The organism is Pontixanthobacter sp. (assembly GCF_049682855.1).
Taxonomy (GTDB): domain Bacteria; phylum Pseudomonadota; class Alphaproteobacteria; order Sphingomonadales; family Sphingomonadaceae; genus Pontixanthobacter.
In genome coordinates this window covers 1-57,671 of the sequence record NZ_JBAUIK010000002.1, presented here as the reverse complement: position 1 = coordinate 57,671, position 57,671 = coordinate 1, and the positions used below count along the sequence as shown (strand labels likewise).

The 57,671-nt window shown below is 58.0% G+C and carries 47 protein-coding genes, 1 tRNA gene and 1 riboswitch (1 of these 49 running past the window's edge); of the genes, 28 read left to right on the top strand and 20 right to left on the bottom strand.

Going from position 1 to position 57,671, the window contains the following annotated elements:
* Positions 1 to 12, top strand: partial view of an ABC transporter permease gene (locus WA922_RS00575; RefSeq protein WP_424769730.1) — the final stretch only. It extends 879 nt beyond the left edge of the window; only the last 12 of its 891 coding nucleotides appear in the window; its start codon lies off the left edge, out of view; it ends in the stop codon at positions 10 to 12.
* Positions 13 to 63: 51 nt separating this feature from the next.
* Here the strand turns inward: WA922_RS00575 and hspQ are convergent, their stop codons facing one another.
* Entirely contained in the window at positions 64 to 444 is a 381-nt protein-coding gene (gene hspQ / locus WA922_RS00570; RefSeq protein WP_424769729.1) for a heat shock protein HspQ, read from the bottom strand.
* A 195-nt stretch (positions 445 to 639) separates the two neighbouring features.
* On the opposite strand from hspQ, the gene WA922_RS00565 reads away from it, so the two are divergent.
* From WA922_RS00565 to WA922_RS00550, 4 genes are all read left to right on the top strand, one after another.
* Positions 640 to 729: transfer RNA gene (locus WA922_RS00565), tRNA-Ser, on the top strand.
* 197 nt (positions 730 to 926) lie between these two features.
* Positions 927 to 1,952: an extracellular solute-binding protein gene (locus tag WA922_RS00560; protein ID WP_424769728.1), complete on the top strand. Its 1,026-nt coding sequence runs from the start codon at positions 927 to 929 to the stop codon at positions 1,950 to 1,952.
* Positions 1,943 to 3,565 carry an ABC transporter permease gene (locus WA922_RS00555; RefSeq protein ID WP_424769727.1) on the top strand — a complete coding sequence of 541 codons (1,623 nt, stop codon included), beginning with the start codon at positions 1,943 to 1,945 and terminating at the stop codon, positions 3,563 to 3,565. The genes WA922_RS00560 and WA922_RS00555 overlap by 10 nt, the downstream gene beginning before the upstream one ends.
* Positions 3,562 to 4,593 carry an ABC transporter ATP-binding protein gene (locus WA922_RS00550; protein ID WP_424769726.1) on the top strand — a complete coding sequence of 344 codons (1,032 nt, stop codon included), beginning with the start codon at positions 3,562 to 3,564 and terminating at the stop codon, positions 4,591 to 4,593. The genes WA922_RS00555 and WA922_RS00550 overlap by 4 nt, the downstream gene beginning before the upstream one ends.
* A gap of 43 nt (positions 4,594 to 4,636) precedes the next feature.
* Here WA922_RS00550 and WA922_RS00545 read toward each other — a convergent pair whose 3' ends face one another.
* The 3 genes from WA922_RS00545 to WA922_RS00535 form a co-directional block, all read right to left on the bottom strand.
* Positions 4,637 to 6,607: a tetratricopeptide repeat-containing sulfotransferase family protein gene (locus WA922_RS00545; RefSeq protein WP_424769725.1), complete on the bottom strand. Its 1,971-nt coding sequence runs from the start codon at positions 6,605 to 6,607 to the stop codon at positions 4,637 to 4,639.
* Between the two features lie 89 nt (positions 6,608 to 6,696).
* The gene (locus WA922_RS00540; protein WP_424769724.1) at positions 6,697 to 9,324 is read right to left on the bottom strand and encodes a TonB-dependent receptor; all 2,628 of its coding nucleotides are present in this window, start codon (positions 9,322 to 9,324) and stop codon (positions 6,697 to 6,699) included.
* A gap of 418 nt (positions 9,325 to 9,742) precedes the next feature.
* Entirely contained in the window at positions 9,743 to 11,452 is a 1,710-nt protein-coding gene (locus tag WA922_RS00535; RefSeq protein ID WP_424769723.1) for a BCCT family transporter, read from the bottom strand.
* A gap of 216 nt (positions 11,453 to 11,668) precedes the next feature.
* Between WA922_RS00535 and WA922_RS00530 the strand changes: the two genes are divergently transcribed.
* From WA922_RS00530 to WA922_RS00485, 10 genes are all read left to right on the top strand, one after another.
* Entirely contained in the window at positions 11,669 to 12,694 is a 1,026-nt protein-coding gene (locus WA922_RS00530) for a LacI family DNA-binding transcriptional regulator (protein ID WP_424769722.1), read from the top strand.
* 193 nt (positions 12,695 to 12,887) lie between these two features.
* Entirely contained in the window at positions 12,888 to 13,904 is a 1,017-nt protein-coding gene (locus WA922_RS00525) for an ArsR/SmtB family transcription factor (protein ID WP_424769721.1), read from the top strand.
* Positions 13,901 to 14,854, top strand: coding sequence for a methylenetetrahydrofolate reductase [NAD(P)H] (gene metF / locus WA922_RS00520; protein WP_424769720.1), 954 nt, complete (start codon positions 13,901 to 13,903; stop codon positions 14,852 to 14,854). Before WA922_RS00525 ends, metF begins: the two co-directional genes overlap by 4 nt.
* Positions 14,851 to 15,912: a homocysteine S-methyltransferase family protein gene (locus WA922_RS00515; RefSeq protein WP_424769719.1), complete on the top strand. Its 1,062-nt coding sequence runs from the start codon at positions 14,851 to 14,853 to the stop codon at positions 15,910 to 15,912. Before metF ends, WA922_RS00515 begins: the two co-directional genes overlap by 4 nt.
* Positions 15,912 to 18,524 (top strand): methionine synthase, encoded by a 2,613-nt coding sequence (gene metH, locus WA922_RS00510; protein ID WP_424769718.1) that lies wholly within the window; start codon positions 15,912 to 15,914, stop codon positions 18,522 to 18,524. Before WA922_RS00515 ends, metH begins: the two co-directional genes overlap by 1 nt.
* 54 nt (positions 18,525 to 18,578) lie before the next feature.
* A riboswitch (glycine riboswitch) is annotated at positions 18,579 to 18,691 on the top strand.
* A gap of 161 nt (positions 18,692 to 18,852) precedes the next feature.
* Positions 18,853 to 20,019, top strand: coding sequence for a glycine cleavage system aminomethyltransferase GcvT (gene gcvT, locus WA922_RS00505; RefSeq protein ID WP_424769717.1), 1,167 nt, complete (start codon positions 18,853 to 18,855; stop codon positions 20,017 to 20,019).
* A gap of 4 nt (positions 20,020 to 20,023) precedes the next feature.
* Complete coding sequence (gcvH, locus tag WA922_RS00500; RefSeq protein WP_424769716.1) at positions 20,024 to 20,395, top strand: glycine cleavage system protein GcvH; 372 nt, start codon at positions 20,024 to 20,026, stop codon at positions 20,393 to 20,395.
* A 46-nt stretch (positions 20,396 to 20,441) separates the two neighbouring features.
* Complete coding sequence (gene gcvPA / locus WA922_RS00495; protein ID WP_424769868.1) at positions 20,442 to 21,818, top strand: aminomethyl-transferring glycine dehydrogenase subunit GcvPA; 1,377 nt, start codon at positions 20,442 to 20,444, stop codon at positions 21,816 to 21,818.
* Positions 21,815 to 23,383: an aminomethyl-transferring glycine dehydrogenase subunit GcvPB gene (gene gcvPB, locus WA922_RS00490; RefSeq protein WP_424769715.1), complete on the top strand. Its 1,569-nt coding sequence runs from the start codon at positions 21,815 to 21,817 to the stop codon at positions 23,381 to 23,383. Before gcvPA ends, gcvPB begins: the two co-directional genes overlap by 4 nt.
* Positions 23,384 to 23,548: 165 nt before the next feature.
* Positions 23,549 to 24,433, top strand: a complete 885-nt coding sequence (locus tag WA922_RS00485; RefSeq protein ID WP_424769714.1) for a hypothetical protein — start codon at positions 23,549 to 23,551, stop codon at positions 24,431 to 24,433.
* Here WA922_RS00485 and mmsB read toward each other — a convergent pair.
* From mmsB to WA922_RS00450, 7 genes are all read right to left on the bottom strand, one after another.
* Positions 24,420 to 25,289, bottom strand: a complete 870-nt coding sequence (gene mmsB / locus WA922_RS00480; RefSeq protein ID WP_424769713.1) for a 3-hydroxyisobutyrate dehydrogenase — start codon at positions 25,287 to 25,289, stop codon at positions 24,420 to 24,422. The genes WA922_RS00485 and mmsB overlap by 14 nt on opposite strands.
* A gap of 1 nt (position 25,290) precedes the next feature.
* Complete coding sequence (locus tag WA922_RS00475; protein WP_424769712.1) at positions 25,291 to 26,073, bottom strand: enoyl-CoA hydratase-related protein; 783 nt, start codon at positions 26,071 to 26,073, stop codon at positions 25,291 to 25,293.
* Positions 26,070 to 27,131 carry an enoyl-CoA hydratase/isomerase family protein gene (locus WA922_RS00470; protein WP_424769711.1) on the bottom strand — a complete coding sequence of 354 codons (1,062 nt, stop codon included), beginning with the start codon at positions 27,129 to 27,131 and terminating at the stop codon, positions 26,070 to 26,072. Before WA922_RS00470 ends, WA922_RS00475 begins: the two co-directional genes overlap by 4 nt.
* A gap of 7 nt (positions 27,132 to 27,138) precedes the next feature.
* Positions 27,139 to 28,284 carry an acyl-CoA dehydrogenase family protein gene (locus WA922_RS00465; RefSeq protein WP_424769710.1) on the bottom strand — a complete coding sequence of 382 codons (1,146 nt, stop codon included), beginning with the start codon at positions 28,282 to 28,284 and terminating at the stop codon, positions 27,139 to 27,141.
* Between the two features lie 216 nt (positions 28,285 to 28,500).
* The gene (locus WA922_RS00460; RefSeq protein ID WP_424769709.1) at positions 28,501 to 28,842 is read right to left on the bottom strand and encodes an I78 family peptidase inhibitor; all 342 of its coding nucleotides are present in this window, start codon (positions 28,840 to 28,842) and stop codon (positions 28,501 to 28,503) included.
* An 18-nt stretch (positions 28,843 to 28,860) separates the two neighbouring features.
* Positions 28,861 to 30,357: a CoA-acylating methylmalonate-semialdehyde dehydrogenase gene (locus WA922_RS00455; protein WP_424769708.1), complete on the bottom strand. Its 1,497-nt coding sequence runs from the start codon at positions 30,355 to 30,357 to the stop codon at positions 28,861 to 28,863.
* 331 nt (positions 30,358 to 30,688) lie between these two features.
* Positions 30,689 to 31,483, bottom strand: coding sequence for an SDR family oxidoreductase (locus tag WA922_RS00450; RefSeq protein WP_424769707.1), 795 nt, complete (start codon positions 31,481 to 31,483; stop codon positions 30,689 to 30,691).
* Between the two features lie 89 nt (positions 31,484 to 31,572).
* On the opposite strand from WA922_RS00450, the gene WA922_RS00445 reads away from it, so the two are divergent.
* The 5 genes from WA922_RS00445 (at position 31,573) to WA922_RS00425 (ending at position 35,301) form a co-directional block, all read left to right on the top strand.
* The gene (locus tag WA922_RS00445; RefSeq protein WP_424769706.1) at positions 31,573 to 32,967 is read left to right on the top strand and encodes an alkaline phosphatase PhoX; all 1,395 of its coding nucleotides are present in this window, start codon (positions 31,573 to 31,575) and stop codon (positions 32,965 to 32,967) included.
* A 26-nt stretch (positions 32,968 to 32,993) separates the two neighbouring features.
* The gene (locus WA922_RS00440) at positions 32,994 to 33,557 is read left to right on the top strand and encodes a hypothetical protein (protein ID WP_424769705.1); all 564 of its coding nucleotides are present in this window, start codon (positions 32,994 to 32,996) and stop codon (positions 33,555 to 33,557) included.
* Between the two features lie 106 nt (positions 33,558 to 33,663).
* Positions 33,664 to 34,125, top strand: coding sequence for a Dps family protein (locus WA922_RS00435; protein ID WP_424769704.1), 462 nt, complete (start codon positions 33,664 to 33,666; stop codon positions 34,123 to 34,125).
* A 73-nt stretch (positions 34,126 to 34,198) separates the two neighbouring features.
* Complete coding sequence (locus WA922_RS00430) at positions 34,199 to 34,825, top strand: 6-phosphogluconolactonase (RefSeq protein WP_424769703.1); 627 nt, start codon at positions 34,199 to 34,201, stop codon at positions 34,823 to 34,825.
* A complete protein-coding gene (locus WA922_RS00425) occupies positions 34,813 to 35,301 on the top strand; it encodes an NUDIX hydrolase (RefSeq protein WP_424769702.1) in 489 nt (162 codons plus the stop codon). Before WA922_RS00430 ends, WA922_RS00425 begins: the two co-directional genes overlap by 13 nt.
* On the opposite strand, the gene dinB is transcribed toward WA922_RS00425, so the two are convergent.
* Positions 35,287 to 36,408 (bottom strand): DNA polymerase IV, encoded by a 1,122-nt coding sequence (gene dinB / locus WA922_RS00420; protein WP_424769701.1) that lies wholly within the window; start codon positions 36,406 to 36,408, stop codon positions 35,287 to 35,289. The two genes, WA922_RS00425 and dinB, sit on opposite strands and share 15 nt — an antisense overlap.
* 102 nt (positions 36,409 to 36,510) lie before the next feature.
* Between dinB and WA922_RS00415 the strand changes: the two genes are divergently transcribed.
* Positions 36,511 to 37,773, top strand: coding sequence for a multidrug effflux MFS transporter (locus WA922_RS00415; RefSeq protein ID WP_424769700.1), 1,263 nt, complete (start codon positions 36,511 to 36,513; stop codon positions 37,771 to 37,773).
* On the opposite strand, the gene WA922_RS00410 is transcribed toward WA922_RS00415, so the two are convergent.
* From WA922_RS00410 to WA922_RS00380, 7 genes are all read right to left on the bottom strand, one after another.
* Entirely contained in the window at positions 37,770 to 39,296 is a 1,527-nt protein-coding gene (locus WA922_RS00410; protein WP_424769699.1) for an acyl-CoA carboxylase subunit beta, read from the bottom strand. The genes WA922_RS00415 and WA922_RS00410 overlap by 4 nt on opposite strands.
* Positions 39,297 to 39,419: 123 nt before the next feature.
* Positions 39,420 to 41,315 (bottom strand): acetyl/propionyl/methylcrotonyl-CoA carboxylase subunit alpha, encoded by a 1,896-nt coding sequence (locus WA922_RS00405; protein WP_424769698.1) that lies wholly within the window; start codon positions 41,313 to 41,315, stop codon positions 39,420 to 39,422.
* A 9-nt stretch (positions 41,316 to 41,324) separates the two neighbouring features.
* Positions 41,325 to 42,287: a phytoene/squalene synthase family protein gene (locus tag WA922_RS00400; protein WP_424769697.1), complete on the bottom strand. Its 963-nt coding sequence runs from the start codon at positions 42,285 to 42,287 to the stop codon at positions 41,325 to 41,327.
* Between the two features lie 74 nt (positions 42,288 to 42,361).
* On the bottom strand, positions 42,362 to 42,943 hold the full coding sequence (locus WA922_RS00395) for a TIGR00730 family Rossman fold protein (RefSeq protein ID WP_424769867.1): 582 nt from the start codon (positions 42,941 to 42,943) through the stop codon (positions 42,362 to 42,364).
* Between the two features lie 8 nt (positions 42,944 to 42,951).
* On the bottom strand, positions 42,952 to 44,439 hold the full coding sequence (locus tag WA922_RS00390; protein WP_424769866.1) for a phytoene desaturase: 1,488 nt from the start codon (positions 44,437 to 44,439) through the stop codon (positions 42,952 to 42,954).
* 62 nt (positions 44,440 to 44,501) lie between these two features.
* Positions 44,502 to 45,740 (bottom strand): lycopene beta-cyclase CrtY, encoded by a 1,239-nt coding sequence (gene crtY / locus WA922_RS00385; protein WP_424769696.1) that lies wholly within the window; start codon positions 45,738 to 45,740, stop codon positions 44,502 to 44,504.
* A gap of 84 nt (positions 45,741 to 45,824) precedes the next feature.
* Entirely contained in the window at positions 45,825 to 46,136 is a 312-nt protein-coding gene (locus tag WA922_RS00380) for a hypothetical protein (RefSeq protein WP_424769695.1), read from the bottom strand.
* A gap of 58 nt (positions 46,137 to 46,194) precedes the next feature.
* Here WA922_RS00380 and WA922_RS00375 point away from each other — a divergent pair, with 58 nt between their 5' ends.
* Positions 46,195 to 47,106: a MipA/OmpV family protein gene (locus WA922_RS00375; protein WP_424769694.1), complete on the top strand. Its 912-nt coding sequence runs from the start codon at positions 46,195 to 46,197 to the stop codon at positions 47,104 to 47,106.
* 129 nt (positions 47,107 to 47,235) lie between these two features.
* Here the strand turns inward: WA922_RS00375 and WA922_RS00370 are convergent, their stop codons facing one another.
* Positions 47,236 to 49,308 carry a S9 family peptidase gene (locus WA922_RS00370; RefSeq protein ID WP_424769693.1) on the bottom strand — a complete coding sequence of 691 codons (2,073 nt, stop codon included), beginning with the start codon at positions 49,306 to 49,308 and terminating at the stop codon, positions 47,236 to 47,238.
* 239 nt (positions 49,309 to 49,547) lie between these two features.
* Between WA922_RS00370 and WA922_RS00365 the strand changes: the two genes are divergently transcribed.
* The 6 genes from WA922_RS00365 (at position 49,548) to WA922_RS00340 (ending at position 57,651) form a co-directional block, all read left to right on the top strand.
* The gene (locus tag WA922_RS00365; RefSeq protein ID WP_424769692.1) at positions 49,548 to 50,849 is read left to right on the top strand and encodes an amidohydrolase family protein; all 1,302 of its coding nucleotides are present in this window, start codon (positions 49,548 to 49,550) and stop codon (positions 50,847 to 50,849) included.
* 111 nt (positions 50,850 to 50,960) lie between these two features.
* Entirely contained in the window at positions 50,961 to 52,808 is a 1,848-nt protein-coding gene (locus tag WA922_RS00360; RefSeq protein ID WP_424769691.1) for a DUF885 domain-containing protein, read from the top strand.
* Positions 52,809 to 53,007: 199 nt separating this feature from the next.
* Complete coding sequence (locus WA922_RS00355; protein WP_424769690.1) at positions 53,008 to 53,604, top strand: hypothetical protein; 597 nt, start codon at positions 53,008 to 53,010, stop codon at positions 53,602 to 53,604.
* A gap of 147 nt (positions 53,605 to 53,751) precedes the next feature.
* Entirely contained in the window at positions 53,752 to 54,441 is a 690-nt protein-coding gene (gene otsB / locus WA922_RS00350; RefSeq protein ID WP_424769689.1) for a trehalose-phosphatase, read from the top strand.
* The gene (locus WA922_RS00345) at positions 54,426 to 56,258 is read left to right on the top strand and encodes a glycoside hydrolase family 15 protein (RefSeq protein ID WP_424769688.1); all 1,833 of its coding nucleotides are present in this window, start codon (positions 54,426 to 54,428) and stop codon (positions 56,256 to 56,258) included. The genes otsB and WA922_RS00345 overlap by 16 nt, the downstream gene beginning before the upstream one ends.
* A 7-nt stretch (positions 56,259 to 56,265) precedes the next feature.
* Entirely contained in the window at positions 56,266 to 57,651 is a 1,386-nt protein-coding gene (locus tag WA922_RS00340; protein WP_424769687.1) for an alpha,alpha-trehalose-phosphate synthase (UDP-forming), read from the top strand.
* The last annotated feature ends 20 nt before the right edge of the window (positions 57,652 to 57,671 follow it).

The following is a 57,671-nucleotide window of genomic DNA, read 5'->3' as shown; positions in this document are numbered from 1 at the left end:
TTGAAAGACTGATACGCCGCCATTTGGCGCGCGTTACACCAGATCAGGCATGACCGGCCCGATTTAATGGGTGAGCGAGGCCCGCATCAGATAGCGGCCTTCGGCGAAATCCTCGAACAGATCGGCAACTTGCGGATGCTCCACCGGCCCGCCTTCCGGATCAGATAGCAGGTTTTGCTGACTGACATAGGCAACATAGGACGATTCGTCATTCTCGGCGAGCAAGTGGTAATAGGGTTGCTCGCGCTCTGGCCGGATGTGCTCAGGGATGGACTGATACCATTCCTCGCTATTGGCAAAGACCGGATCAATATCGAAAACCACCCCGCGAAAATCAAACAGCCGGTGACGCACGACATCACCAATGCCAAAGCGCGCTTTGGCATGGCGCGGCACATCAATGGTGCGGCCCGCTTGCTGGGAAAAGAACTGGGTACGGTCCATAGAAGACTGAATATAGGATATTGCGCATGCGAAACAAGGCGCGTTTGCTGTCTTGTGGACGGTCACCCCAGTACAGCATGTCACAGGCACCTGTCCGTGCCGGGTAATATCAGGGGTTGGCAACTTTAAAGCCATCCGCTACCCGCGCGGCCACAGACCAGCAAGAACGCGGCACCGCCCGCATATTGCACATGCGGAGAGATGCCGGAGTGGTCGAACGGGGTAGTCTCGAAAACTACTGTGCGGGCAACCGTACCCAGGGTTCGAATCCCTGTCTCTCCGCCATTCCAATGCGCGATCTGGCGGCTTTCTTGCCTAAGCGGGTCTTTGCTGATGACGGCATAGACGCTCGGGCAAAGTAGTACAATCCGCGGCGAGATGCCAATAGCGCCATAGATGCCATAGATGCCATAGATGTTGCTAATGCGAATGTTTTGCAATATTCGCATCATCAGAGAATTTGAATCGTATCGGAAATGTGTATGCGGGTTTGGACATTGTTGGTTTTGGTGCCGCTATTGGCCGGGCTTGCTGCGTGCGGGCAGACAGGCGATGGGCTGGCAGGAGAAAACGAGACGCTCGTCATCTTCTCCTCTCGCCATTACGATTCCGATTACGCGCTTTACGAGGCGTTCGAGGAAGAGACCGGCGTCAATGTCCGGACAATTGAGGCGGACGGCGATTTGCTGGTCGAGCGGTTGAAGACGGATGGGGTGAACAGCCCGGCCGATGTGATCATCACCGTCGATGCAGGCCGACTATGGCGCGCCGAGCAGGAGGGGTTGTTTGCGCCGGTAAATTCGGCGATTTTGGATGCCGCTGTGCCGTCCTCTCTGCGCCATCCCGATGGCTTGTGGTATGGATTGGCGAGCCGCGCGCGTATCATTGTCTACGCCGAACAGAGAGTGGCGGCCGAGGACATCAGCGGATATGAAACCCTGGCAGATCCGGCATTCAAGGGCCGCGTGTGCGCACGGTCTTCGGGCAATATCTATAATATCTCGCTGCTTGGTGCCCTGATCGACCGCTGGGGTGAAGACAAGGCGTTGCAATGGGCGGCCGGCGTGGCCGGCAATTTTGCCCGTGCGCCTCTGGGCGGTGATACTGACCAGATTCGCGCCGTGATTGCGGGCGAGTGCGATATGGCTCTGGTCAATCATTATTACGTCTCTCGCCTGATGAAAGAGGAACCCGAAGCACTTGAGGGCATTGCGATGTTCTGGCCCGAAAGTGCACCCGGTGTGCATCTGAACGTATCGGGCATCGGGGTGGCCAAAAATGCACCAAACCCTGAACTTGCCAAGCGTTTCATCGAATTTGCAATGCAGGAAAAGGCGCAGCGCTTCTTCGCGGAACTGACGGGCGAATATCCGGTGACGGACGCCGCCTATGACAATCCGGCATTGCCCAGCCTCGCCAATCGGGCCATCGATCCCATTGCTCTTGGCAAACTGGGCGAAAACCAGGCCCGGGCACAGCAGATTTTCGATAAAGCAGGATGGCCCTGAGCACTATCGCGCCACATAATTCCGGGCATGCAGGGCTGCCAGCCTGGAGCTTTGACCCCAAGACAGCCGGGATTATCGGCGCGCTGATCTGTATCCTGCCAATTATTGCCCTGGTGCCGATGGCGCTATCGGGTGGTGGCGGGCATTTCAGCCATCTGATCGATACGGTTCTGGGAACCTATTCCATCCATTCGCTGATCCTGGTATTGGCCGCGATGGCAGGAACGACCATATTTGCGATACCGACAGCCTGGCTCGTGGCGCGATTTGATTTTACCGGGCGGATGGCCGCTATGGTTCTCCTTCCCCTCCCGCTCGCTATGCCCAGCTATGTGGCCGCCTATGCGTGGCTTTCAATGACAGTAAGCGGCGGCGTACTGCATTCTGCCACAGGTGGGTGGTTGCCGACGGTCAGCGGGGTCAGCGGGGCGGCGTTTATATTCTCGGTTTGTTTTTATCCCTACGTTTTTCTGCTCGCGCGGCAGGCTTTTGCCGCAGAGGGCGGGCACAGTTTCGAAGCGGCGCGTATATTGGGTGCGGGGCCAGTGGCGGCCTTTTGGCGCGTTGCGATGCCTGTTGCGCGTCCGGCGATTATGGCGGGTATTGCGCTGGTCGCGATGGAAACACTGGCCGATTATGGCACGGTCGATTTCTTGGGCGCGCCGACATTCACGGTCGGCATTATTCGCGCGTGGATTTCCTTCGGTGATCCTGAGGCGGCAGCGCGCATGGCGCTGATCCTGGTTGTGCTGACACTGACATTTTTCGGGTTTGAACGGTGGATGCGGCGCAAACGCAGCGTGGCCCAGGCGGGCGGGCGGCACCGGCCGCAGCCGCGGGCACAGCTTAGTGGCATGGCATCGCTCGCTGCGCTGGGGGTGTGTCTGCTCCCCGTGATGATCGGTCTGATCGCACCTGCATTGCATCTGCTGTTTCTGGCGGTTGACGCGCCGCGCCTTGCGCCGCCGTGGACCGCGCTGGGCGGCACGTTCATTTTGGCAGCCTCTTCGGCGCTATTGGCCACTGTGTTCGGTATGGCTGCCGCCTATGCGGTCAGAAGCGGCGGCAATTTTGCCGGGTTGACCGTTCGCATTGCCCATGCCGGTTATGCAGTTCCCGGTGCAGTCGCGGCGCTCGGTGTAATTGCGGTGTTTTCCGGCATCCAAACCATGATCGCCGGCGTGCCGCAATGGACTGGTGTCAGCATCGCCGGCGGCGGTATTATTGCGCTATTATTTGCCTATCAGGCGCGTTTTGCGGCGGCTGCGATTGGCCCGTGCGAGAGCGCTCTGCTGCGCATCACGCCGACTATGGATGATGCCGCGCGCTCCCTGGGGGCGAGCCGCTTTGAAATTCTGCGCCGCATCCACTTGCCCTTGGCATCGACAGGCGTGTTGACTGCGGCTGCATTAGTGTTCGTCGAAGTGATGAAGGAACTGCCCGCCACCATGATTTTGCGCCCGCTTGATTTTGACACTCTGGCCATCAGCGCGCATAATTTCGCCTCTGACGAAAGGCTGGGACAGGCGGCCTTGCCCGCATTATTGCTGATCGGTTTGGGTATCCCCATCATGCTGCTTGTCAGCTGGTTATCGGCCAAGAGCGCGGCATGACCGAAGCTGCACTCAGCATCTGCGGATTGACCAAGACGCGCGGTTCGCGCCGGGTGTTGGATACCGTTGACCTTACCGTAGAGCCGGGCACAGTCACCGCCATTCTTGGCCCCTCCGGCGCCGGAAAATCGACTTTGCTGCGGGCGATTGCCGGGCTGGATAATTGCGATAGCGGCACCATAAGAAACGCGAGCGCGCTGTTAACCGATGGCACGATCCGCATTCGGCCAGAGCAACGCGGTATCGGAATGGTGTTCCAGGACTTCTCGCTGTTTCCGCATTTGAGTGTAGTTGATAATGTCATGTTCGGATTGCGGGAAGGCGCCAGGACAGCGCGGCGGAGCCGTGCGTCAGCGATGCTGGAGCTGGTCCATCTGGGGCACCGTGCAAAGGATTTCCCGCATACCCTATCCGGCGGGGAGCAGCAGCGTGTTGCCTTGGCGCGCGCTCTGGCACCGGCACCATCTGCTATCCTGCTTGATGAGGCATTTTCAGGCCTGGACAGCGAGCTGCGTGCGGAGGTGCGCGATGCGGCGCTGGCGGCCATATCTGCCGAAGGGGCAGCGGCAGTGATGGTAACGCATGATGCGCAAGAGGCGATGTATATGGCCGATACTCTGGCGCTGATGATTGACGGGAAGATCATTCAAACAGGCGCACCCGAGACAGTCTATCTTAAGCCGGTTTCAGAGGCGGCCGCGCGGCTATTGGGTGATGTGAACGCATGGGGCGGACAGGTGGCGCACGGTATCATGAAAACCCCGATAGGCAGTTTTAAGGCTATGGCATGCGATGATGGCGATGCTGTGCTTCTCGTTCGGCCGGAAACTATTGCCCTCATCGGCGATAACTCAGCCGAATTTACTGTATGCGAGGTGCATGTTCTGGGTCACAGCGCCGCGCTCACCATCGCTTCGCAAACCAGCACTTGGCATGTTCGCGCACCCATTACTTCCGCGCCCGCTCTTGGCGACCGTGTGCGATTGAAGGTGGCAGCCGGTTCCTGTCACATAATCCCTGCCGGCTAGGCCGTGCGGCCCCGCCCCCGGCGATCGCGACCGGCAATCGCGATTACATCACCAGTGCGTCTTTGAGAGGGTCCAGCCACGGTTCGAACGGTTTCCACGCGGCAACCCCATCGCGGTTAATCGGGCGGCGTACTTGTTCAGAACTGGCCGTGCGCACCGCACGTTTGCTCTGGTGGAAATTGACGCAAGCGTCTTCGAATGGCAGCGCCAGATAGTCGAGCATGCGGCGTGTCTGGCCCTCAACATCATCAAGGACATCCTCATGCTCTACGCGTAAGATCGCGCCGGGCAGCACACTGTCCCAATGGTCCATCAGCGTCACATAATCGCGATAATAGCGGCCAACCTGCTCGAGCCCGTAAGTAAACTCCTGCCCTTCTGCGAATAACTGCTTATAGCCGGAGAAACAGCAATCCATCGGATCGCGCCGCGCATCGATGATTTTGGCGTTGGGCAGGATCAGTTTGATCAGCCCGATATGGCGGAAATTATTGGGCATTTTATCGATGAAAAACGGGGCACCCTGGCGGTGGATCCGGGTGTTCTCGATGAAATCCTCGCCCATTTTGGCCAGCTGATCCGCCGTAAGGTCATGCAGGATCGCGGGATACAGCGCCTCACCTGCTTTGCGTCCGCGCAGGCGGTGTGCCAGCGCGAGTATATTGGGCAGTTCCAGCGTCCCGTCGACCTCGCTGTGAGAGGCGAGAATCTGTTCCAGCAATGTCGATCCTGCACGCGGCAAGCCCAAAATGAAAATCGGATCGGGCGCGGGATGGCCTGCACCAGCGTGCCTTGCAAACAGGTCAGCGGTGCAGCACTCGGCCTGCCGCTCCAGCTCCCCCTGCATGGCATCGGCATCATACCGGGTCTGGCGCCGTTTCAGCGTATTGCCTTCATCGTAATATCGGAAGGATTGCTGGTAATCACCGGCATCCTCGTATGCTTTGCCCAATGCGAAAGAGAAATGAACCCGGTCCATAAAGGCCAGATCGGGGCGGTCCAGTTGCGCACGCATATTGCTGATTTCAGCATCGCTGAACCGGTAAGTTTTCAGATTGGCAAGCGCGTAATAGGCATCGCCGTGATCGGGCTTGTGGGCGAATGCGGCTTGGTATGACGCCACGGCCTGTTCGCTTTTACCGGTTGTTTTGAGAGCATGTCCGCGCGATGTCAGCGTCGCCGGATCGCCCGGTATCGTCTCCAATATCTGGTCAAACAGGGCAAAGGCGCGGTTATATTCACCGGTTTGCATCGATTCGATGGCAAGATGCGATTGAAACAGCGGATTGTCTGGATCGAGCGCGTAAAGTGCTTCCGCCTCCTGTTTGGCCTCTGCAAATTTCTGTCGGCGGCGCAGGGCGTCAATATAATCGAGCCGAACCTGAATATTGTCCGGTTCAAAACTGCGCGCGCTGTCGAGCAGAAATTCTGCATCGTCCAGAATGCCCAATTTGATCCCGATTTGGGCGAGCAACCGCATCCCTTCGACATGTTTTGGATTTTGTCTCAGGAAATGGCGACAGAACTCTTCAGCCCGCAGCAATCGGCCTTCATGCAGATGATTGGTGGCCGCGAGCAATTCGCGCGGCATGTCTTTCAGGCGGTCGGCTTGGGCGGTGGCGGCAGCACTTTCCGATTGGGATCCGCCCGTTGCAAGCAGATCGGCCTGCGCGCGCCAACTGGCCTCCAGCGCCGGGTTAAACCGGGTGGCGCGGCGAAACGCCTGGAGAGCCTTGTCTTGATCATTCTTCGCCCGCGCGAGATGCCCCGCCTCCTGCCATGCCCGCCCATATTCAGGCGAGGCAGTGTGGAGCCGCTGTAAATATTGTTCAGCCTTGGGATAGTCTTTGACATAACGCGCTGCGACTGCGGCAAGGTATAATACATCAGTATCATCGGCGGCACTGGCGAGCATCGCTTCTGCTGCACTAAGGCTGCCTGCAAAGTCGCCCGACTGGAGACGTTTTTGTGCCTGATGCAGCTGTTCTGCGCGGCCGGATATATCAAGCGTCATGACTGTACCTTTGGCAGAAAGCTGGATGAAATCAAAACGGCGGATGAAGCCTATGCCTCACCCGCCGTTTCGTAATTAGGGATGCAAGCCTAATAGTTGAAGCTTACCCGGGCACCCACTGTCAACGGACGATTGGTCGTGATGCGTTCGACATCATTGATGAAATTGCCGGCAATCTCTGCGCGGGTATCAAACAGGTTCTCACCATAGATTTCGAAAGACCAATTGTTTGCTTTCACACCGGCACTGAGTGCGGCTGTTGTGTAGCTATCCAATTTGAACTTGTTAATCTCGATGATGTCAGTGAATTTCGAACCCGAATAGACAATCTGCGGCATGATGTGCGCCTGCAATGTGCTGCTGACATCCCATTCATAACGCACGCGCATATTGCCCTGAAAACCGGGCGCATAGGCGAGCGGCTCACCGGCGATCACATCGTCGGTCGGTGTCAGTACGTCGGTAATCTCTGTATCCAGAATCGAGAATGCGCCGGTGACGGTAAGGCCAGGAACGCTGTAGGGCGCGATGGTCAGTTCACCTTCGATACCATAAATCTCGGCATTGGCTGCATTATCGGAGAAAAACAGATTGGTGATGGATGGATCGAAAATGGTCGTCTGAAGACGGCTGATATCGACATAGAACGCACTGCCGTTCAGGCGAACCTGCCCGTCAACAAGGTCCATCTTCCACCCGAATTCGTAGTTTTTGACTTCATCGGTTTCCAGTTCAAATGGCACGGTGAAACCATTGGCACCGGCGGCACCGCCGGGACGGTTCAGCAAGCCCGGACGAAAACCTTCAGAGTATGTGACGTAAAACAGCAAATCATCTGTTGGGGTGACCGTAGCGGTACCTTTGAAAATCACGCCTTCGGCTTTCGCCACATCGGGCGCGCCAACGGTGTTGTTAGGGCCGAATTGCGCGCTGATATTAGTGCCGCCGCGCTGCTGGTCAATACGCTGGGCCAATGGCACGCCGGTGTTGGCGCCAAATACCGGCGAACGAAGGTTGAAGAAGGACGAGTTCGCGCTGCCTTCCAGATCCACTTCGACATTGTAATAGCGCAGCCCCGCTGTCAGCGTCAGCAGATCAGGGACAACATCAACGCTTGCTTCACCAAACAGGCCGAATTGCTGGTCAGTCCGGCGAATGTCGTTACGGAAGATGGTGGTCGCCGGAAACGGTCCCTCCCGTGTGAAAAAGCCGGCCGCTGCAGAATTGATCGCACCCGGAGGCGCATTCACATTCGTCAGCGGGAAGTTTGGCAGAAAGCCGGTCGTCACGCCGTCAGAACCGCGTACCAGCGTGTTGGCTGGGTAGGAAAAGTCGTTCAGCTCTTTGAGTTCAAGATCGCTGTAAAATGCACCTGCGGTGACGCGAAATGGAGCGTCTTGCGGGGTGCTGACCCGAAATTCCTGCGTGAATACAGTCGTGTCGGTGTTTGATGCCACAAAGGTATTCGGCGCGTAACAGGTCGGATCAGCCGGGGCATTGGTCACATAACCGGGATACACCACGGCCGTGTCGCAGATGTAATAGGGCAGATATTGGCCGACAAACAGATAGTCGGTGTAATCAACGCGCTGCTGTGTTTCGCGGTCTGTATATGCGCCGGTATAGACAATATCGAGCGCGCCAAGACGGCCCTCTACAGTCCAGCTGGTGTTGGAGAAATCGTCTTGCAGACGATCATCTTCAAACCGTTGCACGTTCAGATCGTCAATCCCCAAGGCTGGATCGGCAAAAAACACGCCATCGGATTCCACACTCTGGCGAGCGTGCGTAACAGTTACACGCCAATCCGGTGAAAACTCATACAGTGCCGATACGCGGAAACCGGAATATTGGGTGTCGTTGAAATTGTCTTCAACCAGACCGGCATTGTCCGCTGCAATAAAGGTCGTTCCGGCTGCGGGACCGCCCGGCTGGAACCCCTGACGGATTGTGCCCACGGGCACGCCATTCGAACGCACATCGCTCGCTTCACGGAAGCGCCCGCTTTGGCTGGCATCAATCGTGCCAGCAACATTGTCGATGTAGCCGCCTTGATCGTCCAGATAGAACACGCCGCGCACCGCAAGACTGTCTGTCACGGGCAGGTTGATCATCGCTTCTGCGTTATAGCTTGCTTCGCCGCCTTTGGTGAAGGCAACGCCCGCTTTACCCGATGCATCAAAGCCTGACAGACTTGGCTTGTTGGTAATCAAGCGAACAACACCGGCCTGCGAGCTGGCACCGAACAGCGTGCCTTGCGGGCCGGCCAAAACTTCGATCCGCTCCAGATCGGCGGCGTACACATCCAGGTTACGGCCCGGCTGACCCAGCGGTTGTTCGTCAAGATATAGCGCGACATTGGGCGCAAGACCGGCAACGCCAGCGGTGGTGAGATTTGGCGTGGTCGATGCCAAGCCGCGGATGTAAATGGTACTTTGGCCCGGACCGCTTCCGCCTGCGGTAACGCTGGGAAGCTGTTCCAGATAATCACCGAAAGTATCAATCGCGAGCTCGTCCAGCGCCTCTTCGCCAATCGCGCTGACGGAAATTGGAACGTCTTGCAGGTTTTCGCTCTGCTTGGTCGCCGTAACCACAATTTCGGTCACGCCGCCAACGCGTTCTTGCGCTGCGGGTGCAGAGGCATCCTGCGCGAATGCAGGCGTTGCGGAAAGGGTAGCGATCGCCACGAGCGACGCGCCACAGTGTAATTTCATCATTGAGATTGTTCCCTATTGAATTCTGAAGCGCGATGTTTGCTAGGACATTGGGCAGAATTGCCTGAATTTCCGAAAAATCATGCTTGTTGTTCAAAAACCAGATGATCTTTGAACGTTGTGGGCGCGCTAACAAACAAAGGGAGGCTATTCCACCGGACCAGCCAGAATGAATGCAAACAAATCAGGGTTGTTGCACATTGACAACACTGCTATGTATTGAATAGATAACGTGTGCGTTTATATTTCAACTCAAAAATTACCAAAGAACAATATATGTCTATTCAAAGTTGTTTATTATGAATTGTGAAATACAAGCAAGTAATAAATAAACTATAAGGATGAAGGGCGGATTTGGTCTATCAGATATAGCTATCCAACCAGAAATGGCCGTGACTAAATCACTGTATAGATGTTGGCCCTAGCTGGCGGGCTGTTCTGCAACGGAATCAATCGCATGCGCGGTTGTCGGCACGTCCTGATGCTTGCGGATCAAATCAAAGATAATCGCCTTGACGATGGAAATCGCCATTAACGCGACCACGAAAGAGAACGGCAAGGCGCCGATAATCATCGCGGTACTGATCGCGTCAATCCCGCCCAGGATCAGCATGCTGCCAACCACCAGCGCCAATGCTGCGCCCCAGAACAGAATATGATGGCGGCGTTCAATCTCATCCTCGTCTTCGCCAGCGCCATTGATCGTGTTGATGATCAAAATCGCGCTATCCGCAGATGTAATGAGATAGGTCATCAGCAGGATCACAACGAGGCCCGATAGCAGCGCCGCGATTGCTGGATCGAACAAAACCGCCAGCGTGGCATAAAGCTGGTCCGATATACCTGCGCCCAAAATACTGCCTTGGGCAGCGCCGCTCAGTTCAAGGTCAATCGCAGTGCCCCCAACCAGCGCGAACCATGTGAAGCACATCAGCGAAGGCACCAAAACCACACCAAACACATATTCGCGGACGGTCCGCCCGCGCGAGATACGGGCGATGAACATACCGACAAAGGGCGCAAAGGCGATCCACCAGGCCCAGTAGAATACTGACCAGTCCAGCTGCCACTGCGCCAGCGCGTCACCAACCGGCGTTCCATCCGCGCTCCACACACTGATTGCGAGTATCGGTAGATTGACAATGTAATCATAGATGCCCGTCAGCAATAATTCAAAACTCAGCAGGCCCGATCCCGCAATGACGAAAATGGCAATCAACAGGAACGACAAAGCCATATTGAGATTGGACAGCCATTTGATCCCGCGCCCGACACCGGAAAGGGCAGATATTGTCGAGGCGCCGACCAGAAAGATCAGCGCGATGATGATCGCGGGTACAGACGCAGCTGGCACACTGTCTGGACCGCCAGAGGTTACCAGCCAATCGCCAAAGCCCAGACGGTACAGTCCGGCCACGAATTGCTCGACTCCCAGGCTCATCGTTACCGCTACGCCCAGAATGGTCGCCACGACAGCGACGATATCGACGATATGTCCCGCAGGCCCCGACATGGCTTTGCCGAACAAAGGCGCGAGCGATGATCTGATGGTGAGAGGCAGATCGCGGCGATAAGCGACATAACCGATCGCCAGACCAACCAGGGCATAGGTGGCCCAGGCAGCAACCCCCCAATGCAGAAATGTGTAGATATAGGCTGGCCGTACTGCCTCTGCCGACACAGGTTCGATGATGCCGCGAATAATATCGGGATTATTGGCAAAATGGGATAAAGGCTCCCCCGTGGAATAGGTCAACATGCCAATGCCAATGCCCGCGCCAAACAGCATCGCAAACCATGAAAAGCGCGAGAATTCCGCCCTTTCATCGGCCTGGCCGAGCCGCAATTTGCCTGAATTTGGTATGATGGCGAGCGCGAAAGCAACAACACTTAGGAAGGCCACCAGATAAATATACCAACCGGAAAACTGGCTGATAATGGTTGTCTTGGCGAAATCGAGCGTTGCCCCTGCCTGAACAGGAAACAGCACGGCCCACAGGATCAGGATAGTCACGATCAATTTTGAGGTGATCGTGACTATCCTGCTGAAACCGTGATAATAACCCGATTGGGCAGTCTCTATCGGCAGATCCATCAACGGGGGATCAATCGTGTAACTGGTATCGCTCATGCGGTAATTTGGCCTTCATTCGGCTGCGCCAAATTGATTTGCCGCGCAGCGCGCGCAGCAATTTTCCAGACCAACAGGCTACTATGGGTAGCAGGCATAGAGCCTGATCAGAATATTGCAAATACCCAAATCCCATACCGATATTTCGCAACGCTGGCTTGCCGAGCGCGTGAGAATAGGCGATATAAACATGGTTTTTCAAAAGAGAGGAACACCATGACAGACCGCGCAATGCCGCAGCGGGTAACATCGTTCGACGTCGCCGAAAAAGCGGGTGTAAGCCAATCGACGGTATCGCGTGCGCTTGCCGGATCGAGCGCGATTACCGAGCCGACGCGGGCCAAAGTTATGCAGGCGGCTGAGGCATTGGGATATGTTGTCGATGAGCGTGCCGCGCGTCTGCGGCGGGGCAAGACGGGCACCTTGGCCGTGGTTGTCATTGGCCGCCCCGAAGAGGCTGCGAGCGATATTAACCCGTTCTATTTTTCCTTGCTCGGCAGTGTGTGCGCAGCAGCGGCGGCGCAGGGATATGAAACGCTGGTATCATTTCAATCCGAAGAAGCGCAGTTTTTCGGCAAATATGCAGAACGCGGCCAAGCCGATGGGATGATTGTGATCGGCACCACCGTCAATGAGGCAGCGTGGGAATATTTCCGGGATTTGAGCGGCGGTGGCCGTGCGGTTGTTTTCTGGAGCTCGCCCTATGAAGAGCTGGACTGGGTGCGCTCGGACAATTATGAAGGCGGCATGCTCGCCGCGAGGGAATTGATTTCCGCGGGTTGCCGGTCAATCGTTCACATCGGCGCAAACGATTCGCCCCAGCAGCAATTTCGAGAGCGATATGAAGGCTATGCGAAGGCATTGGCTGAGAGCGGGATGAAGCCCGTCCTGCTGGCGGTCAACCCCGATCTCGACCGTGCCGAGCAGGGGCGCGATGCGGTGGCAAAGTTGATCAGAAGCGGCCAGAGTTTCGACGGGCTGTTTGTCGCCTGCGATGCGATGGCGCTCGGGACGCTTGAGGAGCTCAACGCTCGCAATATCGCTGTGCCGCGCGACTGTTCTCTGGTTGGTTTTGACGGTATTCGGGCAGGGCGGCACAGCAACCCGCCATTGACCAGTATCGAACCCGACTTCGATGTCGCTGGCGCGATGCTGGTGCGTACAGTGCTGGGCGAAGATCGGGCGTCAGAACGGCGCGTACCCGTGCGCATATTACAGCGTGGCAGTGTGAAACGTGGATGAACGTCCAGCCCGGAGGTGAGGCCTTCCTATCCGCAGGCTGCGATCCGAAGAGCGGCTGAGCGGTTGTAAAGCCAATGCCGCACGCTGTTTGCGAAGGCGGTGATGGTGGTTGCAGCATCCATTATGTGGGCGGCCGGAGGTCAAACATGCAAACGCGCTTGCGGATATAACGATATCTTTATATGTGGTTTCCATGCAGATCGAAACCACTATCCGGGCTTTGGCCGATCCGACGCGTCTGCGGATCATGCGCCTGCTTGCCGCGATGGAGCTTGCGGTGGGCGAACTTGCGCAAGTGCTTGGGCAGAGCCAACCGCGTGTTTCACGCCATATCGCGATTCTATGCGATGCCGGTCTGTCCGAGCGCCACCGGGAGGGAAGCTGGGTTTTCCTGCGTTCCTCGATCGGTAATGAGCGGGGCGATCCGGTAGGGGAAGCCGTCTCGCGCTTGCTTGCGACGGCCGAAAAAGAAGACGCTGAATTTCTTGCTATGTGCGCGGCAGACCGCGCGCAATTGGCTGCCATACGCGGTTCGCGGGAACAGAATGCGGCAGCCTATTTCGCCCGGCACGCTGATGACTGGGATGAATTGCGCCAGCTGCATAGCGCCGACCGGATTGTTGAACAGCGACTGGTCGCGGCATTGCAGGAGGGCCGGCTTGGGCGGATGCTCGATATCGGTACGGGCAGCGGGCGAATGGCGGAACTCTTCGCGCCGCTGGCTGACCATATTGTCGCATTGGACAAAAGCGTCGATATGCTGCGGGTCGCGCGGGCAAAGCTCCAAAATCTGCCCGCTGACATGGTTGAATTGGTGCAGGGCGATTTTGCCGCCTTGCCTTTTGCAGCGCAGATGTTTGATACGGTGCTGCTCCATCAGGTGCTGCATTTTGCGCAAGACCCCGCTGCTGCCCTGATGGAGGCGGCACGCGTAACGCGGGCCGGCGGGCGGATTGCGATTGTCGATTTTGCCGCGCATGACCGAGAGGAGCTGCGGGACCGGCATGCCCACGCACGGCTCGGTTTTACCGACAAGGCCATTCGTTTGCTGCTTGAAGAGGCCGGCTATGACCCATCTGCGCAAATCGCGATGGATGAAGGCGCGCTGACCGTGAAAATCTGGATCGGTACACGGCATGGTTCTTGGCAGGGCAAGCCTGCTCCTGCCGACATGCCGCGAAGGTCCAATGTTAAGAAAGCAGCGCAATGAGTAACCGTTCCTTCCCTAGGCTTGATGAAATGCGTGAAGCGCAAACCGCGCTCGATACGCCCCTGTTTTCAGGACTGCAGGGCGATATCAGCGCATCGTTTGAATTTTTTCCGCCCAAATCGGAAAAGATGGAAACGCAATTATGGAACTCGGTGCAGGAGCTCGCGCCACTTCATCCCGCTTTCGTTTCGGTCACTTACGGCGCAGGCGGTTCCACGCGGGAACGCACGCATAATACCGTTGCGCGGATTATTAAAGAAGCGCGCTTGCCTGCCGCTGCGCATCTTACCTGCGTCGATGCCAGCAAAGCCGACATTCGCGAGGTGGCAGAACAGTATTGGGAAGCGGGCGTGCGCCATATCGTCGCCCTGCGCGGTGATGCGGGCGAGCCGGGCGCGCCGTTTGTGCCGCATCCCGATGGTTTCAAAAGCGCGGCTGATCTGGTTGCGGGCCTGAAAGAGATTGCCGATTTCGAAATCTCGGTTGCTGCCTATCCCGAAACGCATCCCGATGCGGATTGCCCGAAAAGTGACCTTGATAATCTCAAGCGCAAACTGGATGCCGGTGCCACCCGCGCGATCAGCCAGTTTTTCTTCTCCGCCGATACATTTTTCCGGTTTCGCGATGCAGCCGATGCTGCTGGAATAACCGCACCAATCCTGCCGGGCATTTTGCCTGTGACCAATGTGGCGCAGGCACGCAAATTTGCCGGCGCGTGCGGCGCGCATATTCCGGCGTGGATGGATGGCTTGTTTGAAGGGCTGGACGAGCGGCCCGCATCACGCCAGCTGGTTGCCGCGACCGTCGCGGCGGAACTGTGCCGCAGGCTTTATGCGGGCGGCGTGCGCGATTTTCATTTCTACACATTGAACCGCGCTGACCTGGCCTATGCGATTTGCCATATGCTGGGTATGCGCCCGCAAACCGGCCCTGCACGAGGCGCATCATGACCCCCCGGGAAAAACTCAATGCCCAGGCGGCCAAGCGCATTCTGATTTCGGATGGCGCATTCGGTACGCAGATCCAGAACCGCAAATTGACCGAAGCTGATTATGCCGGCGATCTGGGGCTCACGGCAGACCAGAAAGGCAATAATGACATATTGGCGCTTACGCGCCCCGATGTGATCCGCGATATCACCCGTGCCTATTTCGAGGCCGGATCGGACATAGTCGCGACCAACACATTTTCTGCCAATGTCATCAGCCAGGCCGATTATGCGGCAGAGGCGCTGGTCCGTGATATCAATGTAGAATCGGGCACAATCGCGCGCATATTGGCAGACGAGTATGAAGCCAGAGACGCGCAAAAAGGCTTAGAGCGCCCGCGCTTTGTCGCAGGCGCGATCGGACCGACCAATAAAACCCTGTCGCTCAGCCCCGATGTGGAAGACCCCGGCTTCCGCGAGATTACGTTCGATTATCTGACCAGCGTCTATTATGAACAGGCAGCGGCACTGATGGCGGGCGGCTGTGACTTTATTCTGATCGAGACGATTTTTGACACGCTCAACGCCAAAGCCGGTGTGATGGCGGTCAAGCAGCTGGAGCGGGAGCTGGGCCGCGATGTGCCGATTATGCTGTCGATGACTTTGACCGATCTGTCAGGCCGCAATCTGTCAGGCCATACGGTAGAAGCGTTCTGGTATGCGGTGCGTCACGCCAATCCGGTCACGATCGGGCTCAATTGTTCGTTTGGCGCAGAGCAACTCCGCCCGCATGTGCAATTGCTCAGCAAAATCGCCAATACGCTGTTGATGGCTTATCCCAATGCGGGGCTCCCCAACGAACTGGGCGAATATGACGAAGCCCCCGAAACAACTGCTGGTCTGGTCCGCGAATGGGCTGTAAACGGTCAGGCAAACATCCTTGGCGGATGCTGCGGGTCCTCCCCTGAACATATCGCCGCGATGGCGCGGGCAGTGGACGGTCTGGCTCCGCGTGCAATACCGCAGCGCGATGTCAAAATGCGCCTTGCTGGCCTTGAACCTTTTACGATTGCTGCATAATGACCCAAGCCAGTACTACCCAATTCGTCAATATTGGCGAGCGGACCAATGTCACCGGCTCTGCCCGGTTTAAAAAGCTGATCATGGCCGATGATTATGATGCGGCGGTCGAGGTCGCGCGCCAGCAGGTTGAAAACGGCGCGCAGGTCATTGATGTCAATATGGACGAAGGGCTGCTGGATGCAGTCCATGCCATGACCACCTTCCTCAAACTGATTGCTGCAGAGCCTGATATTGCGCGGGTTCCGCTGATGATCGACAGTTCCAAATGGGATGTCATAGAGGCCGGTTTGAAATGTGTTTCGGGCAAGCCCATCGTCAATTCAATCTCGATGAAAGAGGGGGAGGAGGAGTTCCTTGCCCAAGCGCGCAAATGTATGGATTACGGCGCGGCTGCGGTGGTGATGGCGTTTGACGAAATCGGTCAGGCGGATACCAAAGACCGCAAGGTAGAGATCTGCAAGCGCGCCTATGATTTACTGGTCGGGATCGGTTTCCCGCCCGAAGATATCATTTTTGATCCCAATATTTTTGCGGTGGCGACGGGGATTGAAGACCATGACCGGTACGGGCTCGACTTCATCGAAGCGGTGCGCGAGATCAAGGCGTCATGCCCGCATGCGAAAACATCGGGCGGATTGTCCAATCTGAGTTTCAGCTTTCGCGGTAACGAGACTGTGCGCCGCGCCATGCATTCGGTATTTTTGTATCACGCAATACCGGCCGGGTTCGATATGGCGATTGTCAATGCAGGCCAGCTCGACATTTACGACGCGATTGATCCTGTCCTGCGCGAGGCATGCGAGGATGTGATCTTGATGCGCCCTGTGGAGGGTGAGGACACCGCCACCGAGCGCCTGATTGCACTGGCAGAATCCTATCGCGGCAAGACCAAGGAAGAGGACAAGCAAGCCGCCGAATGGCGCGGCTGGAGCGTCGAGAAGCGGCTTGAACACGCGCTGGTCAAGGGGATCGATGCCGATATCGTTTCCGACACGGAGGAACTGCGCGCGCGTATTTCCGGCGAGGGCGGGCGCCCGATCGAGGTGATTGAAGGCCCGTTGATGGACGGCATGAATGTCGTGGGTGATCTGTTTGGCAGCGGCAAAATGTTTCTGCCCCAGGTGGTGAAATCCGCCCGCGTGATGAAGAAAGCTGTCGCGCATCTGATCCCCTATATCGAAGCCGAGAAAGAAGAAGGCGCAAAAGCCAAAGGCAAGATTATTATGGCCACCGTGAAAGGCGATGTGCACGATATTGGCAAGAATATCGTCGGGGTGGTTCTGCAATGTAACGGCTATGAGGTGATTGATCTGGGGGTGATGGTGCCGTGGTCCAAAATCCTTGAAGTGGCCAAAACACAGAATGTCGATATGATCGGTCTGTCCGGCCTGATCACGCCGTCGCTCGATGAAATGGTCACAGTGGCAGAAGAGATGCAGCGCGCGGACATGACCATGCCGCTGCTGATTGGCGGCGCGACGACCAGCAAGGTGCATACGGCACTGAAGATCGAACCCGCTTATACCGGCCCGGTGATCCATGTGCTTGATGCCAGCCGCGCTGTCGGCGTGGCGAGCAGGCTGCTGTCCGATACTCTGCGCGATGATTTCGTGGAAGACACCGCCGCAGAATATGAGGATGTGCGCGTCAAGCGGGCCAATAAGGGTTCATCGGCTTTACTGTCACTGGACGAGGCACGCGGTAACAGCTTTGCCGCCGATATGGCACAGCGCCCTGCCGATCCGGCCAAGCCGGGGCTGCACGTATTTGATGACTGGTCACTGTCTGATCTGCGCGAGACGATCGATTGGACGCCGTTTTTCCGGGCATGGGAATTGCACGGGGTATATCCCGCGATCCTGCAGGATGATGTGGTTGGGGAAAGCGCGCGTGCGCTGTGGGATGATGCGCAAGCCATGCTCGGCCGCATCGTCGAAGAAAAATGGCTCACCGCGAAAGGCGTTGCCGGTTTCTGGCCGTGCCAGCGCGAAGGTGACGATGTGCTGCTCGACAATGGAACGCGGCTGCCTTTCCTGCGCCAGCAAGTGAAAAAATCGCGCGACCGGGCCAATTACTGCCTTGCCGATTTTATCGATCCTGCGGGTGACTGGATCGGCGGTTTTGCCGTTGGCATCCACGGCATTGATGATCATATCGCGCGCTTTCAGGCGGATAATGACGATTATTCCGACATCATGCTGAAAGCATTGGCTGACCGCTTCGCCGAAAGTTTCGCCGAGCGTCTGCATCAGCATGTGCGGACTGACCTGTGGGGCTATGCGCCGGGGGAGCAGCTGACCAATGACGCATTGATCAAGGAGCATTATCGCGGCATCCGGCCGGCCCCTGGATATCCGGCCTGCCCCGATCACAGCCTGAAGCCGATCCTGTTCGAACTGCTTGATGCGCCCACCCATGCAGGGCTAACTTTGACGGAAAGCTTTGCCATGTGGCCCACAGCAGCGGTCAGCGGGTTCTATTTCGCCCATCCCGACAGTTCCTATTTCGGTGTGGCGCGGATCGGGCCTGACCAGCTGGAGGATTATGCGCTGCGCCGTAATGTTGATCTATCCACTGCGGAACGCTGGCTGCGCCCCAATCTTGATTGACCGGCCGCGCGGTTTCGCGCAGTGAAATATCCGTCGCCAGGGAAGTGATTCTTTGGCCGATGCGCGGGAGAGATCGCTGGTTGCAGGTCAACGCATGTTGAACGCCAGCGGCACCGAAGGAGCAACCGCCCCGGAAACTCTCAGGTATCAGGGACCGCGCATTGGCAGACACTCTGGAAAGCGTTTCCGTTTCGGCGGATGCCACCGAAGGGGTAAGTCGCACGTATTGTCACATGGCAGGCGTGTGGTAAAACTCTCAGGTTTTCCCGACAGAGGGGGTGCAGATGGCGCGCCTTGCGGTGCGTCTGCACTTGGCACGGGAATGCACATGACAGACGATATTTCTGATACCCATCCAGACGATCTGCCCGAGGAGCGCGTTCTTGCGCTGGATGGATGGCACCGCGCAATGGGCGGACGGATGGTCGAATTTGCCGGCTATCAAATGCCGATCCACTATGCAGGCGATCATCTTAGGCATGGCGGCGGGATTGTGGGTGAACACAATTGGACGCGCAAACAAGCGGGCCTGTTTGACGTCAGCCATATGGGGCAGCTGCTGATTTCAGGAGACGGGGCCGATGCCGCCCTGGAGGCGCTGCTGCCGATTGATCTTTCGACATTGGACGTGGGCATGCAGCGTTATTCTCTGCTGCTGAACGAGAATGGCGGCGTGCTCGATGATCTAATGGTTTCGCGCTGGCCAAATGCGCTTTATCTGGTGGTCAATGGTGCGACCAAATGGGACGACATTGCCCATCTGCGCGAACATTTGCCTGACACGGTTACGCTCAACCACCTGGAAGACCGTGCTTTGCTGGCGCTGCAGGGCCCGAGGGCGTTTGCGGCTCTCGCTCGCCATGTAGAGGGTGACATTGCGCTATCGTCTCTGGTGTTCATGACGTTTGGCCATTTTAGCATGGCCGGTGTGGAGATGGTCATCAGCCGGTCGGGTTATACTGGAGAGGACGGATTTGAAATCTCGCTTCCGGCAACGGATGCAGAGAAAATCGCCGCGCTTCTGTGCGCAGAGCCGGAAGTCGAGCCGATTGGTCTTGGTGCGCGGGATTCGCTGCGGCTTGAGGCCGGTTTGCCGCTTTATGGCCACGATCTGGACGAGACGACCGATCCCGTGTCCGCGCGGCTGCTATTCGGCCTTGCCAGATCACGCCGCGAAACCGGTGGTTGGTTGGGGCACCAAACCTGCGCCAGAATGCTTGGCGAAGGGGCACCGGTACAGCGTGTCGGCCTGAAACTGGACGGCCGTATGCCCGCCCGCGAAGGGACGTTGGTCTTTTGCGGTGACACGGAAATTGGACGCGTCACCAGCGGCGGCTTTTCACCCACGCTGGGCCATCCCATTGCGATGGCATATGTCCAATCGGACTATACCAAAACAGGCACGCAGTTGCAGCTCGCGGTGCGGAACAAACGGCTTGATGCAACCGTAACCCCCATGCCTTTCGTGCCGCAAAATTATTTCCGAGGAGAATGAGCCGATGTCCCGTTATTTTACCGATGAGCATGAGTGGATTGATGTCGAGGGTGACACAGCGACGGTCGGTATCACTGACTATGCGCAAGAACAGTTGGGCGACATCGTATTTGTCGAATTGCCCGATGTTGGCGCAATGGTCGATAAAGGCGGCGATGCTGCGGTGGTGGAATCAGTGAAAGCGGCCAGCGATGTTTATGCGCCGATCACTGGCGAAGTCATCGAGGGAAACGGCGCGCTGGAAGATGACCCGGCGCTCGTGAATACCTCGCCCGAAGAAGATGGCTGGTTTTTCAAAATGACCATTGGCGACAAATCAGAGCTGGACGGCCTGATGGATGCAGAGGCTTATGAGGCGTTCGTCGCCGAGCTGTGATTGTACCTCCCCTGTCTGCGTTCGGACAGGGAATAAGGATTTGATGATGCGTTATCTCCCCCTGACTGACACCGACCGCAGTGACATGCTGCAAAGTGTCGGCGCTTCCACCATTGATGATTTGTTTGTTGACGTGCCGGAAGTCGCGCGGCTGGACGGGCCGATCCGGGATTTGCCGATGCATGCCGGTGAAATGGCAGTGGAAAAGCATATGCGCCGCCTGTCCAAACAGAACCTGCCAGCTGCAGATGCCGCGTTTTTCCTGGGTGCAGGCGCCTATCGCCATCATATTCCGGCCAGTGTCGATACGATCATCCAGCGCGGCGAGTTTTTAACCGCCTATACCCCGTATCAGCCCGAAATCGCGCAGGGCACGCTGCAAATGCTGTTCGAATTTCAGAGCCAGGTTGCGCGCCTTTATGGCTGCGCTGTTGCCAATGCATCAATGTATGATGGGTCAACCGCATGCTGGGAAGCGGTGGCAATGGCGGGCCGTGTGACCAAGCGCAACAAGGCAGTGCTATCAGGTGCTCTGCATCCGCATTACACCGAAGTCGTCGCAACGATGGCGAAATTTAATGGTGATGAAATTGCCTCCAGCAGCCCCACGGTTCAGGCCGAACCTGACAATGCCGGCCTGATCGCGCGGATTGACGAAAACACGTCCTGCGTAGTCGTCCAGTATCCCGATATTCTGGGGCGTCTGGCCGATTTGGAGGAAATTGCCGAAGCAGCGCATGCCAAAGGCGCGTTGCTGATTGCGGTGAACACTGAACCCGTTGCCTTGGGCGCGATAAAATCCCCGGGTGAACTGGGGGCGGACATTGTGGTCGGCGAAGGCCAGGCGCTGGGTGTTGGCCTGCAATTTGGCGGGCCCTATCTGGGTTTGTTTGCGGTGCGTGATAGCAAGCATGTGCGGCAGATGCCGGGCCGGCTATGCGGCGAAACGATCGATGCTGATGGCCGCCGCGGTTTTGTGCTGACGCTCTCCACGCGCGAACAGCATATCCGGCGTGAGAAAGCGACATCGAACATCTGCACCAATTCGGGCCTCTGCGCGCTCGCATTCAGTGTGCATATGACGCTGCTGGGCGAGAAAGGCCTGCGGCAATTGGCAGCAGAAAATCACCGGCTGGCTTGTATTGCAGCGGATAAATTGGCGGCCATTCCCGGCGTGACATTGCTCAACACCCACTTCTTCAATGAATTTACGATATTGATTGACGGTGATGCGCGGCATGTTGTCCGCGATCTGGCGAAGGACAATATCCTCGCTGGCGTTTCCTTGGGGCGCCTGTATCCCGGTGTTGAGGAGTTTTCCGGCGGGTTGCTGGTTGCGGTTACCGAAACCACGACGCAGGAGGATATCGACATTCTCTGTGCTGCTTTGAAAGATACTCTCGCAAAAGGGAAACCGGCATGAACGCGCCCAATAAAAGCGGCTGGAAGCCGACCACCCCTGCTGGCACGGATGGCAAGTTTGGTGGCCCTGCCACCACCACTGGCAACGCAGCACTGATGCTCGAGGAAGCGTTGATTTTTGAAATCGGCACGACCGAGACGACCGGCGTTGATTTGCCGCAGATTGACACATCCCTCGCCAACCGGCTTGGCGGGATGGAGCGCAGCGAACCCATTGGTTTGCCCGGATTGTCTGAACCGCAAACCGTGCGGCATTATACGCGCCTCAGCCGCCAGAATTACGGGATCGACCTGGGCTTTTTCCCGCTCGGTTCCTGCACCATGAAGCACAATCCGCGCCTCAATGAAAAAGTCGCGCGGATGCCTGGCTTCGCCGATGTTCACCCGCTGCAGCCGACTGACACGGTGCAGGGCGCGCTGGGTGTGATGAATGAATTGGCGCATTGGCTGATGACATTGACCGGAATGCACGGCGTGGCAATGAGCCCGAAAGCGGGCGCGCATGGCGAACTGTGCGGGATCTTGTGCATCCGCGCAGCCCTGGAAGCGCGCGGCGATGCGCGCGAAGTCGTCCTGGTACCGGAAAGCGCGCATGGCACCAATCCTGCAACGGCGGCTTTCGCCGGTTACAAGGTGGAAGATATTCCCGCAAATTCGGATGGCCGGGTCGATCTGGAGGCGCTGAAAAGGCGGCTCGGCCCCGATGTAGCCGCAGTGATGATCACCAATCCCAATACATGCGGATTGTTCGAACCGGATTTGCGCGAGATTTCCGATGCAGTCCATGCGGCGGGCGGTTTTGTCTATTGTGACGGCGCAAACTTCAACGCGATTGTCGGGCGCGTTCGCCCCGGTGATCTGGGGGTTGATGCGATGCATATCAATCTGCACAAGACTTTCTCCACCCCGCATGGCGGTGGGGGGCCGGGCAGCGGGCCGGTTGTTTTGTCAGAAGCACTGAGCCCGTTTGGCCCTCTGCCGTTTACGGCGCGGACCGATGACGGGTATATTCATCTGGTCGAGGAAGAAGGCGCCGAAGAATACGGGCACACCCGCGCCTTTGGCCGCATGACGGCATTTCACGGGCAGATGGGCATGTATACCCGCGCATTGACCTATATGCTCAGTCACGGCGCGGATGGTCTGAAGCAAGTGTCCGAAGATGCGGTGCTGAATGCCAATTACATCCTGCGCTCGATGGAGGATGTCCTGTACGCGCCCTATGCCCATAGCGGGCCGTGCATGCATGAGGCTCTGTTCGGAGATAAGGACTTTGGTGGCGGTTTGTCGACACTCGATCTTGCCAAGGGGCTGATAGACGAGGGATTTCATCCTATGACGGTGTATTTCCCGCTGGTGACGCATGGCGCGATGCTGGTCGAGCCGACCGAAACCGAAAGCAAGGCCGCAATTGACCAGTTCATCACCGCTTTTCGCAGTGTGGTGGACCGGGCGAAATCTGGCGATGAGAGCCTGAAAACAGCGCCCCATTACGCACCGCGTGCGCGGCTGGACGAAACCGCGGCCGCGCGCAAACCTGTGCTTGGATTTCTCGGTCCCGAATAGGCCAAGCGCAGGTTCATGGGCATGGCCGGCGCAGGCGCGTATATGCGTTCACGTCTGGCGCGCGCGTGTTCGCGCGGTAATCGCCCGGTTACGCGGGCTTGACAGAAAGGGCAGACATGCAGTGCCATATTGGTCAGCCGCAGACAGCGGTTCTGGCACTGAACGATGCGGCGCTGGCGCGCACTGGTCATGCCCCCCGCCGCTCCTGTCGCCGCTCTTGTTACCACTTCTGTTACCGCGCTTATCGCTGCTCTTGGCGGCAGCTGCGCGGCGGATCGGTATGGGCTGTCACGTGATTGGCCGCGCGGTGAGCGCGTGCGGATAATTTTGAGCCGCAAGGGGTTTGATAGCGCCGCAGGCGGCGGCGCATCGCCAATTGTGGACGGGCGGCCTATCAGTTTGCCGATCCCCGCAAGCGCCCATTCACACACGACTTATGCCGATCTGGGCCTGGCGGATGCGGTGCAAACTGCCAGTCGCGGAAGATTCACCGGCCAGGATTTTTGTCACCACGATCCGATGTTCCGTGATGATGGCACGTGCCTGTTCGGCCAATGCAGCGCGGCGCAAACGCATCTGGTCAATCAGGGCGTTGGCACAGGCGACGTGTTCGTATTTTTCGGGCTCTTTCGCGAAGAAGCGACACGCGAACCGCATCACCGGATTTTTGGCTATCAGCGGATCGAACAGATAGTTGATCTGGCGGTCTGCAGCGATGACGAGCGCAGCCAATATGCAGCGTTTGGCCATCCGCATGCGCTGGGTATGCATGCCAAGAATGACGTGATCTATGTGGGGCCGGGCCGCGCCGCACAGACGGATAATGCGCGGTTGCGTCTCTCCGTGCACGACGGCCCGCCCAGCCTGTGGCATCGGCCCGATTGGATGCAGCCTGGCAGCCTATCCTATCACAGCCGCCAAGACCGCTGGATAAAAGGGGGCAGACTTCGCAGCGTCGCAAGGGGTCAGGAATTCGTCGCCAATATCTGCCAGCGTAAAGCGCCGCGCAAATGGCTGGAAGAGATCATCGCCCTGATCAGTAGGTCTTAATGATCGACGAGAAATCGAGCTGGCCGTTGCCTGCGCCGCTGTAATCTTCATACAAGGCGGCAGCCCGGGAGCTGAGCGGTACGGCGCTGTCTGATGCCTCCGCCGCGTCCATTGCAAGCCGCAAATCCTTCAGCATCAATGCCGTGGCAAAGCCGCCCTGATAATCATTATCGGCAGGGCTGGGCACACCGACATCGGGCATCGGGGTGTAGGCATTCAGCGACCAGTTATAGCCGGAGGATTGCGAGCTTATTTCATAAAAAGTCTGCGGATCGAGGCCCAGTTTCTCGGCCATCTTGATCGCCTCGCAGGTGCCGATCATATGAACCGCGAGCAGCATGTTATTGCAGATTTTGGCAGTCTGTCCGGCCCCTGCATCGCCTGCGTGGATGACCGCCTTGCCCATCGCGCTGAGGACCGGCTCTGCGCGTTTGAAGGCGCTGTGTGTCCCGCCCACCATGAAGGTCAGCGTACCGCCATTCGCCGCTGCGATACCGCCGGAAACCGGCGCATCGACCATTTCATAGCCCGCATCGGTTGCAGCCGCAGCCACCGATTTCGCGGTTGCGACATCAATGGTTGAGCAGTCCAGGAACACGGCACCCGCAGGTGCCTGGCCCATCACATCCTCGGCATAGACGCTGTTCACAACCCCGCCATTGGGCAGCATGGAGACGACCGCATCAACGCCTTGCACTGCATCGCGCGCCGCCGCGAACGTGCGGCAGCCATTGTCTTTCGCAGTATCCAGCGCATCGGCGCTGAGGTCAAAAGCGTTTACTTCGTGACCGGCTTTGACAAGGTTCGCAGCCATCCCGCCGCCCATATTGCCAAGGCCGATAAATGCGATTTTCATGTTACCGCCCTTTCCATTGGCCGTCACGCTTCTCGATAAAGGCGGCCATACCCTCGACCTTGTCCTCGCTGGCGGTCAGGATTTGGAACAGGCGGCGTTCTTGAACCACGCCTTGTTCAAGGGTCATTTCGAAAGCGGAATTGACCATTTCCTTATTCGCGATGGCGGCCATTGGCGGCATGGATGCGATCAGGGCTGCGGTCTTTTTGGCCTCTGCCATCAGATTGCCATGCGGCACAACCCTGGCCACGAGATTGCTGCGTTCGGCCTCTTCTGCGCCCATCATCCGGCCGGTCAGGCACATTTCCATTGCCTTTGCTTTGCCGATTGCGCGCGTAAGACGCTGGCTGCCGCCCATGCCGGGGGCTACGCCCAGTTTAATCTCTGGCTGGCCAAATTTCGCGTTTTCGCTGGCGATGATAAAATCGGCCATCATGGCGAGTTCACACCCGCCGCCCAGCGCAAAACCGTTGACTGCCGCAATCCACGGCTTGCGGGTTGTCTTGACAATCTCGCTGGTCCAGCGGCTGAAGAAATCATCGAGGTAAAAATCTGCGGCGGCTTTGTCTGACATTTCCTTGATATCAGCGCCCGCAGCAAAGGCTTTGTCGCCCGACCCAGTGATAATTGCGCATAGCTGACTGTCATCCGCTTGGTACTTCGCGAAAGCATCAATCAACTCCTCCAGCACCACGCTGGACAGCGCGTTAAGCGCCTTGGGCCGGTTAAGCGTGATGATGGTCACCGCACCATCGGTTTCGGTAAGAAGTGTTTCGTATGTCATAGGGGTTTCCATTCCTCATCGGCGGGCAGCGGCGCAAAAATACTGTCGATCAGCTCCTCGCTGACGTCCTCCGGCGTGGCCGGGTTCCACTGCGGATCATGGGTTTTATCGACAATAACGGCGCGAACGCCCTCGGCAAAGTCGGGGCGGACCAGCACGCGCGAACCGATGCGGTATTCCATCGCCATATTGTCAGCAAAACTGGTAAGCTGCGCGCTTTTCGCCAGTTGGCGTAAAGCCACCTTGCAGGTCTGCGGGCTTTTTGTGCCAAGCGTGTCGCGTTCTTTGGCGGCCCATTCGCAGCCATTTTCATCGATGGCTTTCTCAAGCGAGGCCAGAATATCCTCAAACCGGTCCGATGCGAAATGCTTAGCGATCTTGTCGGCGTTTTTCTCCAGCCGTGCGCCGGGCGGGGTGCCGACCATTTCGGACAAGACGCCGCCGATACGATCGGGCTTTTCACTGATCCGTGCTGTCGCATCGGCGATCATGTCGCTCGGCAGATAATGCGTGGCGAGACCCGCCCACAGGCATTCCGCCCCGTCGAGTCGCGCGCCGGTAAGCGCAAGGAATTGCCCAAGCCGCCCGCCAAGCCGCGATAAATGCCAGCCGCCGCCGACATCAGGGAACAGGCCAATCCCGGTTTCCGGCATGGCAAAACGCGTATTTTCCGTCGCCACACGGAATTTGGCAGGCATCGCAATACCCACGCCGCCGCCCATTGTGATGCCGTCCATGAAACACACAATCGGCTTGGCATAAGTCATCATCTGGTGATTGAGCCGGTATTCATCATGGAAAAACTTGCGGCCCATTTTGCCGCCATCTTCCAGCGCCGATTTGCGCAGCAGATTGATATCACCACCCGCACAAAATCCGCGCGTGCCTTCGCTATGATCAAGAATGACCGCTTCCACGCTGTCATCATCGGCCCAATCGCTCAGCGCCGCGCTGATCGCGTGACACATATCGAGCGTCAGCGCGTGCAGTGCCTTGGGCCGGTTGAGCGAGATATGACCCACGCGGTCATGTTTTTGGATAATTATGGAGCCGGTCATCGTCTATTCACTGCCTCAGCAAATCCCGGCCCACGATCATGCGCATAACCTGATTGGTGCCTTCCAGAATCGAGTGCACCCGCAGATCGCGCCAGAAGCGTTCGATGGGGTAGTCTTTCAGATAGCCGTACCCGCCGAACAATTGCAGCGCATCATTGACGATCTTGCTGCCATTATCGGTCGCAAGGCGTTTGGCCATTGCGGAAAAGCGTGATTTGTCGGGCGCATTATCGCCCACTTTTGCAGCGGCCAGATAGAGCAGCGCGCGGCTTGCCTCCAGATCGGTGGCCATATCGGCCAGCATAAACTGCGTATTCTGGAAATCCGCCACGGCGGTATCGAATTGCTTGCGGTCTCTGGTGTAGGCGATCGCTTCATCCAGGCACCGCTGCGCGCCGCCAAGCGAACATGCGCCGATATTCAGCCGCCCGCCATCAAGCCCCATCATGGCAAAACGGAACCCTTCGCCTTCATCACCCACGCGGTTCGCCGCCGGAATGCGGGCGTCTTCAAATATGACTTGCGCGGTCGGGCTGGCATTCCAGCCGAGTTTCTTTTCCGGCACGCCAAAGCTGACACCGGGCGTATCCTTATCGACCACGAGGCATGTCACGCCCTTGGTCTTGTGGTCGCCCGTGCGGACCATGCAGACATAGACATCGTTAAATCCGCCGCCCGAAATGAACTGCTTGGTGCCGTTCACCACATAATGATCGCCGTCCAGCCGAGCGCTGGTTTTAAGCGCCGCCGCATCCGATCCGCTGCCCGGTTCTGTCAGGGCGTAGGATGCGAGTTTATCCATCGACACCAGATCGGGCAGGTATCGGTCCTTGAGTTGCTGCCCGCCAAATTCGTCTATCATCCACGCAGCCATATTGTGAATCGAGATAAACGCGCTGGTTGTTGGGCAGCCATACGCCATTGCTTCCATGATTAGCGCGGCTTCCAGTCGGCCCAGCCCGATGCCGCCGCTGTCCTCGGAAACATAGATCGCGCCGAAGCCGAGTTCCGCCGTGCTTTTGATCACATCGCGCGGGAAATGATGCTTCTCGTCCCACTCGGCGGCATGCGGTGTGATATTGTCGGCGGTAAAGCGCTGCGCCATTTCCTGAATCGCGCGCTGATCATCATTCAATTGAAATTGGTGTGTCATAGCCGGCTCCTTAACACCGCTTTGCTTGCAAATCCTACCCACCATTCTCGCCCATTGCGGGCTACTCCGGCCAGCGATTGCAGCAGGCCCTCCTGGTCAACACTATGCGCATGTGTCGCAGCTATCGCAGAGTATCCGCTGTTCCGCCCGCTAGAAAACGCTCCGCTGGATGGATGCGCCCTGGTCGCGCGCGGTATTGCCTCGACACAGGCCGGGTCAGCCGCAGGTGATTTCCGTAATGATCCGGGAACTGTCATGGCTGACCCGCACCCGGTCCGGCTGGTAATCCATCGTTATGGCCATCCCCGGGCTGACCCACTGGAACGTGCGGGCACCCGTCTGCTGCATAATCTGCTCGCCGACTGCCTGTGTTGCCTGCTGGCCGAGAAATTTCTGTCCCGGTCCATCGGTGCACATGCTGGTATTTCCAGCCACGGGTTCCCCTGGTTGAGGGCCAGCCATCGGCTCTTCCAGCGGAGGGGATACAGCCGGTGCTGTGCAGGCCGACAGTATCAGGAAAGGCGCGATGGCCCAGGCATTAGCGGCGCTTTTGTACATAGGGTGATCCTCTGGAGTTCAAACCATAGTAGGGATAACAAACGCGTTACTACCATCGCCGCCACCATCGGGCCAGCGTTGAGTGACCTTCTTGACTTTGGTCCAGAATTTCAGACCTTCCATGCCATATTGATCGGTGTCACCAAAACCGCTGCGTTTCCATCCGCCGAAACTGTGATACGCGACCGGCACCGGGATCGGCACGTTGATGCCGACCATGCCGACATTAACGCGGGCTGCAAATTCACGCGCGGCATGGCCATTGCGGGTGAAGATCGCGACACCGTTGCCATATTGATGCTCGCTGGGCAGGCGCACGGCCTCTTCAAAATCTTTCGCGCGGACAATCTGCAGAACCGGACCGAAGATTTCTTCCTGATAGCTGCGCATCTGCGGGGTGACATTATCGATCAGTGTCGGCCCAATGAAGAAGCCTTTCTCATGACCCTGCAGAGTGTAACCGCGCCCGTCGATGACGATATCGCCGCCCTCTTCCTCCGCCGTGGTAATCCATTGCTCGACCCGCGCCTTGTGTTCCGGCGTTACGACAGGGCCGTAATGCGCGTCGGGATCGTTCGACACACCGATCCGCAATGCATTGATGGCAGGGATAAGCTTGGCTTTTAATTTCTCTGCGGTTTCCTCGCCAACTGGCACCACAACCGGCAGAGCCATGCAGCGTTCGCCAGCTGAGCCAAAGGCGGCACCGGCCAGATCATTGACCACCTGATCGAGATCAGCGTCCGGCATAACGACACCGTGGTTTTTTGCGCCGCCCATTGCTTGCACGCGTTTGCCATTATCGACGCCGCGGCGATACACATAATGCGCAATATCGCTGGAGCCGACAAAACTGACGGCGGCAATATCGCTATGGTCTAGGATCGCGTCGACCATCTCCTTGTCGCCATGCACCACTTGCAACAGGCCCTCGGGGGCACCGGCCTCGACAAATAATTGCGCCAGGCGAACGGGCACTGAGGGGTCGCGTTCGGAGGGTTTCAGGATGAAGGCGTTACCCGCTGCAATGGCCATGCCGAACATCCACATCGGGATCATCGCAGGAAAATTGAACGGCGTGATACCCGCGCCAATGCCAAGCGGCTGGCGCGTGGAATAGACATCAATGCCGGGGCCTGCGCCTTGGGTATATTCACCTTTCAGCATATGCGGAATGCCGCAGGCAAATTCGATCACTTCAAGACCGCGCTGAACATCACCCTTGGCATCGTCGATAACTTTGCCGTGCTCGCTCGACAGCAGCTCGGCCAATTCCTGCATATTGGCTTCGATCAATTCCTTGAACCGGAACATCACGCGGGCCCGTTTTTGCGGGTTGGTCGCGGCCCATTCTGGCTGAACCACCTTTGCTGTCGCGACTGCTTTGTCTAGCAGGGCTGCATCACCCAGCGTCACTTCAGCCTGAATTTCCCCGGTCGAAGGGTTCCAGATTTGGTGCTTCCGGCCAGAAGAGGCTCCGGCGCTCTCTACCATAAAGTGATCAACCTGACGCATCGCGCATCTCCTGCAAAGTCTGTTATTCTTTTGTTGCGCGCTGCTTTAGCGGGTTTGTCGGCCGAATGCGACTCTTGTGATACGGTTTCCCGCATGGCTGCGGCCGAAGTGATGGGCGGGCCTGGCCGGTGCTTTGGCCGTATAGAACGAGCGCGATACATGATGACAAAGCAGCCCTGTGAAGATGCTCTGTGAGGATGCTCTGTGAAGCGGCCCTGTGAAGCAGAGGAGGTGGCCAGGCTCTGGGAAACGTCACGCACGGTCCCGCTTGCTGCGCGGTTATTTTCCGTGTCTGATTGGGAAAACCGGCGACACTGAGGCCTGCCGGACTTTAGCGTGGGGGCATCCGGATCGCACCATCAAGCCGGAACTGGTGCCCGTTCAGATAGCTGTTGCGGGCTATCTCCAAGATCAAACTCGCAAATTCTTCCGGATGACCCAGACGCTTGGGGAAGGGGACGCTGGCATTCAATTGATCCCACATGTGCGGATTTCGGTCTTTCATCCCCAGCATCAGCGGCGTTGCGAAAATCCCGGGCATGACTGAATTGACCCGAATGCCAAGCTGCATCAGATCGCGCGCCATCGGCAATACCAGCCCGTTCACGCCTGATTTGCAGCTGCCATAGATCACCTGACCGATCTGGCCGTCTTGCGCGGCGACAGAAGCGGTCAGCGTGATCGCGCCGCGCTCCCCATCATCATTGACTGGATCACTATTCGCCATGCCCAGGGCAGAATGCGACGCGACGCGGTAACTGGACACTAATATTCCCTCCGCGCCAAACGCGTAATCTTCGGTCGATAGCCGTTTATAGCCGCCGCTTTCCTTATCCCAGCCGAGAGTTTTCCCGCGTTTACTGGCCATTGCGCAATGTACGGTCACGCGTTCTTGGCCATTGGCGGCGCGCGCGGCAGCGAAACCATCCACCACGGATTGCTCGTCCATAATGTTCACATGATGGAATGTTCCGCCAATCTCCCTGGCATATGGCTCACCGTCATCCCGATTGATGTCAAAGATCGCAACCTTCAACCCATGCTCTGCCAATGCGGCGGCGCTGGCGCGGCCCAACCCCGATGCGCCGCCAGTAACCACGGCTGCCATTCCTGCTTCCAGTTTCATCGCAAACATCCTCTTTAACATTGTTTGCAAGTGTCATGGCGTTTTCATCATGCTATCGCAAACAGGATGAGATTTTCGGGAGAGACTCGATGAATGATATGTCCAATTGCGCCACACCGTCCGCCGCCGGCCCCAATCGCCGCACATTTCTTGGCGCAACGGGCACGGCCTTTGCGGCTTTGATCGCCAGCGGGTGCACCACGCGAAGTGCTGGCCGCAATGTGCTGGCCACTGCGGCCAGCAAGGCTCCGTTTGGCGGCTATGGGGATCTGGTGCCCGATCCGGCCGGAATGCTCGACCTGCCGCAGGGTTTCTCATACCGTGTGCTTTCCAGGCTGGGTGACGCGATGGATGATGGCGGCACTGTGCCTGACCGCGCGGACGGCATGGGCTGTATCGATCTGGGCGGGGGCAGAATTGCGCTGGTTCGCAACCATGAACTGGGTCCGCAGCATGATCTGGGCGGTGATTACAGCGAAGGGTTTGGCCGTGATGCGCAGGGCAGGGTTCTGCCGGGCGGAACGACAACAATGGTGCTTAATGCCAGCACTCTGGAGATAGAACAGCAATACCGGTCTATGGCTGGCACCATTCGCAATTGCGCGGGCGGAGTGACCCCGTGGGGCAGCTGGCTGACATGCGAGGAATCCATCTGGACACGAGAGCGCGAACTGGCCGACGCGCATGGCTGGGTTTTTGAAATTCCGGCTGATGCGGGCAAACAAGTCAATCCTGCTCCGCTAAAGGCGATGGGCCGTTTCAATCATGAAGCGGCGGCTGTCGATCCGCGCACGGGCATTGTCTATCTCACGGAGGATATGGAGGATTCCATGCTCTACCGCTTCATTCCGGTCGTTCCGGGACAACTGGCGGAAGGCGGCAGGTTGCAAGTGCTGGCTTTGACCGACGGGATCACCGATGCGCGTAACTGGCCCGAAAATGGGGCCGCCACCAGAATGGCGGTGGGCCAGAACCATCCCGTGCGCTGGATTGACATGGATGATGTGGAAGCGCCCGAAAACGATTTGCGATTACGCGGCGCTGCGGCGGGCGGCCTCAAAATCGCGCGGGGTGAGGGCATCCATATGGGGGACGGAGAGCTGTATTTCTGTTCCACCAATGGCGGCGCGGCCAAATTTGGTCAGATATTCCGCCTGATACCGCATGCTGGGGGCGGCGTGAATGACACGCCGGATGCGCTGTCGCTGTTCTTTGAAAGCACATCGGGGGATCAGTTTAATTACGGCGATAATCTGACGGTTCAGGATAATGGCCATTTGATCGTGTGCGAGGATCAATATACCGACACGGTAACCAACCACCTGCGCGGCGTGACACCTGAAGGAAATGCCTATCCGCTGGCATTGCTGCGCCTTCAGACCGAACCGGCGGGTGCGTGTTTCTCTCCTGATGGCAGGACATTGTTCGTCAATGCCTATAGCCCGGCTGCCACGATCGCGATTACCGGCCCGTGGTATGCATAAGGTGTGATGCGGACTAGAGCGGGCAAATGTCCGTTTTTCTGTTTGCTCTCGTCGCGGTCATTCTGACATCCCTTGGTGGGCGCGATCAGGTGCTGGCCGCCCATCTCTCCGCGCAGCAGGGCGCGCGGGTCGGTGTGCTGGTTACCGGGAGCATGATTGCCATTATCACGGCTGCGGTGGCGGCGCTGTCCGGACAGTATATTGCCGGCGTCATGCCCGGCGCAGGCAAAATGATGCTGGTCGCTTTCGCTCTATTGGCCGCATCGATAGAGCTGGCCTGGCCAGTGGACGTCAAACAGCCATCTGAACCGACGCATTCGCTAGGAGCGTTGGCGATTGTCATGCTGGCACGCCAGATCGGCGACGGATCGCGCTTTCTGATCTTTGCCCTGGCCGTATTTGGCGCTGCTCCGGGGTATGCCGCAGCAGGCGGGGCGCTGGGCGGGATATTGGTTATTGGTGCCGGATGGGCGATGGCGGATGATTTGCAAGCGATCTTTCCGCTCAAACTGATGCGCCGCATCTTGGCCGCGATCATTCTGCTTGTTGGGCTATATGTCGGGTTGTCCGCTCGCGGCATCATTTCCTGATGCGCAACTGATCGAAATAAACGATTACGCTCAATCGGATTACCCAGGAAACTGCGCCTCGTTCTGTCGGTTGTACTATCACACACTTCAATATGGAGGATATCAGATGGCCGATACAGGCGACAATTCAAAGGCTGCACTGGTGGGCGAACTCAACGGTTTGCTGGCAGACCACATGGCACTGTTTTTCAAAACCAAAAATTTCCACTGGCATGTGGCCGGGCCGCGCTTTCGCGACTTGCATTTGCTGTTTGACGAACACGCCATCGAAATTCGCGATCAGATAGATGTGATCGGTGAACGGGTACGCAAATTGGGCGCAAAAACACTGACATCAATCGGTTCTGTGGCTAAGCACACCCAGGTAAAGGATCAGGATGCAGCCGATCTCAATGCCGAGCAGATGCTTGAGGAATTACGCGATGATAATGCGGCATTGGTGGCGCGGCTGAAAAATATGAAACCGCTGGCAGAGGAGGCTGGCGACAATGCGACTGACGGCTTGCTTGATGATTGGACCGATATGGCCGAGCAGCGCGTCTGGTTCCTGAGCCAGACCCTAAAATAAGCGCGAATGGCTGCTTGTAAGAAAAACCCAGCTATGCCGTTACATCTGCGTTGGTTTCTTGGTATGAAGAACCATGACCAGCATCACGATCACTGATAAAGCTGCGGCGCCGCATATTGCCCACTGGATAGCTGCCAAGCTGCAGCAGGCTCTGGAGCAATCAGATGGTGAGGTGGCTATTACTGTGCCTGGCGGATCGACCCCGTTTCCCATTCTGGAAGAGCTGGTAAAGATGGGTACCGGTATTGACTGGTCACGCATCGCCGTGTGGCCGGGCGACGACCGGTTGGTGCCCGAAGATCACGCCGCCAGCAACACCGGCAAAATTCGCGCTCTGCTGGAGCCTGTAGGCGCGAAGATACAGCGACTGTCGGAAAACGGCTTGCCGCCGCATTTTGCTCTGGCGTGGCTGGGGATGGGGGCAGACGGACATGTTGCCTCCCTGTTCCCCAACACTGACCCGCAAGTGGATGATCCGCAGATGATCCGCCGTCTTACGCCCGATCCGCTCCCGCCCGAGGCGCCGTTTGACCGGATTACCTTGACCATTCCCGCATTGCTCCGGTCTGATAATCTGGTGTTTGTGATCCGCGGCGATGACAAGATGGCAGTGTTTAACGCTGCGGCCAATGAAGCGCATGATCTGCCCGTTGCGCGGCTGCTGCGCGCTGCCAGCCAGCCGGTGCAATGCTTCACCTGATCACCCGGCTGGTCCCGGCGCCGCTGCACCGCGCATTATTGCCGCTGGTCCACCATATCCGGCATGTCTGGCGCACGGTTACCAGGGCAAGGATTGAGGGGGTCAGCATGATCCTGACCAATGCGGATGGTCATATCTTGTTTGTACGTCACAGCTATGGCCCCAAAGTGTGGGCTTTACCCGGTGGCGGTCTGGACCGCGGGGAGACCCCGGCCGATGCGGCAAAGCGTGAAATATATGAGGAGATGGGCTGCCACCTGACCACTGTGGTTCCGGTTGGCACGATTGCCGAGACGATTTCGGGATCACCGCATCTCGCGCATATTTTCACCGCGTCAACCAGCCAGCAGCCTGTGCCCGACCAGCGCGAAATATTGGAAGCGCGGTTTTTTCCAGAACACGCTTTGCCTAGGCCGATGGGACGTTTAACCTGCCAACGGCTGACATTATGGCAAAAGCATTCACAGCAGCGATAATTGCGCTGTATCGGGCGACCGTTCTTCGCGCTGCGCCCCTTCCAGATTGGACAGTGTCAGCCCCATAAGCCGGATCGGCATGGGCAGCGGTAGGAGCTCGTCCAGCAGCGCCTGGCCAGTAGCCGCAAATTCCGTTTTATTGGCGATATTGGCCAACAGCGACTGGGCGCGTGTGATCTGGGTGAAGTCAGTGTATTTTATCTTGAGCGTCACGGTGCGTCCCTTTGCCTCGGCGCGCTCGATCCGCTCCCACACAATATCGACGATATGTTCCATTGCCGCGCGCAGGCCCGCACCGCTCGATATGTCCTCGCTATAGGTACGCTCTCCGCCAACGGATTTGCGAATGCGATTGGCGCGGACCGGGCGCAAGTCGATACCCCGCGCTGCGCGGTAAAGATAATCGGCAAAGCTGCCGAAATTCGCCCGCATGAAATCGATATCCTTGGCTGCCAGATCGGCCCCGGTTGCAATACCCAGCCTGGCCATTTTCTCTGCGCCTTTTGGCCCGACGCCGTGGAATCGGCGCACCGGCAGCCCGGCGACAAAGCGCGCACCATCGCCGGGCTTGATAATGCATATGCCGTCAGGTTTGTTCTGGTCGCTCGCCAGTTTTGCGATAAATTTGTTGTAGCTCACACCTGCGCTGGCGGTCAGTCCGGTCTCGCCCCTGATCCGTTGGCGGATCAGATCGGCAATACGGGTTGCGCTGCCGATGCCGCGCACATCATCGGTCACATCAAGATAGGCTTCATCAAGGCTGAGCGGTTCGACATGCGGCGTGAAGTGGCGGAAAATACCGCGAATGATGTGCGATGCCTCGCGGTACGCCTCGAACCGGGGGCGCACAAATATGAGGTCGGGGCACAGCCGCTTTGCGGTGACCGACGGCATGGCAGACCGGACTCCAAAACTGCGCGCTTCATAACTGGCCGCCGCAACCACCCCGCGCCCGCCGCCGCCGCCCACTGCGACGGGTTTGCCGCGCAATTCAGGATTGTCGCGCTGTTCCACGCTGGCGAAGAACGCATCCATATCGACATGGATGATCTTGCGCAGCCCGCCTTCGCCTTCGGTCGAATCATGATCGTGATCATCGCCGTCCATACTCGATGAATAGACATTTTAGAACGAAGGGGGAACTGCGTGGTGCACGTTTCCGATGAAAACATACTGGCTATTCTGCCGGCAAACGCACAATGGGCAGCTATGACCGCAGCCATCCACCCTGCCAGACCCCCGTTACAGGAGCGCGAGATGATTGCGCTGATGGCGTTGCTGATGAGCCTGCAGGCTTTCGGCATCGATGCGATGCTGCCTGCGCTGGGAGAAATCGCGCTGGAAATGGGCGCGCAGGGTAATGACCGGCAATTTGTGATCGGTGCCTATTTTCTCGGCTCGGGTATTGGGGCCTTCTTTCCTGGCGCCTTTGCCGACAGGTTTGGCAGGCGGCCCATCCTGGCTGTTGCATTGGCCGCCTATATCACCTTGTCACTCGCATGTGCGCTGGCGACCAATTATGATTTGCTGTTGGTGTTACGCCTCATCCAGGGCGTAGCCTGCGCCGGTTTAAGCGTGGTTCCCGCCGCGATTGTGCGCGACCAGGTGGGCGGTGACCGGATGGCACGATTGATGAGCCTGATCATGATGATTTTCCTGCTGGTACCCATTCTGGCACCAGGCATCGGACAGCTCATCATGTTTCTGGCCGGCTGGCGGGCCATTTTTGGCGCAATGGCCGTGATGGGCCTGATCGTGGGGTTTTGGACATGGCGCCGCCTGCCTGAAACGCTGAGCGCGGAAAACCGGCAGGATTTGCAAGCGGCGAATATCGTGCGCAATATGGGGACTGCGCTCTGCGATAGAGGCGCGATCGGGTATGTGGTGGGCAGCGCGCTGGTATTTGGATCGCTGTTCGGATTCCTCAATTCCAGCCAGCAATTGATCAGCCAGACATTCGGCGCAGGCGATTATTTCTTCCTGATTTTTGGCGGTGCGGTGGTCGGTATGGTGCTGGCCAATTTCACCAATTCGCGAATTGTCGAGAAATTCGGCGCGCGGCGAGTCAGCCATACGGCGCTGTTGATCTTCATCGTGGTCAGCGTGGCGCAGTATCTCAGCGCCGGACAGGCGCAGCAGCCCCTATGGCAATTCATCATCCTGATGAGCCTGTCGATGGCCATGCTTGGCTTTATCGGCGCGAATTTTGGATCGATTGCGATGCAGCCGTTCTTTCACATTGCCGGGGCGGCATCCTCTGCCCAAACCGCCTTGCGGATGATCACTGGTGCGGTACTCGGCGCGCTGATCGGGTCTTTATATGACGGGTCTGCGCGCCCGCTTGCCATATCAATGCTGAGCTGTGCATTGCTTGCTCTGGCGCTGGTGCTCTTCAGCGAGCGCGGGAAACTGTTCCGGCGCGCAGAGGCTGTGCAAAATGATGCCGCCGATGTGACGCGCACCGCAGACTAAGCTCGCTCGTTCAGTTTCCGCCACGCCAAATCGGCAAATTCGCATAATAATGGCCGTGTTTCGCGCGGGTCGATAATATCCTCCACGCTGAATATCTCTGCGCTGCGAAACGGGCTGCGCACCTTGTTGAGCCGGTCGCGAATGGCAGCGAGATGGCCCGCAGGATCATCGGCGGCTGCAATCTCGGCTTTATAGGCAACTTCTATACCGCCATCGACTGGCAGGCTGCCCCAATCGCCGCTCGGCCATGCGAAACGGTACTGAAAATTATCGGCATTGCTCATTGCGCTGCCCGCAATTCCGTACGCCCGGCGCATGATGATGGAAGCCAGCGGCACATGTGCCCGATATATCGCATTCATCGCCTCCACGCCGTAGCGGATGGTGCCTGTGACTTCGGCGTGTTTGCCGATCATGAAGCCGGGATTGTCAACCAGATGCACAATCGGCAGCCTGAACTGATCGGCCAGCTTGACAAAGCGTTCCACTTTCTCGCTCGTTTTGGCATCCCACGAACCGCCCAGAAAACTGGGGTCGCTGGCCAGCACGGCCACCGGATAGCCATCAAGCCGGGCAAAGGCGGTGATCGCGGCGCGGCCCCACAGGCGGCCCATTTCAAAAATACTGCCCGTATCAAACAGCATCTCCATCGCGCGGCGCATCGAATATACCTGCTTGGGATCGCGCGGTACCAGATCGAGCAAAGCGTCTTCGCGCCGGTCCGGGCTATCATCTGTTATCGTGCGCGCGGCCAATGCGCGCGCATGGCCGGGCAGATAAGACAGGAACCTGCGGGCGGCAGAAAAAGCGGCATATTCATCGGCCACTTCATCATCGATCACGCCGTTACGCGTATGGATTTCAGATCCGCCCAGCGATTCCTTATCCGATGCTTCGCCAATCGCCTCGACCAAGGCGGGTCCGGCGGCGAATATCTGGCTCAGCCCTCTGACCATTACCGAATAATGGCTGGCGACCGCGCGCGCTGCGCCCAGTCCTGCGGTAGGGCCAAGCGCCAGCGCGACAACCGGCACTTCCTGCAAATTGGTCACCACATCGCCCCAGCCGGGCACGGCAGGGACATAGGTCGCGCCGATCTGTTCGAGCGTCTTTACGCTGCCGCCACCGCCCGTGCCGTCGATCATACGGATGAGCGGTATGGAAAGCTCATGCGCCATCTTTTCCGCCTGCATCATTTTGCGGTGGATCGAGGCATCTGCCGCGCCGCCGCGCACGGTAAAATCATCGGCGGTTATGACCGCCGGGCGGCCCTCTATATTCCCGCGCCCGAAAATATAGTTGGAAGCGGCAAGATGAGTGAGTTCGCCATTTTCATCATAGCTGCCGCGCCCCGCAATCTTGCCAATTTCCCGGAAGGACCCGGCATCGACCAGTCCTGCAATCCGCTGCCGCGCATCCAGCTTGCCCCGTCCGTGCTGGCGCTCGACCTTCTCCGCGCCGCCCATCTGTTCGGCAAAGGCCTGACGGCGGGCGAGTTCATCGAGTTCTTTTTGCCAAGTCAACGATAACTTCCAATTCCGAATAGTCTGAGCCTGTCGAAGGGTTGCAGTTCATTGCGGCATTGTGGCGCAACATCACAAGAAAGGACAGCCCTACGACAGGCTCAGGGTGAACGGATTAAGTCGCTATATGTCCGTGATGGGTTCAATAATCGCCAGCACTGCCTCGACCTGAACCTGCCCGCCTTCGCAGGCATTGAGCTCGGCCACGGTTCCGTCAAATGGAGCAGTGAGAGCGTGCTCCATCTTCATCGCCTCCAGCACTATCAGGCGTTGTCCGGCAGTGACGTTGTCACCCGCCGCAACATAGACCGCGATAACTTTACCCGGCATAGGAGAAAGGATTGCGCCGTCGGCGGCGGAGGCAGAGCCCGTTCCCCGATCAGGACGCGGAGTAAAATGCCAATCTTGGCCCCGTTCAGTTACCAATACGGTGCAGCCGCGAGTACCGGAACTGGCGAGATTGCCGATGCTTTCGGTTTGGGCGGAATAATATGCTTCGCTGCTCCACAAATTGACAGTGGTCTGTGGCCGCGTGTTGAGCCTAAAGCCGTATAGGGTGCGGTCCATCAGGCTGTGTGTGGGCGCGTCCCAATCAAATTGATCGGTACGCAACCGCCAACCCGCAGCGTCTGCCGCTTTTTGGCTAGGTTGTGTTTTGGGTAGGAGAGCCTCGCCCTCACGTTCGATCATGCCTGTGTCTAGCTTGCCAGCCGCAAATTCTGGATGGTCAAGGCATTCAAACAGAAAACCCTTATTGGTTTTTACCGGGAAAACGATGCTCTCATCCAACGTCAATTTTAGCGCATTGATTGCTTGCCGGCGTGTTGGTTGGAATATGACAATCTTTGCGATCATTGGGTCGTAGAATGGGGAAACCGTATCTCCAGCCATGACGCCTGTTTCAATTCTCGCGACCGTCTGATCCAGTACTAACTCTTCCAACCGTCCCGTACTTGGCAAAAACCCTTTCGCCGGGTCCTCCGCATAGAGCCGTGCCTCAATCGCATGACCGTTAATCTGTATCTGGTCCTGCTTAAGCGGAATTGCCTCGCCGCTGGCGACGCGCAATTGCCATTCGACCAGATCGATACCGGTGATTTCTTCCGTCACCGGATGTTCGACCTGAAGCCGCGTGTTCATTTCCATAAAGAAAATACGGTCTGCGCGCAGGCCTTCTGACGCATCGGCGATGAATTCGATTGTGCCTGCGCCCTCGTATTGGGTCGCCTTGGCCGCGCGCACGGCGGCGGCGCAGATCGCTTCGCGGGTGGCCTCGTCCATGCCCGGTGCCGGGGCTTCCTCGATCACCTTCTGGTGGCGGCGCTGGAGCGAGCAGTCGCGTTCGAACAGGTGGACGACGTTGCCGTGGCTGTCGCCAAACACCTGCACCTCGATATGGCGCGGAGAGGTGATCCATTTCTCCAGCAGCACGTAATCATTGCCAAAACTGGCCTTGGATTCGCGCTGGCAGCTTTCCAGATCGGCTGCGAAATTCTCCGCCGCATCAACCTTGCGCATTCCCTTGCCGCCACCGCCCGCAACTGCCTTGATCAGTACGGGATAGCCAATCGCATCGGCTTCTTTTTTCAGGCGCTCTACCGATTGATCGTCACCCAGATAGCCGGGGGTGACCGGCACGCCCGCCTTCTGCATCAGCTCCTTGGCCGAATCTTTCAGACCCATCGCGCGGATGGAATCGGGATTGGGCCCGATCCAGATCAGCCCCGCATCCTGGACGGCCTGCGCAAAGTCCGCATTCTCCGACAGAAACCCGTATCCTGGATGGATTGCTTCTGCTCCCGTTTGCTTGGCGGCGGCGATAATCTTGTCGCCGACCAGATAGCTTTCGGCAGCGGGCGAGGGGCCGATATGCACCGCCTCATCCGCCTGGCGCACATGCAGCGCCCGCGCATCAGCATCGGAATAGACCGCAACCGTCGCCACGCCCATTTCGCGGGCAGTGCGGATAATGCGGCAGGCGATCTCGCCGCGATTGGCGATGAGGAGCTTCTTGATCATCGGTTGCGGTTAAGCTGTCGCTGCTTTTTCCGCAAGTTGAGAGCGTGTCCAGCGCGGCAATTCATCGGGGCCGCGCGGAGTGTTAGCCAGTGCCTCAAAAAATGCCGCGCTGACATGGCGCAATTTGGCGGCTTTGGAGGTATAGACACGGCTGTCCCATGCCGCTTCGCGGCGCTTGCGCACTTCGTAACCTATATCGGAATAAATCCGCGTGGCGGACAGGATTGCCCAGCGGCTGCGGAATGGCAATTTTGCTGCGCCGAGCCGGGCAGACTTGGCGTGCCTGTCCATGATCAGGATCATTTTATCAGCAATATCGGCCAATTCGGTGCGGTGATGCGGCTTGGTATGCTGGCCGGGTTCGATATCCTCTTCTGCCAGCCATTCCATTGGGACGTAACAGCGCCCCGCCGCGTCATCCTCCACCAGATCGCGCGCGATATTCGCCAGTTGGAAGGCGAGCCCCAGATCGCATGCCTGATCCAGCGTTTCCTCATCATCGGCGGGTACGCCCATGACTTTTGCCATCATCACCCCAACGGCGCCAGCAACGTGATAGCAATATCGCATCAGATCGCCTTCACCGCGCGGGCGCCAATCCTGCGCATCCAGCGCGAAGCCCGCAATGACATCATCGGCCATGCCTTGGGTAATCCCGCATTCCTGCGCGACCAGACCGAACGCATCGAATGCCGCATCGGCAGTCGGCAACCCGTCCAGTGCGCGCCGGGTCAGGACCTTGATCGATTTCAGCCGGTCTGGCGCGTTGGACTGGTCCCCCAATGCGCCCTTTATTGTCCGGCCCATATCCTGGTTATCCGCAATATCATCGCACCGGCGGCACCATGCATAAAGCAGCCATACCCGCTCGCGAGTCGCCTTGTCGAACAGCATAGAGGCGGCAGCAAAGCTCTTGCTGCCATCTTTGATAGTGGCGCGTGAGCGTTCCACCAAGGCGGATCGGTGCCGCATTCCGCCCGCGCGGCTTTCAGTGCTGCGGAGTATCCGCGACGGGGCTAGGATGCGCTTGGCAGGCACGGGCTCGCTCAGAGGTCGTCAGCTTTCATCTGGAAAATGGGGGTGTGCGGCCGGTACTCCTCCATTTTCAGAAGAAGCTCAGGGAGCGTATCGGCGGAGATCAAGATCCCTTGATGCGCCGACCGCACAAATCCGACTTCTGCCATACGGGCGTTAAAGGCAATTAAATCGTTGTAAAACCCGAATGCGTTGAGCAGACCGACGGGGCTTGAATGATACCCCAATTGTGCCCAGCTCATCGCTTCCCACAACTCATCCATCGTACCCACGCCGCCAGGCAGAGTGATGAACCCGTCGGACAGATCGGTGAACAGCTTCTTGCGTTCATGCATGCCGGGCACAGTATGTAATTCGGTGCAATCGTGGTTGGCGACTTCGGAACCCGCAAGAGCATCGGGGATTACGCCGATCACATCGCCGCCATTTTCCAGCGCGCCCGATGCCACTGCCCCCATCAGGCCCAGCCGCCCGCCGCCATACACCACGCCGATGCCGCGCTGCGCCAGCGTGGCGCCGACAGTGCGGGCCAGCTCCATATAGCGCGTATCGCCAGGAGTGGCCGACCCGCAATAGACAGCGATGCGGTTCAGCGCGCCTTTCACCCCGCCAGATCCTCGATCATCAATCCGGCGGTCGCCTTCGCACTGCCCACTACCCCGGGTATGCCCGCGCCCGGATGCGTACCTGCACCGGTGAGGTAAAAATTGTCGATCACATCATCGCGGTTATGACCGCGGAAGAACGCGCTTTGCGTCAGAACCGGCTCAAGGCTGAACGCGCTGCCCAGATGGGCGCTGAGGTCCTCGGCAAAATCTGACGGGGCATAGTGGAACTTGGTGACGATCCGGTCATGGATATCAGGGATCAGACGGCGGCCAATCTCATCGAGAATGCGCTTTTCCAAAATCGGTCCGACTTCATCCCAATCGACGGCCAGTTTGCCCATATGGGCAACCGGTACCAGCGCATAAAAGGTGCTTTTGCCCTTTGGCGCCATGCTGGGATCAGTGACGGTGGGGTGGTGCAGATAGATGCTGAAATCCTGCGGCAATACACCGTGATCATAAATATCGTCGAGCAAACCCTTATAGCGCGGACCGAACAGGATCATGTGGTGCGGGATGCCCGGCCAGGTGCCTTCCAGCCCGAAATGAACCACGAACAGGCCAGGGCTGTATGTCTTGCGCGCAAGCTTTTTCGCATAGCTTTTGCCGCGCGGACTTTCAGACAGCAGATCGCGATAGGAATGCATGATGTCGCCATTGCTGGCGACCGCATCAAAATGCTGTTTGAAACCGCTTTTCGTTTCGACCTCGGTCGCTTTGTTTCCAACCGTATGAACCTGGACCACCGGATCACCCACCATCATGGTGCCGCCCAGCCGTTCAAAATGACGGATCATGCCCGCAATCAGCCGGTTGGTGCCGCCGCGTGTCCACCATACGCCGCCGTCTTTTTCCAGCTTGTGAATAAGCGTATAAATCGCACTGGTTTTGAACGGGTTGCCGCCGACGAGCAAAGTGTGAAAGCTCAACGCCTCGCGCAATTTCTCGTTCTTCACGAAGCTGGAAATCATCGAATAGACACTGCGCCATGCCTGCTTTTTAGCGAGGGCAGGGGCGGCTTTCAGCATGCTTTTGAAATCAAGGAATGGCACGGTGCCAAGCTTGACGTAACCTTCCTCATACACGCCCGCCGAATATTCCAGGAAGCGGCGATACCCATCGACATCTGCCGGATCGAGCTTGGCAATTTCAGCGTTTAATTCGTCCTCAACATTGGAATAATCAAAATTGTGCCCGTCGGGCCAGTTGAGGCGGTAAAACGGGTGCACACGCATCAGTTCCACATCGTCCTTCATGGTATGGCCCGACAGCGCCCATAATTCCTCCAGGCAGGGGGGATCGGTAATGACGGTTGGGCCGCCATCAAACAGAAAGCCGTCCTTTTCCCAATAATATGCGCGGCCACCGGGTTTATCGCGCGCCTCGATCACCGTTGTCTGGATACCCGCCGATTGCAGCCGCATCGCCAACGCCATGCCGCCAAAGCCGGATCCAACAACGCAGGCGGTTTTGCCGGTCATCGCCGCGCCGCCATCTGATTTGCTAGTGATACTCGTCGCGGATTTATCAAGCAGGTCGGCAGTCATCCAATGGTCTCCTTATGCGCGTTTAACGGCGCGCCGGTGCCAGCCAGAGCGCCGAGCGCCTTGATGACAGATACGGGCGGCTTGCCGATCAGGACGCGGGCTTTCTCAGCAAAACGCGATTTACCGGCATAAAAACGTTCAATCAGCATCTCGTCCAGTCGATAGAAGCGTTCGAACACCCGGTATCGTTCCCCGGGTTCTGCCGCGCCGAACAATATTGACCCCAAACTGCGGTAGAACTTCGTCCTGGCCCAATGCCGCCGCGCCTGCGTTTCCAGCAAAGCCGCCAACTGCTCGCCGGGCAATTCCGCATCCTCGGCAATGGCAAGGGCGGTCTCCACAGCGAAAGGGATGGTATAGCTGGTCAGCGGGTGGACAAAGCCGCCGCGTGCACCCGCGCGGCCGACGCCCTGTATCCGGTTCTCTGCCTGAAACGCCGCAAAATCACCGCCGGTAATGACCGGTAGAATACCGGTTTCGCCGCCCAGTATCTCGCCGTGCCAACCATGCTGCGCGTGATATTGGTCCAGCCTGCCAGACAAGGCGCTACGGTCGAGCACCGGATCATCCTGATAATACGTGTCTTCGACGAACAGCTCATTCGCACCAAGCGGCAGAACGTAGACAAAACGGTAGGCATCGTGCTGGTCCACCCGTGCATCCATAATCACCGGTTTTTGAACTCCATGCGGCCTGTCAGTGCGGGTCAGGCGGCCCATAAACACTTGCCACCCGCCCGTCAGATGTTTGCTCGGGCCGGGGCCGCGGCAATCAATCACGGTGCGTGCAGAAATGCGCGTGCCGTTGGTGAGCGTTACCCCGCTGCTATCAAGCGAGGCGACATCGCGCCGTGTGTGAATGCTCTGCTGGCTCAATTCGCGGCGCAGGGCTGCGTCAAAATCTTCGGATGTCAGCGATCGGTAAATGCTGGGCAATTTTCGGCTGTATGCGGGGAAATGCACATCATAGCCCTGCCATTCCGATTTGCGGAACGGGGCCAGCAACTCGGTACCCGCAGCATCCAGATCAGTATCGAACCAGCTCCACCGGTGATTGCCGCCGAGCACATCCTGCCCTTCAATCAGCATGACATTCATCTCTGGGTGGCGCTTGCGCAAAGCCAGAGCGATCAATCCGCCGGCCAATCCGCCGCCAACAATTGCAATTTCTGTCCGACTATCGGGAGAGGCGGGAGAGGGCGCAGATGGGGGCGGTGAGTGCGGCGATCGATGCATTATGCATCAGGCCTTACGGTGCCCGGTGGCTGCACGCAATGGCGGTGACTATGCCGGGCTCGATGCCGCGAGGGCGGGCCAGGGTCAGGACACGCCGATCCAACCGGGTGCGGCGTCCAAATCATGGGGTTTGCGGGAGTGAAAGAGGTTCTTGGCAGTGCGTGCCCGCCGCAATGGCTGGCGGCTGTGCCAAAGGGGCGAAGGGGGCCAAGGGGCATGTCTGCTTGCGATAGAAATCATCAGGAAATTTCTGGCGGATCTGAACCATTTCTTGGCGTTGGTGCGTAATTTCAGCATTGCCCAACGGGCCATCAACTCGGTCATAAGAACGGTTAATGCCATCGGCGACATGTCCCCCGTCGCGGCGATGGCGGCGTGCATCGAATCTTTCATCATAACCTGCCGGAACGGGTAGCAGTGCAGGGCGTTATGCTACCATATTGGAGAAATTTGAATGACGACCCGTTTTACGGCGCTAGCCGCGACAGCATCTATTCTGGCATCTGTTGCCCTATCGCCAAGTGTGACTGGCCAAGACGGCCCCCTTGTAGATCCGGTTACTGCCAATCCATCCGGCCCTCCTGCTGGTGCAGGTGCTGGACCGCCGGACACTGTGTTTGACGATACCTGGCTCAATATAGGTTTCGGGGCCGCGTACAGCCCGTCCTATGCCGGATCGGATGATTACATCATCAATCCGCTGCCGGTTGTGCAGGGGAGCATCGGCGGGGTCGATATTGCGCCGCGCCCGGCCGGTCTTGCGCTTGATTTCGTGAAGGACACTGAAAGCGGGCCGCAAATTGCTTTTGGGCCGGTATTCCGCATCCGCAATGACCGCGCCAACCGCATCAAGGATCCCGTGGTCGAATTGGCGGGCGAGCTTGATACAGCGGTTGAACTGGGCGCCAGCGGCGCGGTCAGCATTTCGGGCCTGACCAACCCGTTTGACAGTTTGAGCATCGGTGCGGATGTGCGGTGGGATGTGGCAGGCGCGCATGGCGGGATGACGATAGACCCCAGCATTACATTTTCCACCCCGGTCAACCGCGGTACGCTCGTTTCGCTCTCGCTCGGTGCAACCTATGTCAGCGACGACTTTGCCGAATATTATTTCAGCGTCTCCCCGGCCCAGGCGGCTGCCTCCGGATTGCCGCAGTTTAATGCACAAGGCGGAATTACCAGCCTGAGCGCAACCACACTGGTCGGCGTTGACCTGGACGGCAATGCCCTGAACGGCGGCCTCAATGCGGTTTTGATCGGCGGCTATTCCCGGCTTCAGGGCGACGCGGCAGAGACACCGTTCACCAGCATTCGCGGATCGCGCGACCAGTTTTTTGTCGGTGCGGGGCTAGGCTACGCGTTTTAGGTTCTGACGTTCGGTCGCAGTTTTGGGGGTAATCGCCCCAGCGATGGATAACCCGGACAGGAAAAGGCCCCCGCAGATATTCTCCACGGGGGCCTTTTTGTGCCGGGTCCTAAGCCGAGATATCGGCGATCAGTCTTCGCTATCGTTGGCGGCTTCTGCGGCTTCTGCGCCTTTTGCGCCTTCGGCCAATTGCGGGCGCGGGGCGGGCATCTCGGCTCGCCGGTCGCCCGTTTTGAGATATGTGCCGAACCATTCCATCATCCGCAGATTGTAGTCATAGCGGGCGGCTGCGCGCTGGTTACCGTGGCCTTCGCCGGGATAAAACACCAGGCGAACAGGCACGTCAGGCTGACGCACCTTGATGGAGCGATAAAGCTCAAGGCTTTGACCAGGGTCAACGCGGGTATCCTCCTCGCCGTGCATGATCAGGATTGGCGTATTGGCTTTGTCCACGTGATATACCGGAGAAACCTCAAGCATGCCCTGCCAGTCATCCCACGGCCATTTCAGGCTGTGAACGTTATACATCTCGTATGGAATGTCACCGGTACCGAATTTGCTGACCTGGTTGGAAATGCCGACAAACATGACGCTGGCGGCATATTCTGCCGACAGTGCGGTTGCGCCCCATGCGGAGGCATAGCCGCCATATGATCCGCCGGTGATACCGGTACGGTCCGCATCGGCGATACCTTGCGCGACGAGATGCCGTTTGGCGTCCACGATATCGTTGAATTCCTTACCGGCATAATCGTTTTGGTGCTGCTTGGCGAAATCAACCCCGTATCCGGTCGAACCGCGATAATTGGGCAGGAATACGGCGTAGCCCTGGCCCGCTGCCACTTGCCCCGGTTTGCTATAGGCGGTGACCCAGCCATTGCTTTCATGCGCTTCGGGGCCGCCGTGGACATTCATGATCAGCGGAGCGCCGCCAGCCGGAGCGCCGCCGACAGGTTCAATCAGAACGCCTTCAACTTCCTGCCCGTCGCGCGCGGTATAGGTGACCACGCTTTGCTTGCCAAAGGTGATTTCTGACAGCCACGGATTATGCGTGGTCCAACGCTGCCATGTGTTATTTTCCCATGCGTAAAGCTCGCTTGGATGCCGGGCGGTGCTGGCACGAACGACAATCCGCTCCCCGCCGGCATCGATACCCGTTACGGCCAAGTCGCCCATCGACATTTCACTCTCTTGCGAGCCGTCACTGTTATAGAACCGAAGATAGCTGCTCGCGCCCTTGTGAACGACAACCGCAAGACGCCCGTCGCTTACAAATTCCGCATCAATGGCGGCTTCTGCGGCCCCTGCATTCAGCGCAGTAAATGCACCGGTGCCCATATCGACAAAGTGTATTGTGGTGGCGGCCGGATCATTTTTATCGACACCGGCGATGAGCGACATCATGCTGCTGTCAGCCGAGATTTCGAAATCCTCGATCTTGCCCGGCGTTGCCACCACGGCGGAAACTGCGCCGGTGGCAAGGTCGAGAATGTTCACCCGCTTCGAGGTATAGCTGTCATCAACTTGCGGCGTCGGAGCGGTTTCGATCACGGCTGTCCGGCCATTTGGCGCCACGGTAAAGCTGCTGACATAGCCAGGCAGCGTGATCTCGCGCGGGTCCTTATCGATATTCCCGCCGACTGCTGCGGCAAATACGCGGTTCAGATTGGCTTCTTCCTCATAAACAACCGAATCAAACCCGGCCTTGCGCTGCGTATCGCGCTGTTTGTCTTCGCCCGGCCCCACCAGCATATAGACGGTCGAGCCATCTGGACTGAAGCTGTAGGAACGCACATTGGTATCACTGACCTCTGCCAGTTTCATTGGCGCGCCGCCATCGACGGGCACACCCCATACAGCGCGGTCTTCATCCTCATCCGCCCATACAAACGTAACCATGCGGCCATCGGGGGAGAAGCTGACACCGCCGGGGCTGACATCTGCGGGCAAGAAAGCGCGGGCAGTGCCCGGTCCATAAGCGATATTCAGCTGCTGCATGGTCGAGCCGTTGTCTTCGCCAACAGTGACGTCGGGCAGGCTGGCCGTAGTATATGCCACCCGGCTGCCATCGGGCGATACTGCGATTGCGCCGACGCTTTCGATCTTGGCGACATCTTCGGGTGTCATCGGGCGCGCAGTGGCGGTGGCAGCGATGGATGCGGAGCCTAGCAGGGCAGACGCCAGCACTAACTTGCGGTTCATGTCAGATAATTCCTCTCGTGACGGGTGATCGGGTGTCGATCGTAATGCGTATACCCTACCGTAAAACAGAGACGGTTACGATTGCAACCAATATGCATGCGCATGAAAACGGCTGGCAGCGCAGCCCGTTCCCCCAAAACCAGTTTGCGGCTCAATGCACTCATATTGCGATTTTCCGGCCAATGCTTGCCCCCGCCACCACGGCGTTGCATGGTGCGTGGTAAAGGGAGACTATCGCAATGACCAATTTTGCCAGATTATCGCGCCGCTTTGCCAGCATCGCGGCTATTGCGGCAACCGGGCTGACGGCTTCGGCTGCCTGTGCAGAGACGACCTATATCCATGCAGGCACGGTCATTTCCGATGCAGCGGCAAAGCCGACCGGTCCGGCGACAATTATCGTCACTGACGGGCAGATTACCGCCATTGAAAGCGGTCATGTTGATCCAGTGGACGGTGCCGCTGCGGTCGACCTGAAAGACAAAACCGTGCTGCCCGGCCTGATTGATATGCATACGCATCTATCGGGCGATCCCTCCGGCGATTACTGGCGCGGCGCGGTTGATCCCGATGAATGGTACGCCGTGGTCGCCGCCAAAAATGCGCGGCTGACTGTGCAGGCTGGCTTTACCACAGTGCGCGATTTGGGATCACGTAGCGGGCAAGTGATGCAATCGATTGAACGCGGTACAGCTTCGGGCTTTATTCCCGGTCCGCGTATTATCACGGCTGGCCGCAGTATAGCGATTATTGGCGGACATGCCGATGTCAGCGGTTTTCGCACGGATGTGAATGAAACGCTTGCCACCGGTTTTACCTGCACCGGCCCGACCGAATGCGCCGCCACCGTGCGCGAGGCATCGAAACGCGGGGCCGGGGTTATCAAAATCACCGCGACGGGCGGCGTGCTGAGCCAGCAAGCGCGCGGGCTGGAGGCGCATTTCACCGATGCCGAAATGACCAGTATCGTCGCCACTGCCACTTCGCTGGGGCTGAAAGTGGCCGCCCATGCGCATGGTGCGCGCGGTATCGAGGCGGCCAGCCGCGCGGGTGTGGCCAGCATTGAACATTGCACATTTGGCGATGAAGCCGCGATCCGGCAGATGCGCGCGAGCGGCACTGCCTGTGTGCCGACACTGATGGCCTATACCGGCATTCGCGAGCGGCTGGGCCAGGGGGTCTATACGCCTCAGGTGGAGGATAAGATCCGCCAAACTCTGGAAGTTGTCGGCAAAGCGGCGGCAGATATGCATGATAACGGCGTGACTATCGTTTTCGGCACTGATGCGGGTGTGTTTGAACATGGCCGCAATGCAGAAGAGTTCGCCATGCTGACCGGGCTGGTGGGCATGACCAACCGGGAGGCACTCGCTTCGGCCACAACCCGCGCTGCGGCTTTGCTGGGCATGGACAGTCAAATCGGCCGCATCGCTGCGGGCTATTCAGCGGATATTATCGCAGTAGACGGCAATCCGCTGACCGATGTCACCGTTCTCGAAGATGTCGATTGGGTGATGGCGCGCGGGCGCATTGTAAAGTAGCCCCGATTACCCTGCCGCTGATCGGGCCGAGAGCGCCGTTGGCCGATCAGCACAGGTCCTGCGCGGCGGCAACGCGCACGCATTTATAGCAATCAATTCAGGAAATCTCTCATGACTACATTCCGCATAATTCTGCTGACCAGTGCTGCGCTGGCTCTGCCCGCCGCGCCCGCTCTGGCCGATCATCATGGTGGAATGCCCCATGCGGCGGATCGCGCCATACCCGGTCAAGGCGAAGCGCATGACCTGGCCGAAGCAGCCAAGCTCAAGGCGCTGTTTGCCGCCGCTGACGAAGCCAGTCTGAAACTCAACCCGATCAGCGCGCTGTTTCGCGGCGATATGCGCTATGCCGACAGGCTGGGTGATTTCCTGACCGATGAATATGCGGACCAGACCATTGCTGATGCGCGGGCCAATCTGGAGGGATTGAAAGCGATTGACCGCGATGCGTTGAGCGCGGCCGACATGATCGCTTATGATGTGTTTCAGTATAATCAGGAACAGACGCTGAAAGGCAATACGCCGGAAATTCGCGCGCTGACCGAAGTGCGCCCGGTCAACCATTTCTCCGGGTTCCATACATTCTACCCAACGCTTGCGAGCGGGCAGAGCGCCGCGCCGTTTGATACGGTTGAGGATTACCGCAACAGCCTGTCGCGCAATGCCGACTATATCGCCATCAGCGACCGCGCGATTGCGAAATTCCGCGAGGGCATGGACAGCGGCGTTCTGGAAACCAGCCTGACCATCAACAATGTGATCGAACAATTGAACACACAATTGGGGCAGGGGATCGAGGATTCGCCGTTTTGGGGTCCGATCAAGAATTTTCCGGACAGCTTTACTGATGAAGAAAAGGCTGTGCTCTATGCTGATTTTCAGGAATCGATCAGCGCGGTCTATGCTGCCAACACGCGGATGCGCGATTTCCTGCTCGAAGACTATCTTCCCGCTGCGCGCACCACCACCGGCCTCACGGAAATGAAGGGCGGCGATGCGCTCTATACGCAGATGATTGAAAGCACGACCACACTGCCGCTGACTGCGGATGCGCTACATACTCTGGGCCTGTCCGAAGTCGCGCGCATTCTGGAGGGCATGGAAGGCGTGAAGGAAGAAGTCGGTTTCGAAGGAGGCTTGCAGGAATTCTTCGAATATCTGCGCACCGATCCGCAATTCCAGCCCGAAAGCCGCGAATGGCTCACTCAGGATTATTACCGCATTGGTGAAATTGTCGACGCAAAAATCGGTGAGTATTTCTCGCTCGTTCCGATCACTTCGCTGGAAATTAAACCTTACGAACCGTTCCGCGAAAAATTTCAAGCTGGCGGATCATACCAATCGGGTGCGCCGGACGGATCGCGCCCGGGCATATTCTATTTCAACGCCTATGATTTGCCGAGCCGCAACATCATCGGCAACACCACGCTCTATCTGCACGAGGGCGCACCGGGGCACCATTTCCAGATCAGTCTGGCACAGGAAAATGCAGATTTGCCCGCCTTCATGCGGTTTGGCGGAAACACAGCCTATGTGGAGGGTTGGGCGCTTTATTCGGAAACTATCGGATATGAAATGGGCCTGTTTGATGATCCCTATCAGCGGATGGGCACATTGGCCGATGAGCAATTGCGCGCAATGCGGCTGGTCGTGGATACTGGCCTGCACACCAAAGGCTGGAGCCGCGACCAAGCGATCCAGTATATGATCGACAATTCGTCGATGGGACTGACCGATGCGACTGCCGAGGTTGAGCGGTATATCGCCATCCCGACACAGGCCCTGGCCTATAAGGTCGGCGCGCTCAAGATTCAGGAATTGCGCGCCAAGGCGGAGGCGCAGCTTGGCGATGATTTCGACATTAAGGGCTTCCACGCCGAAGTGCTCAATACCGGCGCTTTGCCGCTGCCTGTGCTGGAAAAGAAAATCGATAGCTGGATTGCTGCTCAGGCCGGGTGACTGCTGCGTCAGAACCACAGCCAGAGCCAGAGCCAGAGCCAGAGCCAGAGCCAATAACTGCAAATACGCTATGCGCGATTAATCGGTCCCGCCCCGGATATGGCGGATTTTTTGGTTGCCGCTGTAACCAATTGATCCGATAGCGCGAACCGGACGCTATGGCGCGGCTGAATGCGCATATGTTTCTAGGGGGCCTTTCATGCAATTTTCTGCAAGCCGTGCATCGCTGATAACAGCGTTTTTTCTGATTGTTACAGTCGTGACCCAGCTGATTTACATCGGATTGCGTTCGGCAGGTATCGATCCGCCTGCGAATATCATCTGGACTGTGGAAGCGGCTGCATTCCTGGCGATTTGCGTGTTCGCCCTGGTCCCGCTCGCGCGCGGTTCTGCGTATGGCGCGGCGTGGGCGGCAGTGTCGCTTGGCGGGGTATTCAATGTCATCCAGGTGGGTATGGGCCTTGCCATGTTCGGGCCGCTGAAAGATGCCGGAGTTGCAATGGCTCCGGCATTCGAGGCCGTGTTGGCGGGTGCGTTTTTCCTCTATTTTGCGGGCAAGTTTCTGTTCGGTTTTGCCGGATTGCTGCTCGGTATCCATTGGCTGCGGATTGGCGGCGGCGCGGCCAAAGCGGTTGGCGGCCTTGCTGCGCTGACCGGGCTCGGCGCGGTGGCGACCAATTTGCTGGCCATGTCCGCGGGTATGGACGTCGTGATGCTGGCGGGCGGCGTAGGTACGGCGGCGACCCTGTTCCTGGCGATTGCGGCGGCAATGTTGGCCAGGACCGAAGCGGGCTGAATATTGCGCGGATTGCCGGGCTGCGGCGTGAATAGGTCTGCATAGGCGGTTTCCACTGCGGCACCGGCACGTTACACACAGCCGATGTCTGTCAAAGCGCGCCCCCCTTCGCTGGCCCCACCGCCGCCGCTATCTCAATTATGCGAAATGGGGATATATGCTCTGTTTCTCGACTTTGACGGGACGCTGATTGAAATCGCCAGCGGTCCTGACGCGATTGAGGTGCCGGGCGATCTGCCGCAGCGGTTGAACAAATTGGCAGCGCGGATGGACCGGCGGCTCGCTCTCGTTTCCGGGCGCAGCCTCGATAATATTGCCGAGCATATCGGACCGCTGGATATTGCGCGTGCCGGATCGCATGGTGCGGATCGCCTGCCCGCTGATGGACCGCGTCTGGGTGAGCCGCCCATGCCGCTCGACGCAGCGGTTATCGCGGCTCTGCAAGCCGTCTCTTTGAAATTCGATGCTTTGCTCGAACAGAAAACGCATGGCGCCGCGCTGCATTTCCGCGCCAATCCTGAAAGCAGCCCGGCGATAGAGGCCGCCGCCAGCCAGATTGCCAGCGAATACGGACTGGATACCAAAAGCGGTAAATGCGTGATTGAACTGGTCCGCACAGGCGCAGATAAAGGCGGTGCAGTCCGGGCGTTTATGGATGTGGCCCCGTTTGCGGGTTCGGTCCCCATTTTTATCGGCGATGATGTGACCGATGAAGATGGTTTTGCGGCTGCGGCCAATCTGGGCGGATTTGGCATTGCAGTGGGCGAACGGCCGTCGCACAATGCACAATATACCCTCTCAACAGTGAAAGATGTCCATCAATGGCTGAGCCTGTGACCATGCCTGCAATGCGCGCCGTACCCGATTTAGATCTGTGGCCGATTGGCAATTGCCAGATCAGCGGACTGATCGATAATCGCGGCGGGCTGGTGTGGGGCTGCATTCCGCGGGTTGATGGGGATCCGGCTTTCTGCGCGCTGCTGAACGGGGACAATCAGGATGCTGGCGTTTGGCGGTTTGAGCTGGAAGGCCAGATATCCTCCACGCAGGAATATATCCGCAACACCCCGATCCTCGTCACCCGGCTGGAAGCGGCAGATGGCAGCGCCGTCGAAGTGCTTGATTTCTGTCCGCGATATGAAGGCAAGGGCAGAATGTACCGGCCGGTCGCCATCGGCCGGATTGTGCGGCCCATTGCCGGCAATCCGCGCATTCAGGTGGTGCTCCGCCCGATGAAGAATTACGGCGCAAAACTTGCGGAAATGACCAATGGAACCAATCATATCCGCTATCTGGTGGGTGATCAGGGCCTGCGTCTCAGCACCGATGCGCCGATCGGCTATATTATGGAGGGCCGCACGTTCCGGATTGAAAGCGATACGCATTTCTTCCTCGGTCCGGACGAGCCATTTGTTGGCAATCTGCGGGAGGAAATTCGCCGGATGGAACAGTCCACCCGGTATTATTGGCAGCAATGGGTGCGCGGCCTTGCCACGCCGTTTGAATGGCAGGACGAGGTCATCCGCTGCGCGATCACGCTCAAATTGTGCCAGCATGAGGAAACCGGCGCGATTGTTGCGGCTCTCACCACATCAATCCCTGAGCATGACGGCAGCGAGCGCAATTGGGATTATCGGTTCTGCTGGATCCGCGATTCCTACTACACCGTGCAGGCGCTCAATCGTCTGGGCGCGCTCGATGTACTCGAAAAATATCTCGGCTATCTGCGCAATATTGTCGATGATGCAAAAGGCGGACAGATCCAGCCGCTCTATTCCGTCATGGGCGAAAGCGAGCTGAACGAGACAACCGCCGCTTATCTTGCTGGCTATCGCGGAATGGGGCCGGTTCGGGTCGGCAATGCGGCCTATAAACAGGTCCAACATGACTGTTACGGCCAGATCGTGCTGCCCACGGTGCAGGGGTTTATCGACAAAAGATTGCTGCGCATCGCCGACGATACCGATTTCGCCAGCTTGGAGGAAGTGGGCGAGATGGCGTGGAAAATGCATGATCAGCCCGATGCTGGCCTGTGGGAATTCCGCACCCGGCAGGAAGTGCATACTTATTCCGCCGTGATGAGCTGGGCGGCGTGTGACCGGCTTTCAAGCACCGCTGAATATCTGAAAAAACCCGCTCGCGCCGCCCTGTGGCGTGAACGGGCGGATGTCATCCGCGACACGATCGAGACATCGGCATGGGTCGAGAGCAATGATGAGGGCGGGGCGGGCCATTACAAAGCCAGCTATCAGTCCGATTATCTGGATGCGAGCCTGCTGCAAATGATTGATCTGCGGTTCCTGCGCCCCGATGATCCGCGTTTCAAGGCTACCTTTGCCGCGATTGAGCAACAGTTGCGGCGCGGCGACCATATGCTGCGTTATGCAGCAGAAGATGATTTTGGTGCGCCCGAAACAGCATTTAACGTTTGCACATTCTGGCTGATCGAGGCGCTGCATCTGGCGGGCCGGTCAGACGAGGCGCGGGGTCTGTTTGAAACCATGCTCGGCCACCGCACGGGCTCCGGTATGCTAAGCGAGGATCTCGACTGGAAAACCGGCGAGCTGTGGGGCAATTTCCCGCAAACCTATTCGCTGGTCGGGATCATCAATTGCGCAGGGCTGCTGTCCAAATCATGGAACGATATAAGGTGAACCGCGAATGAGCCGTCTGGTCATAATTTCGAACCGTGTTGCCGTGGCGAAAGCACGCGGTGCGGCAGGCGCGCAGGGCGGGCTGGCCGGAGCTCTTAATTCTGCGCTCAAGAAATATGGCGGGATATGGTTCGGCTGGTCAGGCAATGAAGCAGCCGAAACCACCAGCCACATTCAGATGCATACCGCAGATGGTGTGACGACCGCAACGATTGATCTGAGTACGCATGACGTTGATGAATATTACAATGGCTATGCCAATTCAACGCTGTGGCCGCTGTTCCACTACCGGCTCGACCTGACCGAATATGAAAACGAGACAGGGCGCGGATATGAACGGGTAAATGAGCATTTTGCCAAAAGCGTCTCTTTACTGACCAAGCCCGATGATCTGATCTGGGTGCATGATTATCATCTATTGCCATTGGGCGAACGATTGCGCGCGCGCGGCCACAAAAACCGCATCGGGTTTTTTCTGCACACGCCGTGGCCGCCAGCGCGCCTGTTTGTGTCTTTACCCTATCACGAGCGGCTGGTCCGCACGATGCTGGAATATGATGTAATCGGTTTCCAGACTCGTGAATGGCTGGGCAGTTTCCAGCATTATTGCGCCAAGGAACTGGGTGCAGAGGTTGATGAAGCAAGCGGCAAGATTACCTTTGAAGGCCGTGTCACCCATGCCCGCGCCTACCCTATCGGGGTCGATTGGGACCATATCCAGGCGCAAGGCGAAACACCCGAAGCCAGGCAAGCGGCGCAGCGTATGCTGGCCAGCACCCGCCACCGCACAGCGATGATCGGTGTCGACCGGCTGGATTATTCCAAGGGGCTGCCCGAACGGATTGACGGCATCTCCCGCTTCTTCGATCAAAATCCGCAGCGCGCGCGCGATCTGGTGTTCGTCCAGATTGCGCCGCCAAGCCGTGAAGACGTCGACAGTTACCAAAAAATCCGCGCCGAGCTGGAGCGGAAGACCGGCCGGATTAACGGTGCATGGTCAGAAGTGGATATAGTCCCCATCCGCTACGTCAATAAAGGGCACAGTCTGGCCGAATTATGCGGCTTTTACCGCGCATCCAAAATCGGCCTGGTCACCCCCTTGCGTGACGGGATGAATCTGGTGGCGAAGGAATATGTTGCGGCGCAGGACCCGGATGATCCCGGCGTGCTGATCCTGTCACAATTTGCCGGGGCCGCGCATCAGATGACTGACGCGCTGCTGGTCAATCCGCATAGCCCGGACAATCTGGCACGCGCCATCCGCGAGGCGTTGGACATGCCGCTGGGCGAGCGCAAACGCCGATATGATGCGCTGGTCAAAACGGTTCGCGATGATGATATTCACGGCTGGACCCAGAATTTCGTCAACGATCTTACCGCAATCGCTCCCTGATTTTCACCAGTCCGTGCGCC

Bases quoted from the DNA above. Each gene is read 5' to 3' on its own strand.
- hspQ (WP_424769729.1), bottom strand. From the start codon at position 444: ATGGACCGTACCCAGTTCTTTTCCCAGCAAGCGGGCCGCACCATTGAT.
- WA922_RS00560 (WP_424769728.1), top strand. From the start codon at position 927: ATGCGGGTTTGGACATTGTTGGTTTTGGTGCCGCTATTGGCCGGGCTT.
- WA922_RS00555 (WP_424769727.1), top strand. From the start codon at position 1,943: ATGGCCCTGAGCACTATCGCGCCACATAATTCCGGGCATGCAGGGCTG.
- WA922_RS00550 (WP_424769726.1), top strand. From the start codon at position 3,562: ATGACCGAAGCTGCACTCAGCATCTGCGGATTGACCAAGACGCGCGGT.
- WA922_RS00545 (WP_424769725.1), bottom strand. From the start codon at position 6,607: ATGACGCTTGATATATCCGGCCGCGCAGAACAGCTGCATCAGGCACAA.
- WA922_RS00540 (WP_424769724.1), bottom strand. From the start codon at position 9,324: ATGATGAAATTACACTGTGGCGCGTCGCTCGTGGCGATCGCTACCCTT.
- WA922_RS00535 (WP_424769723.1), bottom strand. From the start codon at position 11,452: ATGAGCGATACCAGTTACACGATTGATCCCCCGTTGATGGATCTGCCG.
- WA922_RS00530 (WP_424769722.1), top strand. From the start codon at position 11,669: ATGACAGACCGCGCAATGCCGCAGCGGGTAACATCGTTCGACGTCGCC.
- WA922_RS00525 (WP_424769721.1), top strand. From the start codon at position 12,888: ATGCAGATCGAAACCACTATCCGGGCTTTGGCCGATCCGACGCGTCTG.
- metF (WP_424769720.1), top strand. From the start codon at position 13,901: ATGAGTAACCGTTCCTTCCCTAGGCTTGATGAAATGCGTGAAGCGCAA.
- WA922_RS00515 (WP_424769719.1), top strand. From the start codon at position 14,851: ATGACCCCCCGGGAAAAACTCAATGCCCAGGCGGCCAAGCGCATTCTG.
- metH (WP_424769718.1), top strand. From the start codon at position 15,912: ATGACCCAAGCCAGTACTACCCAATTCGTCAATATTGGCGAGCGGACC.
- gcvT (WP_424769717.1), top strand. From the start codon at position 18,853: ATGACAGACGATATTTCTGATACCCATCCAGACGATCTGCCCGAGGAG.
- gcvH (WP_424769716.1), top strand. From the start codon at position 20,024: ATGTCCCGTTATTTTACCGATGAGCATGAGTGGATTGATGTCGAGGGT.
- gcvPA (WP_424769868.1), top strand. From the start codon at position 20,442: ATGCGTTATCTCCCCCTGACTGACACCGACCGCAGTGACATGCTGCAA.
- gcvPB (WP_424769715.1), top strand. From the start codon at position 21,815: ATGAACGCGCCCAATAAAAGCGGCTGGAAGCCGACCACCCCTGCTGGC.
- WA922_RS00485 (WP_424769714.1), top strand. From the start codon at position 23,549: ATGCGGCGCTGGCGCGCACTGGTCATGCCCCCCGCCGCTCCTGTCGCC.
- mmsB (WP_424769713.1), bottom strand. From the start codon at position 25,289: ATGAAAATCGCATTTATCGGCCTTGGCAATATGGGCGGCGGGATGGCT.
- WA922_RS00475 (WP_424769712.1), bottom strand. From the start codon at position 26,073: ATGACATACGAAACACTTCTTACCGAAACCGATGGTGCGGTGACCATC.
- WA922_RS00470 (WP_424769711.1), bottom strand. From the start codon at position 27,131: ATGACCGGCTCCATAATTATCCAAAAACATGACCGCGTGGGTCATATC.
- WA922_RS00465 (WP_424769710.1), bottom strand. From the start codon at position 28,284: ATGACACACCAATTTCAATTGAATGATGATCAGCGCGCGATTCAGGAA.
- WA922_RS00460 (WP_424769709.1), bottom strand. From the start codon at position 28,842: ATGTACAAAAGCGCCGCTAATGCCTGGGCCATCGCGCCTTTCCTGATA.
- WA922_RS00455 (WP_424769708.1), bottom strand. From the start codon at position 30,357: ATGCGTCAGGTTGATCACTTTATGGTAGAGAGCGCCGGAGCCTCTTCT.
- WA922_RS00450 (WP_424769707.1), bottom strand. From the start codon at position 31,483: ATGAAACTGGAAGCAGGAATGGCAGCCGTGGTTACTGGCGGCGCATCG.
- WA922_RS00445 (WP_424769706.1), top strand. From the start codon at position 31,573: ATGAATGATATGTCCAATTGCGCCACACCGTCCGCCGCCGGCCCCAAT.
- WA922_RS00440 (WP_424769705.1), top strand. From the start codon at position 32,994: ATGTCCGTTTTTCTGTTTGCTCTCGTCGCGGTCATTCTGACATCCCTT.
- WA922_RS00435 (WP_424769704.1), top strand. From the start codon at position 33,664: ATGGCCGATACAGGCGACAATTCAAAGGCTGCACTGGTGGGCGAACTC.
- WA922_RS00430 (WP_424769703.1), top strand. From the start codon at position 34,199: ATGACCAGCATCACGATCACTGATAAAGCTGCGGCGCCGCATATTGCC.
- WA922_RS00425 (WP_424769702.1), top strand. From the start codon at position 34,813: ATGCTTCACCTGATCACCCGGCTGGTCCCGGCGCCGCTGCACCGCGCA.
- dinB (WP_424769701.1), bottom strand. From the start codon at position 36,408: ATGGACGGCGATGATCACGATCATGATTCGACCGAAGGCGAAGGCGGG.
- WA922_RS00415 (WP_424769700.1), top strand. From the start codon at position 36,511: ATGACCGCAGCCATCCACCCTGCCAGACCCCCGTTACAGGAGCGCGAG.
- WA922_RS00405 (WP_424769698.1), bottom strand. From the start codon at position 41,315: ATGATCAAGAAGCTCCTCATCGCCAATCGCGGCGAGATCGCCTGCCGC.
- WA922_RS00400 (WP_424769697.1), bottom strand. From the start codon at position 42,287: ATGCGGCACCGATCCGCCTTGGTGGAACGCTCACGCGCCACTATCAAA.
- WA922_RS00390 (WP_424769866.1), bottom strand. From the start codon at position 44,439: ATGACCGGCAAAACCGCCTGCGTTGTTGGATCCGGCTTTGGCGGCATG.
- crtY (WP_424769696.1), bottom strand. From the start codon at position 45,740: ATGCATCGATCGCCGCACTCACCGCCCCCATCTGCGCCCTCTCCCGCC.
- WA922_RS00380 (WP_424769695.1), bottom strand. From the start codon at position 46,136: ATGATGAAAGATTCGATGCACGCCGCCATCGCCGCGACGGGGGACATG.
- WA922_RS00375 (WP_424769694.1), top strand. From the start codon at position 46,195: ATGACGACCCGTTTTACGGCGCTAGCCGCGACAGCATCTATTCTGGCA.
- WA922_RS00370 (WP_424769693.1), bottom strand. From the start codon at position 49,308: ATGAACCGCAAGTTAGTGCTGGCGTCTGCCCTGCTAGGCTCCGCATCC.
- WA922_RS00365 (WP_424769692.1), top strand. From the start codon at position 49,548: ATGACCAATTTTGCCAGATTATCGCGCCGCTTTGCCAGCATCGCGGCT.
- WA922_RS00360 (WP_424769691.1), top strand. From the start codon at position 50,961: ATGACTACATTCCGCATAATTCTGCTGACCAGTGCTGCGCTGGCTCTG.
- WA922_RS00355 (WP_424769690.1), top strand. From the start codon at position 53,008: ATGCAATTTTCTGCAAGCCGTGCATCGCTGATAACAGCGTTTTTTCTG.
- otsB (WP_424769689.1), top strand. From the start codon at position 53,752: ATGGGGATATATGCTCTGTTTCTCGACTTTGACGGGACGCTGATTGAA.
- WA922_RS00345 (WP_424769688.1), top strand. From the start codon at position 54,426: ATGGCTGAGCCTGTGACCATGCCTGCAATGCGCGCCGTACCCGATTTA.
- WA922_RS00340 (WP_424769687.1), top strand. From the start codon at position 56,266: ATGAGCCGTCTGGTCATAATTTCGAACCGTGTTGCCGTGGCGAAAGCA.